Here is a 49,977-nt window from a genome sequence, read left to right as displayed (position 1 = left end):
TGATTTTTGGCACGCTGTTGAGTTCTCAAGGAACGGTCGCTTCCTTTGTACTCACCCTCTCGGGCTTTCCTCCGGGCTTCCCTTCGGTCTTGCGTCTCCGACTCTATCAGATCCTTTCGGCTCCGATTCCCGGTCGGCGGGCTTGCCGCAGGCCTTCTCGCTTTCGCTCGTCGGCCTTTCGACATTCACTACGTTAGCCGATTCCCTCGCGAACTCATAATCGAGTTCCGCAGCTTCGAATTCGGGCATGCGAGCACGCCGAAAACGTCCCTGCAGAGAGGGAGTCGTAGGTAGTGGGTTGGCCGCTCCGGCTGCTGGCGATTGCCGTACCCGGTTCAGCGGCTCGGGCTACATTACGCACCTCGCCCACCCGAGTCAACTTCGGCGGCGCCGTGGCACATGGGCCCGGTAGGGGCTCACCGTCGGGTCGCCGGCGATCCAGAAGCGCCAGGGATGGACGTCCCCGTTGCCCCCCTCGCCCGCGACTCCGGTGCGTGGACCGTTCCGTACCTGGTCGGAGGGAACGGGGGTCCCGGTGACGATGCGCAGGGGTGTCTCGCCGGTGGCGCAGGCGTCCGTTCCGTCGAGGGCCCGGTCCACGCCCAGGGCCGTGGCGAGGCGGGCCGGACCTTTGGCCAGTTCCTTGTCGTTCCGGGCCGAGAGTCGACGTTTGCGGGCGAGCTCCTCCCCTTCGACGATCTCGCCGGCGCGCAGCAGGACCGCGCTCGCGATGCCGTCGGGGCCGCACACCAGGTTCATGCAGAACCACATGCCGTAGGTGAAGTAGACGTATACATGCCCGGGAGGGCCGAACATCACCTCGTTGCGGGGCGTGCGCCCGCGGTAGGCGTGGGAGCCGGGGTCGTTCATGCCGTCGTACGCCTCGACCTCCGTCAGGCGCACCGCGATCGGGCCCTCCGGGGTCGTGCGGACGAGGACGCGGCCCAGCAGGTCGGGCGCGACCTCGAGGACGGGCCGGTCGAAGAACTTCCTGGGCAGGGGCGTACGGTCCGAGGGCGCGATCATGGCGTACGAGCGTAGTCCAGACGGGTGGATTCCAAGGACTGGTCAAGGATCCCTCCGCTTGTCAGGGTGTGGGCGCGGAACCGGTCGTACGTGGATCGCGTTTCTAGGGATCAAGGATCCGTATCCAAAGGGAGAGTCAATGGCGTTCAAGAAGCTGCTCGCGAGCCTGGGGGCCGGCGGGGCTTCGGTCGAGACGGTGCTGGCCGAGGTCAACGTGGTGCCCGGTGGCGTCGTCCAGGGTGAGGTGCGGATCCAGGGCGGGTCCGTGAACCAGAACATCGAGGGTCTGGCCGTCGGCCTGCAGGCGCAGGTCGAGGTGGAGAGCGGCGACGAGGAATACAAGCAGAACATCGAGTTCACCAAGCTCCGGCTCGGCGGGGCCTTCGAGCTGCAGGCCGGGGCCGTGCACGCGGTGCCGTTCGGGCTGGAGATCCCGTGGGAGACGCCGGTCACGATGATCGACGGGCAGGCCCTCCGTGGGATGCACATCGGCGTGAAGACCGAGCTGGAGATCGCGCGGGCCGTGGACTCCGGTGACCTCGACCCCATCAACGTGCACCCGCTGCCGGCGCAGAAGGCGATCCTGGACGGGTTCATCCAGCTGGGCTTCCGCTTCAAGAGCGCGGACATGGAGCGCGGTCACATCCGGGGTACGCGCCAGCGGCTGCCGTTCTACCAGGAGATCGAGTTCTACCCGCCGTCGCAGTACCGCGGTCTGAACCAGGTCGAGCTGAGCTTCGTGGCCGACGAGCACGCCATGGACGTGGTGCTGGAGATGGACAAGAAGCCGGGGCTGTTCAGCGAGGGCAGCGACACCTTCCGGTCCTTCCAGGTGGGGCTGCACGACTACCAGGGGACCGACTGGGCGGCCTACCTCAACCAGTGGCTGTCCGAGGTGGGCAGCAAGCGCAACTGGTTCTAGGCGTCGGACAACTGGGCAGCCCCGGCCAGTTGGCCGGGGCTCCGCGATGTGGACGGGAAGGGCGGTTGGAAGGGGCTGCGCCGGCCGCGGCGGCGCCTCAGCCGGCCGCCGACAGTGCCGTCATCGGACTGACCCGGGCCGCGCGGCGGACCGGCAGTGCGCCCGCCAGGGCGGTGAGCGTGGACAGGGCGAGGACGACGCCGATGAGCTGGGCGGCGGGGAACTCGAGGGTGTCGACGCCGGAGGCCTTCACCATCAGCCGGGAGTACGGGACGGCGATCAGCAGGCCCATGGCGGAGCCGAGCGCGCCGTAGAGGCCGCCTCGAGCGTCATCGTGGTCGGGTGAGCACACGGATGGCCTCGGACGGCACACACGCCCGTGGGGGCCTAGGCTCGTAAGGCACTGATTTCAGAACCGTTCAGGAGGTACCGAGGTGACCGAGCTCAAGAGGCGGCCGCTCCCCCACGACTTCCACCCGCCCGTGCCCTCGTTCACGGTCACGAGCGAGGACGTCCAGGAGGGGGCGACCCTCAAGGACGCTCAGGTACACGCGGCCGGCAACACCTCGCCGCAGCTGCGGTGGGAGGGCTTCCCGCCGGAGACCAAGAGCTTCGCCGTGACCTGCTACGACCCGGACGCCCCCACGGGCAGCGGGTTCTGGCACTGGGTGCTGTTCGACATCCCGGCCTCCGTCACCGAGCTGCCGGCCGGGGCGGGCGGCGGCAAGTTCGAGGGGCTGCCCGAGGGCGCCGTGCACGCGCGGAACGACTACGGGTCGAAGGACTTCGGTGGTGCCGCGCCGCCGCCCGGCGATGGACCGCACCGGTACGTCTTCACGGTGTACGCGGTGGACCAGGAGAAGCTCGGCCCGGATTCCGACGCCTCGCCGGCCGCCGTCGGTTTCAACCTGCGCTTCCACACGATCGCGCGGGCTCAGCTCATCGGTGAGTACGAGATCCCCGGGAAGGGCTGATCGAGCTCAGCGTTCATGGAACGTTTGCCCGCCTCTGGTCTTGGAATTGATCAGAGGCGGGCAGTTTTTATTGCGTTGTCCATCTCGGCGCGCCCGTCCAGAGTTGATCCAAGCCCGCCGGGGGGTGGGCCGGTGCACATGGGAGGTGGGCTGGATGCGTGACACGCTGGTGCTGAACGCGAGCTTCGAGCCGCTGTCGACGGTGACGTTGAACCGGGCCGTCGTGCTGGTTCTGACGGCCAAGGCCGTCGTCGAGCAGGCCCACCCCGAACTGCGTATGCGCGGCGCCGATGTGGACATACCCGCGCCCCGGGTGATCCGGCTGTGCAGGTACGTACGGGTGCCGTTCCGAAGACAAGCCCCGTGGTCGAGGCGGGGCGTGCTGGTGCGGGACCGGCACCGGTGCGCGTACTGCGGCAGGCGGGCGACGACCGTGGACCACGTGGTACCGCGGGCGCAGGGTGGGCAGGACACGTGGTTGAACACGGTCGCCGCGTGCGCGGAGGACAATCACCGCAAGGCCAACCGGACGCCGGAGGAGGCGGGCATGACGCTGCTCCGGCAGCCGTTCGAGCCGACACCGGCCGACGCGATGCTGTTGGCCTTGGGTCAGGAGGACCTGGGGGCGCTGCCCGAGTGGCTGGCGGCGAGCGCGTCGGCTGCGTAGGCCGTCGCGGCGGTATGTGACCGGGGCCCGCCTTCCTGGTGAAGGCGGGCCCCGGTCACATACCGGTTCAGTCGATCGACGGCTTCTCGCGGCGCTGGTCCGGGACGCTGCCGGACCCGTTGCCGCTGCCGCTTCCGCTGCCGCCCGAACCGCCCGCCAGGGGGCCGAAGTTGCCCATCGCGCCGGACAGCCCCTTCAGGGCGTCGCCGATCTCGCTGGGGACGATCCAGAGCTTGTTGGCGTCGCCTTCGGCGATCTTCGGGAGCATCTGGAGGTACTGGTAGGAGAGGAGCTTCTGGTCCGGGTCTCCGGCGTGGATCGCCTCGAAGACCGTACGGACGGCCTGCGCCTCGCCCTCGGCGCGCAGGGCCGCGGCCTTGGCCTCACCCTCGGCGCGCAGGATCTGGGACTGCTTCTCGCCCTCGGCGGTGAGGATGGCGGCCTGGCGCGTACCTTCGGCGGTGAGGATCGCGGCGCGCTTGTCACGGTCGGCGCGCATCTGCTTCTCCATCGAGTCCTGGATGGAGGTGGGCGGTTCGATGGCCTTGAGCTCCACGCGGTTGACGCGGATGCCCCACTTGCCGGTGGCCTCGTCGAGGACGCCGCGCAGGGCCGCGTTGATCTCCTCGCGGGACGTCAGGGTCCGCTCCAGGTCCATGCCGCCGATGATGTTGCGGAGCGTGGTGACGGTTAGCTGCTCGATGGCCTGGATGTAGCTGGCGACCTCGTAGGTCGCGGCCCGGGCGTCGGTCACCTGGTAGTAGATGACGGTGTCGATGTTGACGACCAGGTTGTCCTGGGTGATCACCGGCTGGGGCGGGAACGGCACGACCTGTTCGCGCAGGTCGATGCGGTTGCGGATGGTGTCGATGAACGGGACGACGATGTTCAGGCCCGCGTTCAGTGTCCGCGTGTAGCGGCCGAAGCGCTCCACGATGGCGGCGCTGGCCTGTGGGATTACCTGGATGGTCTTGATCAGGGCGATGAAGACCAACACCACCAGAATGATCAGGACGATGATGACCGGTTCCATCGTGTTCCCCGTACCCTTCTCCGCCTCGGCGCCTCGGAAGATCTTATGGCTGTTGAAGATCTTGCTGGTCGAGTCTGACAGACCGTAGTGGAACTCGTGAGGTGTTCACCCCAGTTGAGTCCTGCGAGGTCAGATGACGATCGCGGTGGCTCCTTCGATCTCCACGACGTCCACCTCCTGACCCACCTCGTAGGCGCGGTCGGGGTGGAGGGAGCGCGCGGACCACACTTCCCCGGCGAGCTTGATCCGGCCGTCGGAGCCGTCGACCCGTTCCAGTACGACGGCCTGCTTGCCCTTCAACGCGTCGACGCCGGTGACGAGTTGGGGGAGCTGTCTGCCGTGCCGGGCGGCTATGGGCCGTACGACGGCGATCAGGGCGACCGAGACGATGACGAAGGCGAGTACCTGGACCACGACGTCGAGGCCCAGGCCGGCCGCGACCGCGGCCGCCACGGCTCCCACCGCGAGCATCCCGAATTCCGGCATCGCGGTGACCACGAGCGGGATTCCGAGCGCTGCCGCGCCGACGAGCCACCACACCCACGCGTCGATGTCGTTCACACGGTCATGGTAGGGCCGCGGGTCTGCGGCGCACAGGGCGCAAGGGGGGTCAGGACAGGGGCAGGCCGTGCGCGGTCCAGCGGTCGCCGACCTGCTCGACGACGAGCGGGAGTCCGAAGCAGCGGGAGAGGTTGCGGGAGGTGAGTTCGAGCTCCAGCGGGCCCGCGGCGAGGACCTTGCCCTGACGGATCATGAGGACGTGGGTGAAGCCGGGGGCGATCTCCTCGACATGGTGGGTGACCATGATCATGGAGGGGGCGATCGGGTCGCGGGCGAGGCGGCCGAGGCGGCGGACCAGGTCCTCACGGCCGCCGAGGTCGAGTCCGGCGGCGGGCTCGTCGAGGAGCAGCAGTTCCGGGTCGGTCATCAGGGCGCGGGCGATCAGAGTGCGCTTGCGCTCGCCCTCGGAGAGGGTGCCGAAGCGGCGCTGGAGGTAGTCGCTCATGCCGAGGCGGTCGAGGAAGGCGCGGGCGCGCTGCTCGTCGATCTCGTCGTACTCCTCCTGCCAGCCGGCCGTCATGCCGTATGCGGCGGTCAGCACGGTCTGCAGGACGGTCTGGCGCTTGGGGAGCTTCTCCGCCATGGCGATGCCGGCCATGCCGATGCGCGGGCGCAGGTCGAAGACGTCGACCTTGCCGAGGGTGTCGCCGAGGATGGTGGCGGTGCCCTGGCTGGGGAAGAGGTAGCTGGAGGCGACGTTCAGGAGGGTCGTCTTGCCGGCGCCGTTCGGACCGAGGATGACCCAGCGCTCGCCCTCCTTGACCGACCAGGAGACCTGGTCCACCAGAGCCCGGCCCTCACGGACCACGGATACGTCCTGAAGCTCCAGAACATCGCTCATGAGCGCGTTGTCTCCCCTTGCAGTGTGGCCGGTCTCGGCTCTCGCGTACGCCTGTGGCTCGGTCCGCCGCGCCGGTGGGCGCAGCCCTTATGAAATCTACGCCACGCGTGCGGCGGTCCATTCCATCGGTCCGGTCCTTAGGGTGGGGGCATGCTCTCGGAACCACGTTCAGGACGCCTCACCGCTTGGGGAAATGCCCTTTTGGGCGGATTTGTCTCTCCGGATGACGCGGTGCTCGCCATCGTCGGCGACGATGCGGTGCACCGGGTGGAGGGGCTGCCGGGTGAGTCCGCGCCCGTCGGTCTCACACTCGCGCTGGGGCGGCTGCGGGCGCTCGGGGTGAGCGGGCTGTGCGTCGCGCTGCCCCGGCCGGGGCATCCGCTGGGGCTGAGCGGGCCGCCCGAGTTCAATGCGCGGGCGCTGGAGGCCGAGGAGGCGGTGGTCGGTCACGGCGCCGGACTGGGGCTGGTGCCGGAGGTGTACGAGGCGGGCCCCGCCGGGGACGTGCACGTCGAGGTGGTCTGGCATGTGCTTCCGGTGCGGGAGGCTCCGCCGGCCGATGTGCCGTCGCTCGGGGAGGCCGAGCGGGAGCTGGCGGAGGCGTTGCGGGAGGCGACGGAGGTTCTCTCGCGGCTGGACGTCGCCGGGGCGGGGCCGGTGGCGGAGGCGGCGATCGACGCGTACCGGGCTCGTGCCGAGCATGGGCGGGAGGTGTTGGCGCCGGGGTATCCGCCTCGGGCGGTGCGGGTGCTGGAGCTGGCTCAGCGGGTGGGGCTGCTGGTGTCGCTGGCGTACGGCAACGGGCACGGCGGTGCGGTGAGCTCCGCTGAGATGGCGGCTCGGGGGGAGGCGTTGCGGCCTGTCGAGCGGACGGCTCGGCGGGCGCAGGTCGCGGCGTACAACTCCGTTGTGGAGGAGCGGGAGCGGGGGGTGCGGTGACGCGGGGTTTCTTCTTCAGCGGGTTTGCGCGGGCGTCGCTGGGGGCTGCCGTCCCCAGGCCCCCGCTTTCGGCCTGAACGGCCTCGTCCTCAAACTCCCCCACTCTCGGCTTCGCTCGAGCGGGGGACCCCCACGACGGGCCGAGTCATGCCGGTCGGTACCGCGAAGTGAAGCCCCACGAACTGACAGGCCCCCCGGTGCACGCGGGAGGCCTGGGTTCTGGGTGGTGGGGCTCAGTGGTTGACGCCCAGGTTGCCGAAGGCCGGGTTCAGGGCGCCGATCACGTTCACGGTGTTGCCCACCGCGTTCACCGGGACGTGCACCGGGGCCTGGACGACGTTGCCCGAGAGGACACCCGGGGAGTGCACGGCCTCGCCGTTCGCCCACGCGCCGCCGGTGGTGGCGGAGGCCATTCCGGAGCCGGCGGCGATCAGTCCACCCGCCACCATCGTCACGGCCGCCGCCTTCTTCAGGTTCTTCACTTCTGTGTCCCCTCCTTGCGGTCACCGCGGCACTCGCCGCGGCACGCACTGGAGAACGCCGGAGACCGGCGGAGGATGCGCCGTCCGGATGACATTCCCACGACGGTATGAATCTCAGCCCGTCACACCATGACGTACCGCCCACAACGCCGCCTGTGTGCGGTCCGCCAGGTCGAGTTTCATCAGGATGTTCGAGACGTGCGTCTTGACGGTCTTCTCGGAGAGGACGAGGGCGCGGGCGATCTCCCGGTTGGAGCGGCCGTCGGCTATGAGCCCGAGCACCTCGCGCTCCCGCTCGGTCAGTGAACCCGGCCTGCCCTGGCCCGAGTTGGCGTCCTCCTGGGACAGCAGCGCGTCGGCGACCTCCGGCTGGAGCAGGACGTGTCCGGCGTGGACGGAGCGGATGGCGCCGGCGAGGGCGTCGGGGTCCACGTCCTTGTACACGTATCCGGCGGCACCCGCGCGCAGGGCCGGGACCACCGTGCGCTGTTCGGTGAAGCTGGTGACGATCACCACGCGCGCGGGGTTGTCCAGCTCGCGGAGCCGGCGCAGGGCGTCGATGCCGTCCATGCCCGGCATCCTGACGTCCATCAGGACGATGTCCGGCTTCAGTTCCTCGGCGCGGGCGACGCCCTCGGCGCCGTCGGCCGCCTCGCCCACGACCTCGATGTCGTCCTGCACCTCCAGGAAGGTGCGCAGTCCCCGGCGGACGACCTGATGGTCGTCGACGAGCAGCACCCTGATTGCGTCAGCCACCGGGGACCTCCATCTCGATCGTGGTGCCCTTGCCGGGCGCCGATTCCACGGTGAGTCGGCCGCCGGCCCCGCTCGCCCGGTCCCGCATGGAGACCAGCCCCAGGTGGCGGCCCGCGCGGCGGACCGTCTGCGGGTCGAAGCCGCGGCCGTCGTCGGTGACACGCAGCACGGCTCCATGGCCGCACCGGGCCACGGTCACGTCGACGTGCTCGGCGCCGGAGTGCCGCAGGGCGTTGTGCAGGGCTTCCTGGGCGACCCGCAGCATGGCCTCCTCCTGGGCGGCGGGCAGGGCGCGGAAGCCGTGGGCGGCGAACGTCACGCGCGCGGTGTGGGCGCGGTCGAGGACCTGTATCTGGGTGCGCAGGGTGGCGACCAGACCGTCCTCGTCGAGCGCCGCGGGCCTCAACTCCACCACGGCCGCGCGCAGTTCGTCGGCGGCTTCGGCGGCCAGCGCCGCCACCTGTTGCAGTTCGCCCTTGGCGCGGGCCGGGTCGCGGTCGACCAGTGCGGCTGCCGCCTGTGCGGTCAGGCGCAGCGAGAACAGTTTCTGGCTGACCGCGTCGTGCAGCTCGTGCGCGAGGCGGGAGCGTTCCTCGGCGATGGTCAGTTCGCGGCTGCGTTCGTAGAGACGGGCGTTGGTGAGGGCGATTGCGGCGTGCTGGGCGAGGATGGCGAGGAGTTCCGCGTCCTCCTCGGTGAAGCCGCAGCCTCCCTGTGATTCGGCACACGGGGCCTGTGGGGGGTGTCCCCCCACAGGGCGCAGCTTATTCGCCAGGAACAGGGCGCCGATGACCTCGTCGCCGTCCTTGATCGGCAGGCCCAGGAAGTCGGACATCTCGGGGTGGGCGGACGGCCAGCCCTCGAAGCGGGTGTCCTCGCGCACGTCGGCGAGGCGGACGGGCCGGGCCTCGTCGAGCATCGCGGCGAGGATGCCGTGCCGGCGCGGGAGCGGGCCGATGGCCTTCCACTGGGCGTCGCTGACGCCGTCGACGACGAACTGGGCGAAGCCGCCGTGGTCGTCCGGGACCCCGAGGGCGGCGTACTGCGCGTCGAGCAGCTCGCGGGCCGAGGCGACGATCGTCTTGAGGACGTCCCGCACCTCCAGATGCCTGCTCATGGCCAGCAGCGCGGCACTCACCGCGGCGAGGCCGGACCTGGGGCCTTGACTCATGCCCTCACGGTACCGGCGGGGCGTACGGGCGCGGATGGGACCGTCGGCGGCGTCCGCCGGGCCGGTGGAACTAGGTCCGGTGGCGTAGGGCGCGGGGCAGGAGGGGACGGGCGGGGGCAGGAGAGGCGGCAAGGGGCCGAATGCCCTCACGCAGAGCATTGCGCCAGCAACGTGCGGTGAAGACGCTGTGACGCCGATGTGAGCCCGCACATAGGGCGCACATCACGTACGAACGGACATAGGAGAGGGCGTGTCATCCCTGAACGGGACGGATGCTCCAATCTGTCCCGATTTGCCCTTCCCTGATCCACTATGCGGCATCGTACGTCACACCTTTGCCTGCCGATTTTGCGGCCGCTAAGAATTGCCTCCGTCGCTCGGCGCCGTGGGTTTCCGCCCGCGGCGTTCGTGCGGGAAGGAACCGACTCCCGCGGCACGAGAGCGACCTCCGCGCGATTCGAAGAGGTCCATCACCCATGCTCAAGAACCTTCACATCCGTCGTCTCAGTCCGGCCCTGACCAAGCACCTCAGCCCGGCCCTGGCCAAGCATCTGCGTCCGGCCCTGACCAAGCACAACAAGATCGCTATCGCCGGTGTCTCCACCCTCGGTGCCGCCGCCCTCGCCTTCTCGGCGGTTCCCAGCAGCGCGCAGACGGTCACGACGGGCACCCCGGAGGCCGCGCCCCAGGCGGTCTACGGCTCCCAGCGGATACCGGACGTCAAGGGGACCGTGACCGACCAGCTCGCCACCGAGACGGTGAAGGTCGAGGCCATCGCGGCGAAGCAGAAGGCCGCGGCGGACGCCGCGACGAAGAAGGCCGCCGCCGCTGCCGCCGTCAAGAAGGCCGTCCAGGAACGCGCCGCCCAGGAGCGCGCCGCCCAGGCACGTACCGCGAAGGCCGCCGTGAGCCGTTCCACGACGCGCGCCGCCGTGAAGCCGGCCGCCGCGAAGAGCTACGCCAACAACCTGGACGGCTGGATCCGGCACTCCCTGGACATCATGCGGTCCAAGGGCATCCCGGGCAGCTACAGCGGCCTGCACCGCAACATCATGCGGGAGTCCTCCGGCAACCCCCAGGCCATCAACGACTGGGACATCAACGCCGTCAACGGCATCCCGTCGAAGGGCCTGCTCCAGGTCATCCCGCCGACCTTCGCCGCGTACCACGTCGCCGGCACGTCGTGGAACATCTACGACCCGGTCGCCAACATCACCGCCGCGGCCAACTACGCGGCCCACCGGTACGGCTCCATCGACAACGTCAACAGCGCGTACTGAGGTCGGCGCGGACCTTCGACACACGCGGAAGGGCGGCACCCCGTTGCGGGGGTGCCGCCCTGCGTCGTTCCACCGGCTCCGTTACTTGCGCATGACCTCGGGCTCGTGGCGGCGCAGGAAGCGGGCCACCAGGAAGCCGCAGATCACGCCGAGGACGATCAGCGCGACCATGTCCATGGCCCAGACAGCGGCCTGGTGGTCCCAGAGCGGGTCCGTGTTGGTCGGGTCGTCGGTGTTCGGGGCGATGTTGTTGAAGTCCAGCGTGGCGCCGGCGGCGGCCACCGCCCAGCGCGACGGCATCAGGTACGAGATCTGGTTGGCGCCGACGGCGCCGTTCAGGGTGAACAGGCAGCCGGTGAACACGACCTGGATGATCGCGAACATGACCAGCAGCGGCATGGTCTTCTCGGCGGTCTTCACCAGCGAGGAGATGACCAGACCCACCATCATCGAGGTGAAGCCGAGCGCCATGATCGGCACGCACAGCTCGAACAGCGTGGAGCCCCCCAGGACGAGGCCCTTGTCGGGGATCTCCCGGCTGGAGAAACCGATCACGCCGACCATCAGGCCCTGCAGCACGGTGACCGCGCCGAGTACGACCACCTTGGACATCAGGTACGCCGAGCGGGACAGGCCGGTCGCCCGTTCCCGCTCGTAGATGACCCGTTCCTTGATCAGCTCACGCACGGAGTTCGCGGCGCCCGCGAAGCACGCGCCGACGGCGAGGATCAGCAGGACCGTGGTCGCCGTGCCGTTCGGGACGGGCACATGCGTCTTCGGGTTGATCGGGTTGACCAGCAGGCCCTTGTCCGAGTCGATGAGCAGGCTGACCGCGCCGAGCACTGCGGGCAGGATCACCGTCAGTGCCAGGAAGCCCTTGTCGGAGGCGATGACCGCCACGTACCGCCGGATCAGTGTCAGCAGCTGGGAAGCCCAGCCCTGCGGCTTGGGCGGCTTCATCGCCTGCGGCGGAGGCATGGGTACGGCCTGTGGGGCGACGGCGTCGATGTCCGCGGCGTACATCTGGTAGTGCTGCGAGCCCTTCCAGCGGCCCGCCCAGTCGTAGTCGCGGTAGTTCTCGAAGGCGGAGAAGACGTCGGCCCAGGTGTCGTAGCCGAAGAAGTTCAGCGCTTCCTCGGGCGGGCCGAAGTAGGCGACCGCGCCGCCCGGCGCCATCACCAGCAGCTTGTCGCACAGCGCCAGCTCGGCCACCGAGTGGGTGACGACGAGGACCGTACGGCCGTCGTCGGCGAGGCCGCGCAGCAGCTGCATGACGTCGCGGTCCATGCCCGGGTCCAGGCCGGAGGTCGGCTCGTCCAGGAAGATCAGCGACGGCTTGGTGAGCAGCTCCAGGGCCACCGAGACGCGCTTGCGCTGACCGCCGGAGAGGGAGGTGACCTTCTTGTCCTTGTGGATGTCCAGCTTGAGCTCGCGCAGCACCTCGTCGATACGGGCGTTGCGCTCGGCGGCCGTGGTGTCGGCCGGGAAGCGCAGCTTCGCCGCGTACTTGAGGGCCTTCTTGACGCTCAGTTCCTTGTGCAGGATGTCGTCCTGCGGGACCAGACCGATGCGCTGACGCAGCTCGGCGAACTGCTTGTACAGGTTCCGGTTGTCGTAGAGGACCTCGCCCTGGTTGGCGGGCCGGTAGCCGGTGAGCGCCTTGAGCAGGGTGGACTTGCCGGAGCCGGACGGGCCGATGACCGCGATCAGGGACTTCTCCGGGACGCCGAAGGAGACGTCCTTCAGGATCTGCTTGCCGCCGTCGACCGTGACGGTCAGGTGGCGTGCGGAGAAGGAGACCTCACCGGTGTCGACGAACTCCTCGAGGCGGTCGCCGACGATGCGGAACGTGGAGTGGCCGACGCCGACGATGTCGGTCGGGCCGAGCAGTTGCGTGCCGCCCTTGGCGATCGGCTGGCCGTTGACGTACGTGCCGTTGTGCGAGCCGAGGTCGCGGATCTCGAACCGGCCGTCGGGCGTGGCGTGGAACTCCGCGTGGTGGCGGGAGACCTGCAGGTCGGAGACGACCAGGTCGTTCTCCAGGGCACGGCCGATGCGCATCACGAGGCCGAGGGAGAACTGGTGGAACGTGGTCGGGCTGCGGTCGCCGTACACCGGCGGCGCCCCCGCGTCGCCACCGGGCACCTGCTGCGCGTAGGCCTCGTGCGGGCCGCTCTGCTGCTGGGGGATCGCTTGCGGAACCGGCGCGGGCCGCTGCGGCTGCTGCCAGCCGGCCTGCGGCTGTGCGACCTGCGGCTGGGGCGCCTGCTGCGGCGGGGCCTGCTGGGCCCAGCCGGCGCCCACGCCCTGGGCGGCGTACGGCTGCTGCTGGGCGGCCGCCGCCGCGGCGGCGGAGAGGTTCAGGCGCGGTCCGTCGCTCGCGTTGCCGAGGTACACGGCCGAGCCGGGGCCGATCTCCATCTGCTGCGGGATCCGCTGACCCTGTACGAACGTGCCGTTGGTGCTGCCGTGGTCCTCGATGACCCAGCTGCGGCCGTTGTAGCTGACCGTGGCGTGCCGCCAGGAGACCCTGGCGTCGTCGAACACGATGTCCCCCTGCGGATCGCGTCCGAGGGTGTAGGTCCGGGACGCATCGAGCGTCCAGGTCCGTCCGTTTGATTCCAGTACGAGTTCCCGCACTCCGCGCCCCACTGAGTTGTCCCCCGAATTACCCCCAACACAGGGAGTCTAGGGATGTCGAACATCGTGGGGAACTATTTCAGGCTCCGCCCTCTGACCGAAAGTCGGGCCTTGCCAAGGGCACCTAAGGACGCTTCAACTCATCCCGTTGACGGGGTTGAAATCGGGCCGGAGAGTGGTAATCCCACGCGAGGGGGACATGCGCGGCCGCCGGCCGCGCAGCGGATCGGGGGGTCTGCCATGGGTACTGCCACGGGAGTCGGGACCGCGCGGCGCGGCAGCGGGCTGCCGTGGGGTGACATCCTGTTGTCGGCGATCGCCGCCGTGAGTTGGGCGTTGATCGGGATGGCGGGTACGGCCGCGCTCGGGCTGCACCTCTTGAAGGCGGACACCGCGGGCTCGCTGGGGCCGATGACGGCGGCGGTCGTGGCGCTGGGGGCGGGTGGTTCGGTCTCCCCGTCCGGTGACGTGTCCGCGTTCGGTCTGAAAGGTGCTCAGGCCCACACCGCCATCGAGATCACGCCACTCGGGGTGAGCCTGGTCGGTGCGCTGCTGTTGTCGTGGTTCTTCCTACGGTCCCTGCGCACGGACGGAGTTGTCATCTCCCCTGCCGAACTCCTCGCGCGTGCGGGCTCGGTGGTGGCGCTGTTCGTGACGATGCTGGGAGGGCTGGCCTGGGTGGGGCACGACGTCATCACCATCGACGGCGGCTCTCTCGGGCTGGGCAAACTGCCCGGTGCGGGCGGAGGCGGTGGTGGGGTGCGCATTCCCGGCGTCGGCGACCTCGGGGACATCGGCGGGCTGCTGCCCGACCGGCTCGGCGACCTGATCCATGCCAAGGCGGCTGTCGGCTTCACCGTGGACACCGCGCCCACCCTGCTCGGCGGTCTCTGCTGGTCCGCCGGGACCCTGCTGATCGCGCTGCTCGCCTCGCGCCGCACTCCGCTGCCGGGCGGCTGGGAGGCGGTGCACCGGGTGGTCCGGCCGGCGGCTTCGTCCCTCGTGACCGTGCTGCTCCTTGCCGTGGCGGCAGGCCTCGCGGCCGCGGCGTACGCCGCGGTCGGCGACGACCATCCGGGGCGGATCGCGGGCGCGGCGCTCCTCGGGGCGCCGAACGGCGTGTGGCTCGGTGTGCCGATCGGCCTCTTCGTGCCGTGGGACGGCAGGGCGACGGGCGTACTGGCGGGGCTGCTGCCCGACCCGCTGGACAGGTTCCTCGGCGGGGGGCCGGGCCGGCCGGTGACCTTGGGCCGCCTCGCCGACCTGGACGGGCGGGTGTGGCTGCTCGGGGCGGCGGCGGCGCTGTTGATGCTGTCGGCCGGGGTGCTGACGGCGGTGCGGACCCCTCCGGGGGGCGGGCGGGGTGCGGTCGGTTTCGCGGGGCGGTGTGCGCTGCGGCTCGGGATCGCCACGGCGCTGACGCTGCCGTTGCTGGTCTGGCTGGCCGACGTCTCCGTGGACGCCTCGCTGTCCGTGCTGGGCTTCGACGCGTTCGGCGCCGGGGTCGAACTGCACGGGCATCTGGGCACGGCCCTGCTGCTGGGGGCCGCGTGGGGCGCGGGGGCGGGGGCCGCGGGGGCGCTGCTGGCGTGGGCGTTCGGGGGTGCGGGGCGGGGAGCGGCCGCGTTGGCACTGGGTGACGTGGGGAGGGTGCGTGTGTACGGGGACCCGGAACACGCGGGACCTTACGCCCCGAGCACGCCGTACCGCCCGCCGAACCCCGCTACGAACCCGTACCTGCGGCTGCCGGAGGAACTGCGGGGCCGGGAGGCCGGGCCACGGCCACCGGGTGACGCGCGCCCTGCTGCCGTCCCGGGGCCGTACGACGCCGCGCGGCCCCGGGAAGGCGGGCGGGCCGCCGGGCCTGCGCCGGAGGGGCCACCGGCGCCCGGGGACGTGTCCGGCGCCCCGACCGTGGCCGGGCCGATCGCCCCGCCCCCGCGCTCCCCCCGGCGGCCGGGGCCTCGCTCGCGCGACCGGTCCGCGGGCCCGCGGGACGACGGGCCTCCCCCGCCGCCTCCGCCGCCCTCGGCCGGCGAGCAGGAGGGGCGACGCTGAGGACGCGGCGCGGCACCCCCGGAGTGAGGCCGGCCCCGCGGTGGAAGCCACCTTTCTTTCGCCTCACTGCGCCCGGCGGCGCCGCGCTGGGGCGATGGGCGGATGACGGCGGGCATGCCGACTGCCGCCACGGGACCGCGCCACGGCGACTGGACGCTGCTCGGCCTGGGGCCGGCGTGTGCCCGCCGCTGTCCGGACTTCGCGGCCGAGCCGACCGACCTCACCGGCCCGACATGCGCCGTCGCACGAGAGCCGCCGTCTCCCCGCCTCGGCCGGCGATCCCGCCCGGTGGCGGCGCGGCGTCCGCCGGGTGACGCGGACGGGGTCCGGTCGTCGGGGTTTCGCAACCGGAGCGACACCCACTGTTCCCTGTCCGCTAGACGGACCACGCGGGCGGAAGGCACTCGGTGCCGGATACGGTGGACACACCATGAGCGCTTCGCAGACCCCCGCCTCAGTGACCCCCGAGGTTCCCACTCTCCTCGTCAAGATCTTCGGCAAGGACAGTCCGGGCATCACGGCCGGCCTCTTCGACACGCTTGCCGCCTTCCGCGTGGACGTGGTCGACATCGAGCAGGTCGTCACTCGTGGCCGCCTGGTGCTCTGTGCGCTGGTGACGCACCCGCCCGCCGGGCTGGAGGGCGATCTGCGGGCCACCGTGCACAGCTGGGCCGAGTCGATGAAGATGCAGGCGGAGATCATCTCCGGCCGGGGCGACAACCGTCCGCGCGGTCTCGGGCGCTCTCTGGTGACCGTCCTCGGGCATCCCCTCACCGCCGAGGCGACCGCCGCGATCGCGTCCCGGATCGCCAAGACCGGCGGCAACATCGACCGCATCTTCCGGCTCGCCAAGTACCCTGTCACCGCCGTGGAGTTCGCGGTGTCTGGTGTGGAGACCGAGCCGCTGCGCACCGCCCTGGTGACCGACGCCGCGGCGCTCGGCGTGGACGTCGCGGTCGTGTCGGCGGGTCTGCACCGGCGGGCGCAGCGCCTGGTGGTGATGGACGTGGACTCCACACTGATCCAGGACGAGGTGATCGAGCTCTTCGCCGCGCACGCCGGCTGTGAGGACAAGGTCGCCGAGGTGACGGCGGCCGCGATGCGCGGTGAGCTGGACTTCGAGCAGTCGCTGCACGCGCGCGTGGCCCTGCTGGAGGGCCTGGACGCCTCGGTGGTGCAGAAGGTGCGGGGCGAGGTACGGCTGACTCCGGGGGCCCGGACCCTGATCCGGACGCTGAAGCGGCTCGGCTACCAGGTCGGTGTGGTCTCGGGTGGCTTCACGCAGGTCACCGACGACCTGAAGGAGCGGCTCGGGCTGGATTTCGCCCAGGCCAACACGCTGGAGATCGTCGACGGGAAGCTGACCGGCCGGGTCACCGGCGAGATCGTGGACCGGGCGGGCAAGGCGCGGCTGCTGCGCCGGTTCGCCGCCGAGGCCGGTGTTCCGCTGTCGCAGACGGTGGCGATCGGCGACGGCGCCAACGACCTGGACATGCTGAACGCGGCGGGGCTGGGCGTGGCCTTCAACGCCAAGCCGGTCGTCCGTGAGGCCGCGCACACCGCGGTGAACGTGCCTTTCCTGGACACCGTCCTGTATCTGCTGGGGGTCACCCGCGAAGAGGTCGAGGCGGCGGACACGCACGACGAGGGCTGACGGCCCGCGGAACCCGGTCCGCGTATCCGGTCCCCCGCTTACCCGGGGAGGGCCCGCCACCGCTACCCGGGGAGGGCCCGCCACCGCCTCGTGGCGGGCCCTCTGCCGTCACTCCGACGGAGCCCAGTAGTCGACCAGCGTGGCCGTGCCCGGTTCCAGGCTCTTCCAGGACCCGGTGAAGGTCAGGACCGCGAAGGCGGCGGCGGGGAAGCCCCGGCGGTTCATCCGCTCGCGGGCGTCGCCCTCGGCGGAGGCGGCCAGGATGTCGGCGAGTCCGTGCACACCCGGGTTGTGACCGATCAGGATCACGCTCTGTGTCTCGTCGTCGATCTCGTTGAACAGAGTGATCAATTCGCCGGGTGAGGCCTCGTAGACCCGCTCCTCGTAGATGGTTTTCGGCCGCTCTGGGAGCTCATGGACGGCGAGCTTCCAGGTCTCGCGGGTGCGGACGGCGGTGGAGCACAGGGCCAGGTCGAGGTGGATGCCGGAGTCGGCCAGCTTGCGGCCGGCGACTGGGGCGTCCTTGCGGCCCCGCTCGGCGAGCGGCCGCTCGTGGTCGTTCACCTGTGGCCAGTCGGCTTTCGCATGCCGGAAGAGGACAATCCTGCGGGGTTCTGCGACGCTCATGGCACCCAGCTTCGCATGAAACAGGCCATGGGGCGCAGGGAGTTGACATGCGGATTTGCCGACGGGAGGCGCACGGAAGACTACCCACCGCTAGCCGGTGACCAGCCGCAGCACCCGTTCGAGAAGGTGGGTGAGCGCCGGGTCGCCGGTGGCCGCCTGCGCGTTGGCCGGGTTGAGTATCAGCACCAGCAGGGAGACGAAGGCGAGCGCGGGCAGCGCGAGGGCCCACCAGCGCAGCCGGATTTCGACGCCGCCCGTGGTCGCCGGGTGGGGCCGGGTGTGCGTACGGGCCGACATGCTCGCCTCCGCGGGTCTCCGAGTGGTTCGTGGTCCGTGGCCCGCCGCTCGCGGCCACATCTCGAAACTACGGAATCCGCGCCCACCGCCCCATCCGGCGATCCACCCACTTGACCCTGACCCTGGCCCCCTAAGGGATGGTGGGGCTGGCCCCACCATCCCTTAGGGGGGCCGGGCTCACGGCAGGCTCATGGAGAGGCGATGGTGGCGATGATCGCGATGACGACGAAGATGGCGAAGAACGAGCCGAAGACGATCAGCATCTTCTTCTGGCCGTTCTGGGGGTTCGGATCGAGCACAGGCATGCGGCCAGTTTCCCACTCGCCGCCCCCACCGGTCCGGCCGGGGTGAGGTCAGCGTGCCGCCTCGTCCTCCACCGTCCGGTCGCGGCCCGCCAGGACGCCCACCGCCATCTGCGGCAGCATCAGTGCGGCCATGAGCGCGATCGGCAGGCCCCAGCCGCCGCTGCTCTGGTAGAGCACGCCGACCAGGAGCGGCCCGGGGATGGAGATCAGGTAGCCGGTGCTCTGTGCGAAAGCGGACAGCTGGGCCACGCCCGCGCCGGTCCGGGCCCGCATGCCCACCATCGTCAGGGCCAGCGGGAAGGCGCAGTTGGCGACGCCGAGCAGGACGGCCCAGACCCAGGCGCCGCCGGCCGGCGCGAGGTACAGGCCGGCGTACCCGGCGAGGCCGCAGACGCCGAGCGCCAGCACGATCGGTCCCTGGTGGGGCAGCCGGGTGGCCAGGCGCGGGATGACGAAGGCCAGCGGCACGCCCATCACCATGGTGAGGGCGAGCAGGAGTCCGGCCGTGCCCGCGGGGACGCCCGCGTCCCGGAAGATCTGCGCCATCCAGCCCATCGTGATGTAGGCGGCGGTGGCCTGGAGCCCGAAGAAGACGGCCAGCGCCCAGGCCGTACGGCTCCGGGTGATCCGCAGTGCCGGTTCCTGCCGCTCCTGCGGCTCCTGACGCGGCTGCCGTGCGGGGTGCCGGTCGGCGGGCGCCGGCCCCCGGTCCCGTACCAGCGGCAGCCAGGGCAGTACCGCCGCGGCGGCGAGGGCCGCCCACACGGCGAGCCCGGACTGCCAGCCGCCGCCCAGCGCGTCGGTCAGGGGCACGGTCACCGCGGCGGCGACCGAGGTGCCGGCGGCGAGGGCCATCGAGTACAGGCCGGTCATGGAGCCCACGCGGTCGGGGAACCAGCGCTTGACGATGACCGGCATGAGGACGTTGCTGACCGCGATGCCCATGAGGGCCAGCGCGCTGGCGGCCAGGAATCCCCCGATGCTCCCGGCGTACGGCCGTATCAGCAGGCCGCCCGCGATGGCGACCATGCCGGCGCAGACCACGGCCGCGGGGCCGAAGCGGCGGGCGAGGCGCGGGGCGGTGGCGCCGAAGACGGCGAAGCACAGCGGGGGGACGGAGGTGAGCAGTCCGGCGACGCTGCCGCTCATCCCGAGGCCGTCGCGGACCTCCTTCAGGAGGGCGCCCAGGCTGGTGATGGCGGGGCGGAGGTTCAGCGCGGACAGCACGATGCCGGCGACGACGAGCCGCGCCGCCCACGCGCGCGTGGCGGGTGCGGTCGTACGGGGTTCGCCGACGGTGACGCCGTTCCGGGTCGTCGTGCGTGTCTCCTCGCTAGCCATGCCGACCATCATAGAATCATAGGATGATTGGTTGTCCACTTCCGGGTTCCCGGCCGTCGGCCCCCGCATGCGAAGGTGTGCCATGCCTCTGAGCCATCCGCGTCGTTCGGCGCTGTCCGAGCAGGTCATCGCCGAGCTGCGCCACCAGATCACCTCCGGCGAATGGCCGGTCGGCTCGCGCATCCCGACGGAGCCGGAACTGGTCGAGCAGCTCGGAGTCGCCCGCAACACGGTCCGCGAGGCCGTCCGCGCGCTGGCGCACAACGGGCTGCTGGACATCCGGCAGGGCTCGGGCACCTACGTCGTGGCCACGAGCGAGCTGGCGGGCGTGATGCACCGCCGATTCGCCGGTGCCGACCCGCGGCACATCGCCGAGCTGCGCTCCACCCTGGAGTCCGCGGCCGCCAGGCTGGCCGCCGAGCGGCGCACCGAGAAGGACCTCAAGCAGCTCGACGCACTTCTGGTACGGCGCGAGGAGGCCTGGGAGTCGGGCGACGCGGAGGCGTTCGTGGCCGCGGACGCGACCTTCCACCTGGCCGTGGTGGCGGCCTCGCACAACGACGTCATGACGGCGATGTACGCCGACCTGGGCGAGGTGCTGCGGGACTGGCTGCGCGCGGACGTGGGCGCCGAGCTGACGCCCGGGACGCACATGGACCACACCCGGCTCGTGGACGCCGTCCGCGCCGGTGACGCGGAGACGGCCGCCACCGAGGCCGCGAGCTATCCCGTCATGTGCCGTCCGGGGCGGTTCAGCTCACCTTCTGGTGGCTGATCCAGACCGAGCGGACGTCCTTCCAGCACCGGCCCGTCAATCGCACGGTGAGCGCCGGCCCGACGTCGACGGGATCGCCGTCGGTGTCGATGTCCCACCATCGGGCGCACTCGATGTGCAGGCGCACGCGGTCGGTGGCGACGTAGGGGTTGTGGCAGTACGCCACCACGTGGGAGCCGTGGACGGCCGTACGGCACTCCGTCCCGAACAGCGGCGGGAGCGGTGGATTGCCGTGCTTCACGCGCGCGTGCGGCATCGCCTCGTACGGCAGGGACAGCACGAGGGCGACGGCTACGGTCACCGAGGCCAGACCGCGGGACAGACGCACAACGGGACCTCCTCGGCCGTACGGGGGAGGGAATCGCGAGGTGTACGCGTACTCCAGGGTCCCCGTCGCCGCACGTCCACGCCCGGCCGGTGTGCCGAACGGGTGACGCGCGGGCCGCCCGGCGGATCAGCCGGAGACACCTCCTCCTCCCCGGCAGGGCAGGCCCGAGGCCATGGCCCGGACCGGCCCACCCGTGCACCCCCGTCCCCGGCCGCCCTGGCGCCCCGTACCAAGCCGCCGGGCCGTCGGGCCACCAGACCACCCGGCACCGAAGCCACCGACAACCGAGGCCCGCACCCCGAAGGGGCGCGGGCCTCGGACACGGTCGAGCCCAGCGGCAGCGGTCAGGCGCCGATGGCGTGCAGGCCGCCGTCCACGTGGATGATCTCGCCGGTGGTCTTCGGGAACCAGTCGCTCAGCAGGGCGACGACGCCGCGGCCGGCCGGCTCCGGGTCGGCGAGGTCCCACTCCAGCGGGGAGCGGTGGTCCCACACGGACGCCAGCTCGCTGAAGCCCGGGATGGACTTGGCGGCCATGGAGCCCAGCGGGCCCGCGGAGACGAGGTTGCAGCGGATGTTCTGCTTGCCCAGGTCGCGCGCCATGTAGCGGCTGGTCGCCTCCAGGGCGGCCTTGGCCGGGCCCATCCAGTCGTACTGCGGCCAGGCGAACGAGGCGTCGAAGGTGAGGCCGACGACCGAGCCGCCGTTCTGCATCAGCGGCAGGCAGGCCATGGTCAGGGACTTCAGCGAGAACGCCGAGACGTGCATGGCGGTGGCCACGGACTCGAACGGCGTGTTGAGGAAGTTGCCGCCGAGCGCGTCCTGCGGCGCGAAGCCGATGGAGTGCACGACGCCGTCGAGGCCGCCCAGCTCCTCGCCGACGACGTCGGCCAGCCGGCCGAGGTGCTCGTCGTTGGTGACGTCGAGCTCGATGACCTTGGTGGGCTTCGGCAGCTTCTTGGCGATGCGCTCCGTCAGCGTGGGCCGCGGGAACGCGGTCAGGATGATCTCGGCGCCCTGCTCCTGTGCGAGCTTGGCGGTGTGGAAGGCGATGGAGGCCTCCGTCAGCACTCCGGTGATCAGGACGCGCTTGCCCTCGAGGATTCCGCTCATGGTGATCAGTGACCCATTCCCAGTCCGCCGTCAACGGAAATGACGGCTCCAGTGATGTACGAGGCGTCGTCCGAGGCGAGGAACCGCACCGTCGCGGCGACCTCCTCCGGCTGCGCGTAACGGCCGAGCGGCACCTGCGACAGGATGGTGGAGCGCTGCTCGTCGGTGAGCGCCTTGGTCATGTCGGTGTCCACAAAACCGGGCGCGACGACGTTGAAAGTGATGTTGCGCGAGCCGAGCTCACGGGCGAGGGAGCGCGCGAAGCCGACCATGGCGGCCTTGGAGGCGGCGTAGTTCGCCTGCCCCGCGGCGCCGAGCAGCCCGACGACCGAGGAGATGAGGACGACACGGCCCTTCTTGGCGCGGAGCATGCCGCGGTTGGCACGCTTGACGACGCGGAAGGTGCCGGTGAGGTTGGTGTCGACGACCGAGCTGAAGTCCTCCTCGGACATGCGCATCAGCAGCTGGTCCTTGGTGATGCCGGCGTTGGCGATCAGGACCTCGACCGGGCCGTGCTGGTCCTCGATCTCCTTGTAGGCCTGCTCCACCTGCTCGGAGTCGGTGATGTCGCACTTCACGGCCAGGCAGCCCAGATCTGTCAGGGCGGTCGGCGGCTCACCCGAACGGTACGTTATCGCGACCTTGTCGCCGGCGTCGGCGAAAGCGCGGGCGATGGCGAGGCCGATGCCCCGGTTGCCTCCGGTGACGAGAACCGAGCGGCTCAACGGATCACCCTTTCGATAGCGGTCTGACACACCGCCCGAACACCTGGATGACAGGCGGCTTCATCGAAAACCTATCGGTCCGGCCGCGCGCGGGGTGAAGCGGGCACCGACAGTGGCTCGCGCGGGTGACTGTTGGGTTTCTACAGTCGGCCGCCGGGTCAGTCCGTCATTCCGGGGGCGTGGGCGGGCAGCCCCTCTGCGCGCGCCGTCTCGAGCATCCCGGCGGCACGAGTCGGAGCCGCCCGCACATCCTGTCTGCTCATCCGTTCGAGCGGCGCGGCGGGGGCTGCGACACAGGCAGTTGCATCGGGCGCTGCGGGGTGACCGGGCGACGCTGTATTCCAAGGCATCCGGCAGCTGTCCGGTGGATCAAAACTTGGCTGTGCCGGCCTTCTGGTCACGGTCGGTCGGGAACAGATCGAGGAGCCGCAGCATCGCGGGGAGCAGGTCGCTCGTCAACGGATCCGGGGTGTCTTCGTCGATCGCGCCCTCCAGTGCGAGGCTCGTATAGCCGTGCACGAGTGACCACACCGCATAGCTCGGGACCAGCGCGGGTTCCGCACCGTCCGGAAGCTGCGCATCCCGGCCGCGCAGGCCACGGTCCAGGGCGCGGAGCGCCCGGTGCTTCTGCTCGACCAGGTCTGGATCGTTGAAGTCGAACTGGGTCATGCGCCACATGAGGTCGAACAGCGCGCGGTTGTCCCGGGCGAACGCAACATATTCGGCCGAGAGCGCCGCGACCCGCTCCCGGACATCGCACCCGGCGACCTCCACCGCCTCCAGTCGGTCGCAGAGCTGGCTGTAGGCGCGCGTGGCGAGCGCGCCGAGCAGCCCGCGCGCGTCGCCGAAGTGGTGCTTGGGAGCGGACTGCGACACTCCCGCCCGCCGCGCGGCCTCGCGCATGCTGAACCCGGCGACACCGCTCTCGGACAGCACTTCCAGCGCACTGTCGAGCAGCGCCGCGCGCAGATTGCCGTGGTGGTAACGGACGCCGGACCTCGGTTCCTCGCTCATCATCAAGTCCATATCTTGACAGTGAGTAGACCCATCGTAAACTGCTCACTGTCAAGATAAGGCGATCGCTGGGGTGGTTATGACGGACACGGTCCTTGTCACGGGCGTCTCGGGATTTATCGGCGGTCACACAGCGGCAGAGCTTCTGCGGCGTGGATACGCGGTCCGCGGGTCGGTGCGGTCTCCCGCCCGCGCCGCCGAGGTACGCGCCGCGATGGCCCAGGCAGGCGCAGACGACACGTTGTTGGAGATCCTGCAGCTCGATCTGCTGTCGGACGAGGGATGGGCGGCCGCGACCGCGGGCTGCCGGTTCGTACTGCACGTCGCTTCCCCCTTCGTCACGACGAAGCCGAAGGACCCCGAGGACTTGGTCCGGCCCGCCGTACAGGGCACGACGCGGGCGCTCGACGCAGGCGTGGAGCGCGTGGTCGTCACCTCGTCTCTCGCGGCGGTGCAGTACGCCCCGGCGCGCAGAGATCACGTCTTCACGGCATCCGACTGGACCCCACTCGACCGCCGCGGCCTCGGTGCCTACGTGGTCTCGAAGGTCCGGGCCGAGCGCGCGGCGTGGGACATCGCCGACCGACGCGGCGTGCGCGACCGGCTCGCCGTCATCAACCCGGGCGCGGTCATCGGGCCCCTCCTCTCCGAGGACCCCGGAACCTCGGTCTCGGCGATCCAGCAGATCATGGCCGGTGCGCTGCCGATGGTCCCGGACCTGCGACTGCCGTGGGTACACGTGCGAGACGTCGCCGACGCGCACATCGAGGCCATGACCTCCGTAACGGCGGGCGCACATCGCACGATCGTCGCGACCGACCCGTCCTCGCTCATCGACGTCGCCTCGGTGCTCCGCGAGAGGCTTCCCGAGGAGAGCGGCAAGATCCCGACACGGGCGATGCCGACATGGCTCACCTGGGCCGCGAGCGTGTTCGAACCCCAGCTGCGCGACAACCGGTGGATCATCGGCTCGGCGCAGCGCTTCGACCACGGCCCCGCAGAGGCGCTCCTGGCCCGCCCGCTCCACTCGATCCCCGACGCGATCGAGGAAACCGGCCGCAGCCTCGCCGAGCGCGGACTCGTCTGAGGCCGCCCGGAAGCCACACGGTGTGCAGAGCGCCCAGGCCGGGTGATGACTCCGCACCACCTGGACCAGCTCAGTGAGTCGTGGGCAGCGCGAACTCCGCCCACACGGTCTTGCCCGGCCCCCTGCGCTCGTCCACACCCCAGCGCGTGGCGACGGCGTCCACCAGGAGCAAGCCCCTGCCGCCTTCCGCGTCCACGGGGTCCTGGCCGGGCTGCGGGGGCTCAGGACGCCCCGGGTGGGTGTCGGCCACCTCGACGCGTACGACGCCGGCGGGGCGGTCGCAGCGGAGCCGCAGTTCGAAGTCCCGCCCCGGGACGCGGCCGTGCAGGACGGCGTTGGCGGCCAGCTCGGCGACGACGAGGGCCACGGTTTCGGACGCCGGGCTGCCGTACGGCACTCCCCACAGGTCGAGCCGGTGCGTCGTCAGTCGGCGGGCAAGACGCGCTCCGCGCCGGGTCGCGGAGAACCGCTGGACGAACAGACTTACGTTAACGGCCTCTTGGGCTTGCGCTGCTGACATGAAGCCCAGGTTCCGGTTCCCCTCGGCCCGTCGACAGGCACGAAACCCATACAGACCCGCTTGTACCAGTGCACGCTCGTGACGGTCGCCGGGTTGTGCGGGTTGAGCAGATCGGCGTGATCTGAGCACGGGAGGAGCGGCGGCCATGACGGCAGACCACGGCGGAGAACTCTCCGACAGCCTCAAGACCTTCGGCGCGGTCCTGAAGGCGCTGCGGGAGGAATCCGGGCTGACCCAGGAGGAGTTCGCGGCACGTGTGCAGTACTCCCCCGCGTACGTCGCCAAGATCGAGCAGGGCAAGCGGTTCCCTCCGGGGGATCTGCCGGGGCGGGCGGAGGAGGTGCTGGGGCCGGTCGCGGTCAAGGTGCTCGGCGCGGCGGCGCGAAGTCTGACGCGGAGGGCGGGGCTGGCCTCCTGGTTCCTGCAGTGGGCGGGGATCGAGGAGGAGGCGATCTCGCTGTACGCGTATGAGTGCCGGGCGGTTCCCGGGTTGTTGCAGCCGGAGGGGTACGCGCGGGCGGTGTTCGAGCGGCAGCTCCCGCCGTGGACCGACGAGCAGATCGGTCACAAGGTGACGGCAAGGCTGGAGCGCCAGGCGTTGCTCGCCGAGCGGCCGAACACCGCGTTCACGTTCATCATCGAACAGGCCGTCCTGGAACGCCGTGTGGGTGGCGGTTCGGTCACCAAGGCCGTCATCGACCACCTGCTGAACGTAGGCCGACGCACCAACGTCGAGATCCAGGTCATGCCTTTGCAGCAGGAGGATCACTGCGGAGTCGACGGTCAGCTGTACTTGGCCGAAACACCTGGTCACAAGTGGTTCGGTTATACCGAAGGGCATCGGTCCAGCACTCTGATCACCGATCCCGGCGAGGTGAGCGTTCTCCATCAGCGCTATGGCAAGCTGCGTTCCCAAGCCCTGGATTGCCGGGCTACGGTGAACCTGCTGGAACAGATGCGAGGAGCGCTATGAGCACCACCCCTGAGCTGGGCTGGTTCAAGAGCACTTACAGCGGCGGAGACGGGGACAACTGCGTCGAGATCGCCCTGCGCCCCGAAGCGGTCCACATCCGCGACTCCAAGGACAAGGACATCCGCCCCCTCGTCGTCACGCCGACCGCGTGGACGGCGTTCATGGCGCTCGCGGCCGGCTGAGTCGGCACCGCACGGGACTTGCGTGGTTCACTGCTCGCGACGGAGCTCACAGGCGAGCAGTTCGAAGGGATCGCACCCGTGCCCCATGAAATCGACCAAGCATTTCTGGCGCTGCCCCTAAGGGCCCTGGCCGACGCCGCGCTGGCACGCGCGCGGGCGCTCGGGGCCGAGCACGCGGACTTCCGGTTCGAGCGGGTGCGCAGTGCGTCCTGGCGGCTCAGGGACGCCAAGCCCGCCGGATCGTCGGACACCACCGACCTGGGATACGCGGTGCGGGTCGTGCACGGCGGGACGTGGGGTTTCGCGTCGGGGGTGGACCTGACCCTCGACGCCGCCGCCAAGGTTGCCTCGCAGGCCGTGGCCATGGCGAAGCTGTCCGCGCAGGTGCTCAGGGCGGCGGGGTCGGACGAGCGGGTCGAGCTCGCCGACGAGCCGGTGCACGCCGACAAGACGTGGGTGTCGTCGTACGAGATCGACCCGTTCACCGTGCCCGACGAGGAGAAGCCGGCGCTGCTGGCGGACTGGAGCGCGCGGCTGCTGGCGGCGGACGGGATCAACCACGTCGACGCCTCGCTGCTCACCGTTCACGAGAACAAGTTCTACGCCGACACCGCGGGCACCGTGACCACGCAGCAGCGGGTGCGGCTTCACCCGCAGCTCACCGCCGTTTCGGTGGACGAGTCCAGCGGCGAGTTCGACTCGATGCGGACCATCGCGCCGCCGGTCGGGCGCGGCTGGGAGTACCTCACCGGCACCGGCTGGGACTGGGACGCGGAGCTGGAGCGGATTCCCGAGCTGCTCGCCGAGAAGATGCGGGCGCCGAGCGTCGAGCCGGGGCTTTACGACCTGGTCGTCGATCCGTCCAACCTGTGGCTGACGATCCACGAGTCCATCGGGCACGCCACCGAACTGGACCGGGCGCTCGGGTACGAGGCCGCCTACGCGGGCACTTCCTTCGCCACGTTCGACCAACTCGGCAAGCTGAGGTACGGCTCGGAACTGATGAACGTCACCGGCGACCGCACCGCCGAGCACGGACTGGCGACCGTCGGGTACGACGACGAAGGTGTCAAGGGGCAGTCCTGGGACCTGGTGAAGGACGGCACGCTGGTCGGCTACCAGCTGGACCGGCGGATCGCGAAGCTGACCGGGCTGGGCCGGTCCAACGGGTGCGCCTTCGCCGACTCCCCCGGGCACGTGCCGGTGCAGCGCATGGCCAACGTGTCGCTCCAGCCGGATCCGGCGGGGCTGTCCACGGAGGACCTGATCGGGGGCGTCGAGCGCGGTATCTACGTCGTCGGGGACCGGTCGTGGTCCATCGACATGCAGCGCTACAACTTCCAGTTCACCGGGCAGCGCTTCTTCAGGATCGAGAACGGGCGGATCGCCGGTCAGCTTCGGGACGTCGCGTACCAGGCGACGACCACCGACTTCTGGGGTTCCATGACGGCCGTCGGCGGCCCGCAGACGTACGTCCTGGGCGGTGCCTTCAACTGCGGCAAGGCCCAGCCGGGACAGGTGGCCGCCGTGTCGCACGGCTGCCCCTCCGCCCTCTTCAGGGGCGTCAACATCCTCAACACGACGCAGGAGGCCGGTCGATGAGCGCCCGTACCAACAAGCCGCACGAGGTGGTGGAGCGCGCCCTCGAGCTGTCCCGGGCCGACGGCTGCGTGGTGATCGCCGACGAGCACTCGACGGCCAACCTGCGCTGGGCGGGCAACGCGCTGACGACGAACGGCGTCACGCGCGGCCGTACGCTCACCGTGATCGCGACCGTGGACGGCCAGGAGGGCACCGCCTCCGGGGTCGTGTCGCGGTCCGCGGTGACCGCCGAGGAGCTGGAGCCCCTGGTACGGGCCGCGGAGGCCGCCGCTCGCGGCGCCGGGCCCGCGGAGGACGCGCAGCCGCTGGTCACGGACGTGCAGGAGTCCCAGGACTTCACGGACGCGCCCGCCGAGACCTCCTCGGCCGTGTTCGCGGACTTCGCCCCGGCGCTCGGTGAGGCGTTCGCACGCGCGCGTGCGGGCGGCCGGGAGCTGTACGGCTTCGCCAACCACGAGATGGTTTCGACGTACCTGGGGACGTCCACGGGCCTGCGCCTGCGGCACGACCAGCCCAACGGCACGCTGGAAATCAACGCCAAGTCCCCGGACCGGGCGCGCTCGGCGTGGGCGGGCCGCTCCACCCGGGACTTCAAGGACGTCGACCCTGGGGCGCTCGACGCCGAGCTGGCCGTGCGGCTCGGCTGGGCCGAGCGGCGGATCGAGCTGCCCGCGGGCCGCTACGAGACGCTGCTGCCGCCGACCGCGGTGGCCGACCTGCTGATCTACCAGTTCTGGTCGTCGTCGGGCCGGGACGCGGCCGAGGGCCGGACGGTGTTCTCGAAGCCGGGCGGCGGCACGCGCGTCGGCGAGCGGCTGACCGAGCTGCCGCTGACCCTGCGCAGCGACCCGAACGAGCCGGGTCTGGAGTGCTCGCCGTTCGTGATCGCGCACTCCTCGGGCGGCGACCAGTCGGTGTTCGACAACGGGCTGCCGGTCCGGGGCACCGAGTGGGTCGGCGGCGGCCGGCTGGAGCACCTGACGACCACCCGGCACAGCGCGGACCTGACCGGGCTGCCGGTGGCCCCGGCGGGCGGCAACCTGATCCTGGACGGCGGCGAGGACCGCTCCCTGGAGGAGATGGTCGCGGCCACCGAGCGGGGTCTGCTGCTGACCTGCCTGTGGTACATCCGCGAGGTGGACCCGGCGACGCTGCTGCTGACCGGGCTGACCCGGGACGGCGTCTACCTCGTGGAGAACGGCGAGGTCACCGGTGAGGTGAACAACTTCCGGTTCAACGAGTCGCCGGTGGACCTGCTGGGGCGGGCGACGGAGGCCGGGCGCACGGAAAAGACGCTGCCGAGGGAGTGGAGCGACTGGTTCACTAGGGCTGCGATGCCCGCGCTGCGGGTGCCCGACTTCAATATGAGCTCTGTCAGCCAGGGCGTATAACCTCGTAGCTGATTACAAGCCCACTCAAGGAGATACGAGAACCGTGACGGACATCGTCGACGAGCTGAAGTGGCGGGGGCTGTTCGCCCTGTCCACTGACGAGGACGCTTTGCGCAAGGCGCTCGCGGACGGTCCCGTCACGTTCTATTGCGGGTTCGACCCGACCGCGCCGTCGTTGCACGTGGGGCACCTGGTGCAGGTGCTCACCGTGCGCCGGCTCCAGCAGGCCGGTCACCGGCCGCTGGCGCTGGTCGGCGGCGCCACGGGCCTGATCGGAGACCCGCGCCCGACCGCGGAGCGCACGCTGAACGACCCGGAGACGGTCCGCGGCTGGGTCGACAAGCTGCGGGGCCAGATCGAGCCGTTCCTCACCTTCGAGGGCGAGAACGCGGCGCTGATGGTCAACAACCTCGACTGGACCGAGGGCCTGTCCGCGATCGAGTTCCTCCGCGACATCGGCAAGCACTTCCGTGTCAACAAGATGCTCACCAAAGACTCGGTCGCCCGTCGGCTGGAGTCCTCCGAGGGCATCAGCTACACGGAGTTCAGCTACCAGCTCCTGCAGGGCATGGACTTCCTCCAGCTCTTCCGGAGGTACGGCTGCACACTCCAGCAGGGTGGCAGCGACCAGTGGGGCAACCTCACGGCCGGCCTGGACCTGATCCACCGGCTGGAGCCGCACGCCGAGGTGCACGCGCTGGCGACGCCGCTGATGACCAAGGCGGACGGCACCAAGTTCGGCAAGACCGAGGGCGGCGCCGTCTGGCTCGACCCGGAGATGACCACGCCGTACGCGTTCTACCAGTTCTGGCTGAACGTGGACGACCGGGACATCTCGAAGTACATGCGGATCCTGTCCTTCAAGTCCCGCGAGGAGCTGGAGGAGCTGGAGAAGCAGACCGAGGAGCGCCCCCAGGCCCGTGCCGCGCAGCGGGCGCTGGCCGAGGAACTGACGACGCTGGTGCACGGCGGCGACCAGACGGCCGCCGTGATCGCCGCGTCCAAGGCCCTCTTCGGCCAGGGTGAGCTGGCCGGGCTGGACGACCGGACGCTGGCCGCGGCCCTGTCCGAGGTGCCGCACATCCAGGTCGCCGAGCTGGGACCGGTGGTCGACCTGTTCGCCGAGGTCGGCCTGGTGGCCAGCAAGTCGGCCGCGCGGCGCACGGTGAAGGAGGGCGGTGCCTACGTGAACAACGTCAAGGTCGCCGCGGAGGACGCCGTCCCCGCGAAGGAGGACCTGCTGCACGGGCGCTGGCTGGTCCTGCGCCGTGGGAAGAAGAACCTGGCGGCCGTTGAGGTCGTCGGCGCGTGACACCTGCCGGAGGGCGGCTCCCGTGAGGGGAGCCGCCCTCCGGCGTATCCGTGTCAGACCCGCTGTTGCTGCTGTCGCTCCTTCTTCCGGTTGCCCCACAGCGCCATGTAGGCCATGTCCCCGACGGCGACGATGATGATCGCGGCGATCAGCTGGAAGAGGTGCCGGGACCAGTCGATGCCCGGGGTCTCCGCGACGCCGAACGCGCGGGCGATCGCGTTGCCCGCGATGGCGCCGAGCATGCCGAAGATGGTGGTCAGCCAGAGCGGGCTGTGCTGCTTGCCGGGGATGACCGCCTTGGCGATCAGACCCAGCACGAATCCGACGATGATCGCCCACAACCAGCCCATCACTGCCTCCTCGTACGGCTCGACGTGAGCATTACGCCAAGTCTCGGCGGGTCGGACGCATGACGCATGTCGGGTACGGCCGGTGGGCGTACGGCCCCTACGTGGTGCGGCGGAGGCCGTTCGCGGGCCGGCGGGGGGCGACCCGGTCTCGAAGGGGGCCCGATCACGGCGTACCGTGGGTAGCCGGGGAGTGGCTGACACGGGGACGGTGGAATGTGATGCGGAAGCAGCGTGGCGGCGGCAACGTCGAGGTGTTCCGGATCACCGGAGCCCGGACGAGCCTGGCGGAGGACGTGCGCGGCCGGCAGCGCCGGTATGTCATCTCCATGTCGATCCGTACGGTCGCGGTGATCCTCGCGGCCACACTGTGGAACGTCGAACGGTACGTCGCCATCGTGGCCTTGGTGCTCGGCGCGGCCCTGCCCTACATCGCCGTGGTGGTCGCCAACGCGGGCCGCGAGCGGGCGCCGGGGCTGCCGTCGACCTTTGTGACCGTGCCGGTTCGGCCGATGATCGCCGCGCCGCCCGCGGCGGACGACACGCAGGCGGAACCCGTGCCGGAGGACGTGCCGGTGGATCCCCCGACCGGGGTGCGCGGTGAGCGGCGGGACCCCGTGTGACCATCGCGGATGCTCCGCGGGCGGACGTAGGCTCCGCGCCAAGCTCAAGAAAAGCTCAGATCAATCATGCTGTTCCAGTGCCGGGCGACGGCTTGGCCGTGACATACTTCGTACGCGCTCCGCATCCCCCGTCGGAGCGACGGACCGACGCCGGGCAGCTCCCCCCGTGGCTGCTCGGCGTCGCCTTTTTCTGCCGTGTGTGAGAACGAAGCCGTGACTGACGAGACTCCCATCTGCTCCGCCAAGGGCTGCCGTGCCGACGCCGTGTGGGTGCTGGCGTGGAACAACCCGAAGATCCACACGCCGGAGCGTCGCAAGACGTGGCTGGCGTGCGAGGAGCACCGTGAGCACCTGTCCCAGTTCCTCGGAGTGCGAGGGTTCCTCAAGGACGTGGTGAAGTTCGCGGACTGGGAAGCACCCGAAGGGTCCTAGCCGCCGAAGGGTCCTGGCGTCGAAGGGTCTAGCCGCCGATCGCCGACATCGGCCGGTCCGGCTGGACGAACGACGGGTCGTCCAGGCCCGCGCCGGCCTTCTTCCCCCATGTCGCCAGCCGCCAGATGCGGGCGATCTCCTCATCGGGGGCGCCGGAGCGCAGGGCGGCGCGCAGGTCCGTCTCCTCGGTGGCGAAGAGGCAGGTGCGTATCTGGCCGTCGGCGGTGAGGCGGGTGCGGTCGCAGGCGGCGCAGAACGGGCGGGTGACGGAGGCGATGACGCCGACGCGGTGCGGGCCGCCGTCGACGATCCAGCGTTCCGCCGGGGCCGAACCGCGTTCCGCGGAGCCCTCCGGGGTCAGCTCGAAGCGGGTGCGCAGGGAGGTCAGGATGTCGCCCGCGGTCACCATGCCCTCGCGCTTCCAGCCGTGCTGGGCGTCCAGGGGCATCTGCTCGATGAAGCGCAGCTCGTAGTCGTGCTCGATCGCCCAGGCGAGGAGGTCCGGGGCCTCGTCCTCGTTGAGGCCCGGCATGAGGACCGTGTTGACCTTCACCGGGGTCAGTCCTGCGTCGCGGGCGGCCTGGAGGCCCTCCAGGACGTCCTTGTGGCGGTCGCGCCGGGTGAGGGTCTTGAAGACGTCCGGCCGGAGGGTGTCGAGGGAGACGTTGACCCGGTCCAGGCCCGCCGCCTTCAGTGCGGTCGCGGTGCGCCTGAGGCCGATGCCGTTGGTCGTCAGGGACGTCTGGGGGCGGGGCTCCAGGGCGGCGACGCGCTCCACGATGCCCACCAGCCCGGGGCGCAGCAACGGCTCGCCGCCGGTGAAGCGCACCTCGGTGATGCCGAGGGAGGCGACGGCGATGTCGATCAGGCGGACGATCTCGTCATCGTTGAGCAGGTCGGGCTTGGCCAACCACTGCAGGCCCTCCTCGGGCATGCAGTACGTGCAGCGCAGGTTGCACCGGTCGGTCAGCGAGACCCTCAGGTCGGTGGCCACCCGGCCGAAGGTGTCGATGAGCACGTGGGCCCCCTCCCTCGTCGTGGATCACTGCGGTCACTCGTGTGCTGTCACTTGTGAGCCTACGCGACACCACTGACAGCGACACAGGTCCGCTTCCACGAAGTGGGACGCGGCCGCGTCGCAGGTCCCCGATGGGTTTCCGCGACACGGCCGCCGGTACGAGGCTCAGTGGGCCCCGGTCCCGGTCAGGGAGCGCACCTCCAGCTCCGCGTACTTGCCCGCGTCCGGCGCCTCCTTCGACAGGAGGGTGCCGACGACGCCCAGCAGGAAGCCGACCGGGATCGAGATGATGCCCGGGTTCTCCAGCGGGAACCAGTGGAAGTCGACGTCCGGGAACATCGAGGTCTCCTTGCCTGAGACCACTGGTGAGAACAGCACAAGACCGACCGCGGTGACCAGGCCGCCGTAGATCGACCACAGGGCGCCCGAGGTGGTGAACCGCTTCCAGAACAGGCTGTAGAGGATCGTCGGCAGGTTGGCGGAGGCGGCGACCGCGAAGGCCAGGGCGACCAGGCCCGCCACGTTCAGGTCGCGGGCGAGGGCGCCAAGGACGATCGAGACCGCGCCGATGCCGACCGTGGCCCAGCGGGCCGCGCCCAGTTCCTGCTTCTCGGTGGCCTGGCCCCTCTTGATGACGTTGGCGTAGATGTCGTGGGCGAAGGAGGACGACGAGGCCAGGGTCAGTCCCGCGACGACCGCGAGGATCGTGGCGAAGGCGACCGCGGAGATGGTGGCGAGCAGGACGGCGCCCCAGTTGGAGTCCACTCCGCCGAGGTGGAGGGCGAGCAGCGGTGCGGCCGTGTTGCCCGCCTTGTTGGAGGCGACGATCTCGTCCGGTTTGATCAGCGCGGCGGCGCCGAAGCCGAGGGCGAGCGTCATCAGGTAGAAGGCGCCGATCAGGCCGATCGCCCAGATCACCGACTTGCGGGCCGCCTTGGCGGTGGGGACGGTGTAGAAGCGGATCAGGATGTGCGGCAGGCCGGCGGTGCCCAGGACCAGGGCGAGGCCCAGGGAGATGAAGTCCAGCTTGGTGGTCCCGGTGGCGCCGTACTTCAGGCCGGGCTCCAGGAACGCGGAGCCCTTCCCGCTGTTGTCGGCGGCCCTGCCCAGCAGGTCGGAGACATTGAAGTGGAACTTCAGCAGGACCAGGAAGGTCAGCAGCACCGCACCCGCGATCAGCAGGACGGCCTTCACCATCTGCACCCAGGTGGTGCCCTTCATGCCGCCGATGGTGACGTACACGATCATCAGGAGGCCGACCAGCGCGACGATGCCGATCTTGCCGCCGTCGCTGGTGATGCCGAGCAGCAGCGACACCAGGACGCCGGCGCCCGCCATCTGCGCCAGCAGGTAGAAGATCGACACCACGATCGTGGAAGTGCCGGCCGCCGTGCGCACGGGTCGCTGGCGCATGCGGTACGCCAGTACGTCGCCCATGGTGTAGCGGCCGGAGTTGCGCAGCGGTTCGGCGACCAGCAGCAGGGCGACCAGCCAGGCGACCAGGAAGCCGATGGAGTACAGGAAGCCGTCGTAGCCGAAGAGGGCGATGGCGCCGGCGATGCCGAGGAAGGACGCGGCCGACATGTAGTCGCCGGAGACGGCGAGGCCGTTCTGGAAGCCGGTGAACTGCCGTCCGCCGGCGTAGAAGTCCGCCGCGCCCTTGGTCTGGCGGCCCGCCCAGACGGTGATGACGAGGGTCGCGGCGACGAAGACCGCGAACAGGGTGATGATCAGGGGCCGGTGCTCGCTCGCCTCACCGGCCGCCAGCACGCTCTGCTGTGCGATGCTCATGCGCCGCCCTCCATCCGGGACTTGATGGCCTCCGCCTTGGGGTCGAGCTGAGCGGCGGCACGCCGCGCGTACCACCAGGCGATGAGGAACGTGGTGAGGAACTGGGCGAGCCCCAGTACGAGGGCGACGTTGACGTTGCCGGCCACCTTGGTGCCCATGAAGTCGCCCGCGTAGTTGGAGAGCAGGACGTACAGCAGGTACCAGGCGATGAAGGCGATGGTCAGCGGAAAGGCGAAGGAGCGGTGGGACCGGCGCAGTTCCCCGAACTCCGCGCTCTCCTGCACCGCGACGAACTCCTCGGTGGAGGGGAGTTGGAGGTGGGTCTTCGAGGGGGGCGGTGTCTCGGTGGCCACGGGGTCTCCTCGGGTTGCGGACGGTTTGCGGCGGCGGGGGCTCGATCCTGCTCGGGCTCCCCGTCGAAGGTCCACGGCGCCACGCGAGGTCCGGTTCAAGTCCTATGAGTTCTTTCGGAAGTCGTTCTTTACGAAGTCATTGCTGGCCTGCGAGCCGGGGAGATAGCTTCACCCCTGCACCACTCGTCATGTACCTGCCCGAGCATCACCCGTGTCTCGGGCCGGTTTCGTTTCCGGATGACTTTCGGATGATGTGGAGAACCCATGCCTCATCTGCGCACCCGACGTCGGCTCGCGCTCGCCGTACCCGTCGTGCTGTCGCTGACCGCGTCGCTCGGCTTCCTCCCGTCGCCGGTCTCGGCGGCCCCGCTGACGGCTGAGGCGACGCCCGCCGCCGACGGCCCGAGCCTCTCGTACGTCGTCAACACGAGGACCAGCCACCACGCCATCGCGGAGGTGCAGAAGGCGATCATCGCGGCCGGCGGCAGCGTTGTGGTGGCGTACGACAAGATCGGCGTGATCGTCGTCCACTCGTCGAACCCCGACTTCGCCAAGACCATCCGCAAGGTGCACGGCGTCGACTCGGCCGGCGCCACCCGGACCGCTCCGCTGCCCGCCCAGTCGACCACGGACGTCGGCACGCCCAAGGTGCTCAGTGCCGAGCAGGTCGCAGGCGCCCAGGCTGCCGACGGACAGGACCCGTTGGAACCCCTGCAGTGGGACCTGCCCGCCATCAAGGCGGACAAGGCGCACGAGAAGACGCTCGGCAGCCGGAAGGTCACCGTCGCCGTCATCGACACCGGCGTCGACGACACCCACCCGGACATCGCGCCCAACTTCGACCGCGCCGCCTCCGCCAACTGCGTGTCGGGCAAGCCGGACACCACCGACGGCGCCTGGCGGCCCAGTGCGAGCGAGAGTCCGCACGGCACGCACGTGGCCGGTGAGATCGCGGGCGCGAAGAACGGCGTCGGCATCACGGGCGTGGCGCCGGGCGTCAGGGTGGCGGGCATCAAGGTGGGCAACCCGGACGGCTTCTTCTACACGGAGGCCGTGGTCTGCGGGTTCGTCTGGGCGGCCGAGCACCACGTCGACGTGACCAACAACAGCTATTACACCGACCCGTGGTACTTCAACTGCACCACCGACCCGGACCAGAAGGCCCTGGTCGACGCGGTCACCCGGGCCTCCCGGTACGCGGAGCGCAAGGGCGCGGTCAACGTCGCGGCGGCGGGCAACGAGAACTACGACCTGGCGTCCGACTCGATCACCGACCCGGTCTCGCCGAACGACTCCACCGCCTCGGACCGGGTGATCGACCCGCACGAGTGCTATGACATCCCCACCCAGCTCCCGGGGGTCGTGACGGTGGCGGCGACCGGCGCCAAGGGCATCAAGTCGTCCTTCTCCAACTACGGCCTGGGCGTGATCGACATATCCGCGCCCGGCGGCGACTCGACGACGTACCAGAAGCCGGAGCCCCCGGCGACCAGCGGCCAGATCCTGGGCCCGCTGCCCGGCGGCAAGTGGGGCTACATGGCGGGCACGTCGATGGCGACCCCGCACGTCGCCGGTGTCGCCGCATTGATCAAGTCAACGCACCCGCACGCCTCCGCCGCCCTGGTGAAGGCCCTGCTGTACGCCGAGGCCGACGCCACACCGTGCACCGACCCGTACGACATCAATGGGGACGGCAAGGTCGACGCGGTCTGCGAGGGGTCGAAGAATCGCAACGGCTTCTACGGCTGGGGCACGGCGGACGCACTCGCCGCGGTGACCAAGTAGGTGACCAAGTAGGTGACCAAGCGGACGGGCGTAGTGGTGGGCTCATGTGTTGATTGAGTCAATACTGCATAGTGCAGTCATGACAGGAATCAGGTTCGCATGGTCCGCCCTGGGCGGCGACCCCGCCCTTCTCCCGCGGATCACCACTGTCGTGCGGGAAGGCGCGCTCCCGGCGCGCCTTCCCGTCCGGGAGCTGGCCCACTCCTGTGTGGGCGCCTGCGCGCTGGCCGCCGCCGAGCTGGGTGCCCGGCGGGCCGGGCTCGGCGAGGTGCCGGAGGTCCGGGTGGACGACGGGGCGGTCGCGACGGCGTTCCACAGTGAGCGGCATCTGCTCGCCGACGGCCGGGCGCCGGTCGTCTTCGCACCGCTGTCGCGGTTCTGGCGCACGGCCGACGGATGGGTGCGCACGCACGCCAACTACCCGCATCACCGGACACGGCTGCTGGGTGCGCTGGGACTGCCGGAGGACGCGTCCGTGGAGACCGTCGCCGAGCGGCTGGCCGGGAGCGCCGCGCGGGAGACCGAGGAGACGGTGTACCGCGCGGGGGGCCTGGCGGTCGCGCTCCGTACGCCCGAGGAGTGGGCCGCGCACGAACAGGCCGCCGCCGTGGCCGCACGGCCGCTGGTCGAGCGCGGGCGGCTGGACTCGGCACGCGCGCGTGTACTGCCGCCGCTGGGAAACGCCACTCCCCTGCTGCCCGCCGCCGGACTGCGCGTCCTGGACCTGACCCGGGTCCTCGCGGGCCCGGTCGCCACCCGCACGCTCGCCCTGCTGGGCGCGGACGTGCTGCGCCTGGATCCGCCGCACCTTCCGGAGCTGTCCGACCAGCACGCCGACACGGGCTTCGGGAAGCGGTCGGCGACGCTGGACCTCGCCACGGACGGCAGGGTCTTCGAGGAGTCGCTGGCCAAGGCGGACGTGGTGGTCACCGGATACCGGCCGGGCGCCCTGGACCGGTTCGGTCTCTCTCCTCAGGCGCTGGCCGAGCGGCGGCCCGGGCTGATCGTGGCGCAGGTGTCGGCCTGGGGCGCGTACGGGCCGTGGGACGGGCGGCGCGGCTTCGACAGCCTGGTGCAGGTCGCCACCGGCATCGCCGCCGTCGAGGGCTCGGCCGACCGGCCCGGCGCACTGCCCGCGCAGGCGCTGGACCACGGCACCGGCTATCTGCTGGCCGGGGCCGTGCTGCGGGCGCTGACCGAGCAGTCGTACGACGGCGGCGGCCGTTTCGTCCGGCTGGCGCTCGCCCGGACCGCCCGCTGGCTGACGGACGGGCTCGAGCGGGGCTCCGGCGCCGACCTTCCGTACGACGGGCCGGACGCCTGGCTCACCGAGACGGACAGCCGGCTCGGGCGGCTGCGGTACGCACGCCCGGCCGTCTCCTTCGCCGGCGGCCCGGCCGACTGGGCGCGGCCTCCGGTGCCCTGGGGGACGGACCCGGCCCGCTGGACCTGAGCGGCGGGCCGGCGGCCCTCCCTACGCCCCCGCCGCGCCCAGCAGTGCCCCCGCCGCGTAGGTCACGCCCATCGCCAGCGCACCGCCCGCCACGTTGCGCAGGACCGCCCGGCCGGGGGACGCCGCGCCGAGGCGGGCGCTGGTGTAGCCGGTCAGGACGAGGGCGGCCAGGACGGACACCACGGTCACCGGCAACCGCCAGCCGGGCGGCGGGAGGACGATCGCCAGCAGCGGCAGCAGAGCGCCGACGGTGAAGGCCAGGAAACTCGCCCAGGCCGCGTGCCAGGGGTTGGTCAGCTCGTCCGGGTCGATGCCGAGCTCCACGCGCGCATGGGCCCTCAGCGCGTCCCGCGCGGTGAGCTGCTCCGCCGCTTCCCGCGCCACCTCATGGGACAGTCCGCGCTCTCGCAGGAGCTCGGCCAGCTCCTCCAGTTCGGCCTCCGGCTGCTCCCTCAGCTCCCGTCTCTCGACCGCCAGGGCGGCCCTCTCCGAGTCGCGCTGGGTCGACACCGACACGTACTCCCCCGCCGCCATCGACATCGACCCGGCGAGCAGCCCGGCCAGGCCCGCGGTGAGCAGGGCGGCGCGGGAGTCCGTGGCGCCGGCCACGCCGACGACCAGTCCGGCGGTGGACACGATGCCGTCGTTCGCCCCGAGGACGGCGGCCCGCAGCCAGTTAAGGCGGGAGCCCAGTGCGCCGCCGTGGGCCTCGTCATGGGTTGGTTCGGTCACACAGGCGAGGATCTCACTCAGGGTCGTCACCAAACCCGTACCGACGCCCCGCGTGCGAAGACCGGGCTGGTCGCGTCGGCGGGGGGTTCGGGGAGCGGCTCGGCGATCTCCGCCACCGTCGGGCCGGCCTTGGCCGCGATCGGGTCGAGGAGGCCGAGGTCGAAGCCGTAGACGCGGGCGGCGTTGCCGCCGAGCATGGCCGCGAGCTCGCCCTGGGGGACGCCCGCGTAGGCGAGGCGCAGGGCCTCGCGGGTGTAGGGGTGGGTGCCCTCGTCGTGGGGGTAGTCGCTGCCCCACATGATCTTGTCGAGGCCGATGCGGTCGCGCAGCGGGACCTCGTGCGGGCGCATGAAGCTGGCGCCCACGTAGCAGTTGTCGCGCCAGACCTGTGAGGGTGCGGCGCCCATCGCGGAGACCAGGCCCGCGCCGAACTTGGCCTCCGCCGTGGCCGCCTTCGTCCCGGCCGCGACCAGGCGGCCGTGGTAGTAGTCCAGCATGTCGAGGACCCCGGGGATCCATCCCGAGCCCTGCTCGGTCAGGACCAGCCGCAGATCCGGGTGCCGTCGGAAGGCGCCGCCGAAGACGAGGTGCCACAGCGCGCGGTGGGAGAACCAGGTCGTCTCGACCATGAAGACGGCCCGGGCGGCCGGTTCGTCGCCGAGCGGCGGGGACGCCGAACCCGCGTGGTGGTTGACGGGCACGCCGAGTTCGGCGCAGACGGCCCAGATCGGGTCGTACGTCCGCGAGTACAGCTCGGGCAGCCCCGAGCCCGGCGGTGTGCCCGGCAGGAGTATCCCGCCCTTCAGGCCCGCGCCGGCCGCCCACCGGATCTCCCGCACGGCCTCCTCGACGTCGCCCAGCAGGATCTGGCAGACGCCGGCGCGGCGGCCCGGTGCGGCCGCGCAGAATTCCGCCAGCCAGCGGTTGTGGGCGCGCAGGCCCGCCCACCGGCGGTCGAACTCCTCCGCGGTCGGCGTGGGCGCGCTCAGGGAGCCTGAGGGGAAGAACGGCGGGATGGTGTTCGGGAAGACGACCTCCGCGACGATCCCGTCCGCCTCCAGTTCGGCCAGGCGGAGCTCGGAGTCCCAGTTCCGGTCGGCGGAGTCGGCGAGCAGGTCCTCGTAGGGGTTGACGTACGTCGACGCCCAGGCGTCGAAGTCCTCGTGGTAGCGCCGTTCCAGGTACGGCCGGTAGTCGAGGAGGTCGGCGCCCGCGTGGCAGTCGGCGGAGATGACGGTGTAGCGGTCCTCGCCACGGCCCTCGCCGGCGTCCGCGCCACGGCCCTCGCCCGGGGAGCTCACGGGGTCACCCCCAGGGCCGGGAAGTCGTGGCCGGTCAGCCAGTGGCGGCCCACCTCGCGTGAGCGGGCCCAGGACGCCTCGACGGCCGTCTGGTCGTCCGGCTGGCCGAGGTCGGCGGGGGTGGGGCCGATGCGCCGGGCGAGCGGGGCCAGCTTCGTCACGTCGAAGCCGAAGGCCTCGGCCGCCGCGAGGCCGAGCATGCGGCGGGTCTCGCTCACCGGAATGTCGTGGAAGGTGCGGCGCAGCCACGCGCGCGTGTCGGGCCAGGTGCCCTCGGGGTGCGGGAAGTCGCTGCCCCACAGGATGTTGTCCACGCCGATCTCGTAACGCTGGGCCAGTTCACGGCGCTTGGTGTTGGTGGCGCAGACGAACACCTGCCGGTCGAGGTACTCGTGCGGCGGGTGCTTCAGCCCCTGGAAGGGGGAGAGTTTCTTGCCACCGTGCGCGCCGAGGTAGAGGCGGTCCATGAACCACAGCAGGTTCGGCAGCCACCAGCAGCCCGACTCGGCGACGCCGAAGCGCAGGCCGGGGTGGCGTTCGAAGACGCCCGACCAGAGCAGGAACCACAGGGGGCGGGCGGGCCACCAGGTGACCTCGGAGACGAAGATCCCGAGGTGGTCGCCGTACTCGTGGCGCGGGGACGCTCCCGAGTGCGTCAGCACGGGCATCGCGCACTCGGCCGCCGCCGCCCACACCGGGTCGTAACGGCGGTCGTGGTAGGGCTCCTTGTCGACCCACATGGACGGGATCATCAGGGCGCCGAGCCCGGACTCCCTCGCGCGGTGGATCTCGGCGACCACCTGCTCGGCCGGGGCCGTGACGGGCAGCAGGGCCACTCCGCAGTGGCGTTCGGGGTGTTCGGAGACGAAGTCGGCCAGCCAGCGGTTGTGCGCCCGGGCGCCCGCCATGCCCAGCTCGGGGTCCTGGTCGCCGGAGAGGCCGAGGCCCACGCCGAAGGGGGCGGCGGTGCGGCTGTCCACGGCGTCGGCGTCCGGGAAGACCACCTCGGCGGCCACCCCGTCGCCGTCGAGCTCCTTCAGGCGCTGTGCGGTGTCCCAGCCGCCGCGCAGGCCCTCCTCGTTGTCCTGGAACCACTTGTCCGCGAACGCCTCGTTGCGGATGCCGAGCCGGGTCATCTCCTCGCGGCGCCGTTCGCGGCCGGCGAGGAACTCGTCGAAGTCGCGGTGGAAGCGGGCCTCCAGGTAGGGCCGGTACTCCTCGGTGGGCAGCCCGGCGTGGCAGTCGGAGGAGACGATCAGGTACGGGTCCTGGCCGGTCACATCGGCCTCCTAGTCCAGCTTGTCGAGGATGAAGCTCTCGAGGTACGACGGGTTCGCGCGGTCCAGCATCGACCGCGCCCGCGCGCGGATCTGCGCGTCGCTGTGCTCGCTCGGCGGCAGCAGCCAGAACCGGTCGGCGCGGACGCCGTCCACGACGAGGTCGGCGACCTCCTCGACGGGCGTGAAGCTGACCTCCTTGCCGGCCGCGCGCATCGCCGCCTCCCACTGGTCGAGGCTGCGGTACGGGGTCCTGCGGGGCCGCTGCTTGGCGTAGCGGGCGGGTCGGTTGCGGTGCGACTCCCACAGGCCGGTGCGCAGCATGTGCGGGCCGGGGAAGAGCACCGAGGCGCCCACGCGCGCGTGCTCCGCCTTCAGGTGGGCGTACAGGGATTCGGTCATCGTGACGACGGCCGCCTTGGTGACGGCGTACACCGAGGCGGTGGGCAGCGGGGCGATGCCGCCGTCGCCGGAGGAGGTGTTGACGACGTGTCCGGGCTCCCCGGAGGCGAGCATCCGGGGCACGAAGGCCTGGACGCCGTGGAAGACGCCCCACACGTTGACCGCGAACGCCCACTGCCAGTCGTTCGGGTCGTGCTCCCACATGCGGCCCTCGGCGCCCGAGCCGACCCCGGCGTTGTTGCACAGGACGTGCACGGCGCCGTACGTCTCGTACGCCGATTCGGCGAGGTCCAGCACCTGTTCGCGGACGCCGACGTCGACCACGCGCGCGTGCACGTCGGCGCCGTCCGCGCGCAGGTCGTCGGCGGCCTTGTCCAGGGCGGCCTCCTCGACGTCGGCCAGGACCACCTTGAGGCCCTCCGCCGCGAACCGCCGTGCCATGGCGAGGCCGATGCCGCTCGCCGCACCGGTGACGACCGCGACCTGTCCCTCCCTCAGGTCCATCAGAGACTCCCCTGCGAGGTCTCCGGCGGTGCGTCCAGGACCTGACGCGGATCGTCGTAGCGCTGGTGGACGTACGGCAACAGGGCCTGCGGGTCGACCCGTTCGACGACCCGGCCGCGCTGGTCGCTGGTCTTCTCGCCGAGGGTGATCTCGACCAGGCGCAGGACCGGCAGGTCGGCGACGGGGTCGTACATGGACTCGCGCAGGACGACGTCCCCGGTGACGGCCTGGAGCCTGCGCACCTTCTCCTGGCGCACGCAGTGCACCAGCAGCGGGTCGCCGTCGAAGCCGGAACCGTCCACCGCGGGCAGGAACTTGAAGTAGAAGTCGGTCTTGCGTGCCGGTTCGGGCAGGGGCAGGTCGCCGCTGACCGCGCCGCGCACCTCGACGAAGGCGATGCCGTGCCGGGCCATCGACGCGCGCACCACCGGCCCGTCCCGTTCGACGCTCACCTCGCCGAGTTTCTTTGGCTCTCCGAAGACCTCGCGGCCGCCGGTGAGGGCGCGCTCGTGGGTCATCGGCATCACCAGCGGATACCAGCCCTCGGTGCCGTCATGGGCGGCGGCGACCGCGAACGAGCCCGCGCCGAGCGGGTATCCGGGGAGGTCGACCTCGCTGATGTTCACTCGGACGAGCGGGCGTCCGGTCGGTTTGAGCGGGGGTGGCAGCACCGCCGCCACCGCGTCCGGATCGGTCTCCCAGAGGGCCACCACGCCGGTGGACCAGATGTCGGGGAGCTTCGCGCTCGCGGTGCGCGTGGCCGTGACCTCCGCCTCGGTCCGTGCGCCGTACCGTACGCGTGCCATACGCCGTACCCGCCCTTCCATGGGCCGTCAACCGCCGGGCGGCAGCACGGTGGCACCGGCCGGTGAAAAGGTCCATAGCCGCGCACGAGCGGGGCTTGACGGTGCCGCACGCCAACCTCCGGGCGGGGACTGTCAGTCATGGCCCGTATCCTCAGTGACCATGCTCGAAGACGTCACGACCGCAGCGTCCTCCGCCACCCGGTGGCCGACCGCGTATCCCCAGGGATACGCGGTCGTTGACGTGGAGACCACCGGCCTGGCCAGGGACGACCGGATAGTCTCCGCGGCCGTCTACCGGCTGGACGCCCGCGGCGAGGTCGAAGACCACTGGTACACGCTGGTCAACCCGGAGCGGGATCCGGGGCCGGTGTGGATCCACGGCCTGACGAGCGAGGTGCTCGAGGGCGCACCGCTGTTCACGGACATCGCCGAGGAGTTCGCCGCCCGGCTCGAGGGCCGGGTGCTGGTCGCGCACAACGCCGTCTTCGACTGGCAGATGATCGCCCGGGAGTACGCGCGCGCGGAGCGCGAGGCCCCGGTGCGGCAGCGGCTGTGCACGATCGCGCTCTCGAAGGAGCTGGGGCTGCCGCTGCCCAACCACAAGCTGGAGTCGCTGGCGGCCCACTTCGGCGTCGAGCAGCGGCGCGCGCACCACGCCCTGGACGACGCGCGGGTGCTCGCGGAGGCGTTCCGGCCCAGTCTGCGGGCAGCGGCCGAGGGTGGCGTACGGCTGCCGCTGCTGGAGTGCCGACCGCTGACCGAGTGGCAGGACCGGCCCGCGCCGCGGATCGGCCGGCAGGCGGACGGCGGGGGCTACGGCGGATACCGGCCCGGCAGTTGGCGCCCCTCGCGCAAGCGGCCCGCGTGCCCCTATCCCAATCCGGGCCGGTACGAGGCGGGCAAACGCCTCAAGCAGGGCATGCGGGTCGCCTTCTCCGGGGACACCTCGGTCGAGCGCGAGCTGTTGGAGGACCGGGCGACGGAGGCGGGGCTGCACGTCGCGACCAGCCTGTCCCGGCTGACCAGTCTGCTGGTGACCAACGATCCGGACTCGGGCACCTCCAAGGTGGTCAAGGCGCGGCAGTACGGAACGCCGGTGGTGGACGAGGCGGCCTTCGGGCAGCTCCTCGCGGACGTGGAGCCCGCGTCGGAGGACTGATCGTACGGACGGGTGACCGTACGGACGGGTGACCGTACGGACGGGTGACCGTACGGACGGGTGACCGTACGGACGGGTGACCGTACGGACGGGTGATTGTCGTACGACTCGCCCGGCGTCCGCTCGCGCGGGGCGGCGCCCACGGCTCACCCTGTGGCGCATGGCGAGATGCGAAGTGTGCGGCAATGACTACGGTATGTCCTTCGAGGTGCACGCCCAGGGCGCGGTGCACGTCTTCGACTGCTTCTCCTGCGCGATCCACCGCATGGCCCCCATCTGCGAGCACTGCCGGGTGCAGATCATCGGCCAGGGCGTCGAGGTCGAGGGCCACTGGTACTGCGGCGCCCACTGCGCACGCTCCGAGGGGAGGGTGGGCATCGTCGACAAGGTCTGACCCGGTACGAGGTGACCCGGCACAGGGTGTGACCGGTACCCGCCCGCTCGCACCCCGCGACCGAGTTGTACCGTCGTGGGGTGCATCAGTACCGCTTCCTGCTGACCCGCCAGTGGGTGATCCTCACCCTGGTGGCCCTGCTGCTGATCCCCACGATGATCCGGCTGGGCTTCTGGCAGAAGCATCGGTACGAGGAACGCAGCGCCCGTAACCAGCTGGTCACCGAGGCGCTGGCGGCCAAGCCGGTCCCCGTGGAGCGGCTGACGTCCCCCGGGCACGCCGTCACCCGGACCGACCGGTACCGCACGGTCACGGCGACGGGCACGTTCGACACCGCGCGGGAAGAGGTCGTCCGGCGCCGGGTCAACGCCGACGACGAGGTCGGGTTCCATGTGCTCACCCCGTTCGTGCTGACGGACGGCAGGGTGCTGCTGGTCAACCGCGGCTGGATCCCGGCGGACGGGGCGCAGACCGCCTTCCCGAAGATCCCCGCCCCGCCCGGCGGCCGGACCACGGTCACCGGGCGGCTGATGCCCGACGAGACGACGGCGGCCAGCGGCATCAAGGAGATCAAGGGCCTGCCGGACCGGCAGATCATGCTGATCAACAGCAGGGAGCAGGCGAGGCGGCTGGGCGCCCAGGTGCTCGGCGGCTACATCCAGCAGACGGCGCCGGAGCCCAAGGGCGGCAGCCCCGAGCAGCTCTCCGACCCCGGCAAGGAAGACGCGCCGCTGAACTACGCGTACATGATCCAGTGGTGGCTGTTCGCCGCGGGCGTCCCGTACGGCTGGTTCGTCCTGGTGCGCCGCGAGGCCCGGTCCCGGGCGGAGAAGGCCGGGCAGCAGAGCGAGGAGCCGACGCCCGCCGCGGTGTGAGCCCGAGAAGATCACGTTCGAACGGTCACCTTCCCGGCCCAGCGGGCTGATTGCCGCGGTGGCGGGCCGGGAATCCGGAAAGCCGTGCATCCGCGCATCGAGGATTACGCCCTCATCGGTGACGAGCAGACCGCGGCCCTCGTCGGCAGGGACGGTTCCGTCGACTGGCTGTGTCTGCCGCGCTTCGACTCCGCCGCCTGCTTCGCCCGGCTGCTGGGCGACGAGGAGCACGGCCACTGGAGGATCGCCCCCTTGGGCGCCGGGCCCTGCACCCGCCGCGCCTACCGCCGCGACACGCTGGTCCTCGACACCGAGTGGGACACCCCGGACGGATCGGTCCGGATCACGGACCTGATGCCGCAGCGCGACCGCGCACCCGACGTCGTACGCATCGTCGAAGGCCTCTCCGGCCGGGTCACCGTCCGCAGCACGCTCCGTCTCCGCTTCGACTACGGATCGATCGTGCCGTGGGTGCGCCGGTCCGGCGATCACCGGGTCGCCGTCGCGGGGCCCGACTCGGTGTGGCTGCGCAGCGAACCGGCGGTGCGCACCTGGGGGGAGGACTTCGGCACGCACGCGCAGTTCACCCTCGGCGAGGGCGAACGGGTCGCGTTCGTGCTCACCTGGCACCCGTCGCACCAGCCGCGCCCCCCGCTCGTCGACCCGTACGACGCCCTGCGGGCCAGCGTGCGCGAGTGGCGGCGCTGGGCGTCCCGCTGCCGCTACCAGGGGCCTTACCGGGACGCGGTCATGCGCTCGCTCATCACCCTGAAGGCCCTGACCTACACGCCGACCGGCGGCATCGTCGCCGCGGCCACCACCTCGCTCCCCGAGGAACCGGGCGGCGTACGCAACTGGGACTACCGCTACTGCTGGCTGCGCGACTCCACTCTCACCCTCGGCGCCCTGCTCGCGGCGGGCTACCACAAGGAGGCGGAGGCCTGGCGTGACTGGCTGGTGCGCGCGGTCGCGGGCGACCCGGCGGACCTGCAGATCATGTACGGCCTCGCGGGCGAGCGCCGGCTGCCCGAGTTCGAGCTTTCCTGGCTCCCCGGATTCGCCGGCTCGGCGCCCGTACGGATCGGCAACGACGCCGTCCGGCAGCTGCAGCTCGACGTGTACGGCGAGGTCATGGATTCCCTGTCGCTGGCCCGGCGCGCGGGTCTGCCGCCGGGGCCGCACATCTGGTCGCTGCAGGCCGTGCTGCTGGAGTTCCTGCGCTCGGTCTGGCGGCAGCCGGACGAGGGCCTGTGGGAGGTGCGGGGCGGGCCGCGGCAGTTCGTGCACTCGAAGGTGATGGTGTGGGTGGCCGCCGACCGTGCCGTGCGGACGCTGGAGGAGCATCCCGAGCTGCACGGCGACGTGGACGGCTGGCGCGCGTTGCGCGACGAGGTGCACCGGGAGGTGTGCGAGAAGGGCTACGACCCCGAGCGCCGGACCTTCACACAGTCCTACGGCTCGCGCGAGCTCGACGCGGCCGTGCTGCTCATCCCGCGCGTCGGCTTCCTGCCGGCCGACGATCCGCGGGTGGTCGGCACGGTCGACGCCGTCCGCGCCGAGCTCGGGCACGGCGGTTTCGTCCGCCGTTACGACACCGACGACGCGTCCGTCGACGGGATGCCCGGCGGGGAGGGCGTCTTCCTCGCGTGCTCGTTCTGGCTCGCGGACGCCCTGCACATGACGGGCCGGACGAAGGAGGCCCGGGAGCTGTTCGAACGGCTGGTGGGCGTCGCCAACGACGTGGGGCTGCTGTCGGAGGAGTACGACCCGGTGGCCCGCTGCCAGCTCGGGAACTTCCCGCAGGCGTTCAGCCACATCGGCCTGGTGAACACCGCCCTCGCCCTGTTCGGGACCGAGGAGGCAGGATAGAGGCCATGGATCTTGGACTGAAGGACCGGGTGTACGTCGTCACCGGGGCCACCCGCGGCCTGGGCAACGCCGCCGCGCGTGAGCTCGTCGCCGACGGGGCGAAGGTGGTCATCACGGGGCGGGACGAGAAGCGGGTCGCCGACGCGGCGGCCGAGCTGGGCGCGAACGCGGCCGGGGTCGCCGTCGACAACGCCGACCCGCAGAGCGCCGAGCGGCTGATCGCGGCCGCCCGCGAGCGCTTCGGCGGCTTCCACGGTGTGCTGATCAGCGTCGGCGGGCCGCCTCCGGGGTTCGTCGCGGACAACACGGACGAGCAGTGGCGGGACGCGTTCGAGTCGGTGTTCCTCGGTGCGGTACGGATCGCCCGCGCGGCGGCGGCGGAGCTGGAGCCGGGCGGGGTCATAGGGTTCGTGCTGTCCGGGTCGGTGCACGAACCGATTCCGGGACTGACCGTCTCGAACGGGCTGCGGCCGGGGCTCGCCGGGTTCGCCAAGTCGATCGCGGACGAGCTCGGGCCGCGGGGCATCCGGGTGGTGGGGCTGCTGCCGTCGCGCATCGACACCGACCGCGTGCGCGAGCTGGACGGGTTGTCCGCCGACCCCGAGGCCACCCGGGCCGCGAACGAGTCCCGGATTCCGCTGCGGCGGTACGGGACTCCCGCGGAGTTCGGGCGGGTCGCGGCGTTTCTGTTGTCTCCGGCCGCTTCCTATCTGACGGGCGTCATGCTGCCCGTGGACGGGGGTATGCGCCACGGGTTCTGAAGGCGCGTTGTCAACTCACCCTCTGCGCCCTGTGCTTGACCGACCGTAGCCTCACCTCTGCCGGGAGTTCCGCAAGCCCCGCCGACCGGCGCGCGTGGGCCAGCGTCTGCGTCGTCAGGTCGTGGAGGACGGTTCCGGGGTCCACGTCCGGCTCCAGTCGCAGCCGCACCCGCGCCCGCGGAGCGGTGCGGCGGCCGGTCAGCAGGAGACGGGTGTCGGCGACGCCCTTCTGGTGGACCGTGTCGGCGGTCAGGGCGCCCTCCAGGGCACGGCCCCGCAGCAGCGCCGTCCCCCCGTCGCCGGTGTCGACGAGCACGTCGGCGAGCCTACGGCGGCGCAGTACCGCGGTCAGCCACCACAGGGCGAGCAGGGCCAGGAGGGCGAGCGCGGCGAGGACGGCCGGCCACCACCAGCCGGCGTCCCGCCAACGCGTCCGTTCGGCGTCGCTGAGCAGGACGTCGTGCGGGCTCTGGTGGATCCACCAGGAGGGCGGCCGGACACCGAGTCCCACGGCCAGTACCGAGCCGCCGAGAGCGAGCAGCACCAGCCCCACCAGCCCGGTCAGCGTCCGATTGACGGCCCTGAGCACCGCGCTCACCCCTTCCGTCCAGGTCGGCGGACGCGCAGCGACAGCTTGGGCGGCCGGGTCAGGCCCAGGCCCTCGACGGCCGTGGTGAGGGCCGTGTCGAGGTCGGTGCGTACCTCGTCGAGGTCGCGGAAGTGCGAGACCGCGCGGACGTCGGCCTTCCTGCGGCCCATCCGGACCCTCACCGACTGCACGCCCGAGATCTGCACGGCCCGGTCCCGCAGGACCATGGCGGCCGCCGCGCGCTGCAGTCCGGCGCGTACGTCGGGGTGCGGGCGGCGCATCGGCAGCACGTCCCGCAGACCGGGCGTGACCGCGAGCACGAGCAGCCAGAGGCCGAGGGCCGCCGCGACGCCCGCGCCGACCAGCACCCACCTGTCGTCGAGCGGCCGTTCGGCGAGCTGCCGGGCCAGGACGCGACGCCAGCTCATGGCGGGCAGGTGGGCGCGGACGGCCGCGATGTCGTAGAGGAAGACGGCGGCGGCGACGAGGAGCAGTGCCGCGACGATGCCCGCGGGGACGCGGCGGGCCGACCAGAAGCGGCCGTTCCTTCCGCCGTCCGGTACCGGCGGGGCGGCCTCCACTGGTGGGGGCACCTTCTCCATGACCACCGGCAGTCGCCGGGTGGTGCCCTCGGTTCCTCCGGGTTCGCTCATCGCGCCCTCCCCCCGGCCGCGCCCCGCGGGTGCGCCGGGTGCAGCCGTTCGACCCGGACGGCGACCTCCCGGACCGCCATTCCGGCCAGCGCGGTCACCCGCTCGGTGACCTGGTGGCGCACCGCGCGGCAGCGGGCCGGGACGTCGGACGGGTAGCCCAGTTCGAGGTGGACGAGGACGCGGACGGAGTCACGGTGGACGACGACGCCGGTGTAGGGCGGTGCCGCCGGTCCGGGCAGCGGGCCGACCGCCTCGCGT

Annotated in this window: 53 protein-coding genes (1 of these 53 cut by a window edge); 23 read left to right on the top strand and 30 right to left on the bottom strand. The window is 71.2% G+C overall.

Annotated features, from left to right (window positions below; all coding sequences use genetic code 11):
- Positions 1-375 precede the first annotated feature (375 nt).
- A complete protein-coding gene (locus tag ACFYZQ_RS36510; protein ID WP_389157603.1) occupies positions 376-1,026 on the bottom strand; it encodes a DNA-3-methyladenine glycosylase in 651 nt (216 codons plus the stop codon).
- Positions 1,027-1,165: 139 nt separating this feature from the next.
- Between ACFYZQ_RS36510 and ACFYZQ_RS36505 the strand changes: the two genes are divergently transcribed.
- The gene (locus ACFYZQ_RS36505; RefSeq protein WP_389157600.1) at positions 1,166-1,948 is read left to right on the top strand and encodes a sporulation protein; all 783 of its coding nucleotides are present in this window, start codon (positions 1,166-1,168) and stop codon (positions 1,946-1,948) included.
- 97 nt (positions 1,949-2,045) lie between these two features.
- Here ACFYZQ_RS36505 and ACFYZQ_RS36500 read toward each other — a convergent pair whose 3' ends face one another.
- Complete coding sequence (locus ACFYZQ_RS36500) at positions 2,046-2,300, bottom strand: hypothetical protein (protein ID WP_389157598.1); 255 nt, start codon at positions 2,298-2,300, stop codon at positions 2,046-2,048.
- Positions 2,301-2,382: 82 nt separating this feature from the next.
- On the opposite strand from ACFYZQ_RS36500, the gene ACFYZQ_RS36495 reads away from it, so the two are divergent.
- Together ACFYZQ_RS36495 and ACFYZQ_RS36490 are read left to right on the top strand one after the other, a co-directional pair.
- On the top strand, positions 2,383-2,922 hold the full coding sequence (locus ACFYZQ_RS36495; protein WP_389157595.1) for a YbhB/YbcL family Raf kinase inhibitor-like protein: 540 nt from the start codon (positions 2,383-2,385) through the stop codon (positions 2,920-2,922).
- A 154-nt stretch (positions 2,923-3,076) separates the two neighbouring features.
- The gene (locus ACFYZQ_RS36490; protein ID WP_389157592.1) at positions 3,077-3,589 is read left to right on the top strand and encodes an HNH endonuclease; all 513 of its coding nucleotides are present in this window, start codon (positions 3,077-3,079) and stop codon (positions 3,587-3,589) included.
- A gap of 67 nt (positions 3,590-3,656) precedes the next feature.
- Here the strand turns inward: ACFYZQ_RS36490 and ACFYZQ_RS36485 are convergent, their stop codons facing one another.
- From ACFYZQ_RS36485 to ACFYZQ_RS36475, 3 genes are all read right to left on the bottom strand, one after another.
- Positions 3,657-4,622, bottom strand: coding sequence for an SPFH domain-containing protein (locus ACFYZQ_RS36485; RefSeq protein WP_389157589.1), 966 nt, complete (start codon positions 4,620-4,622; stop codon positions 3,657-3,659).
- A 129-nt stretch (positions 4,623-4,751) separates the two neighbouring features.
- The gene (locus ACFYZQ_RS36480; protein ID WP_389157586.1) at positions 4,752-5,183 is read right to left on the bottom strand and encodes an NfeD family protein; all 432 of its coding nucleotides are present in this window, start codon (positions 5,181-5,183) and stop codon (positions 4,752-4,754) included.
- Between the two features lie 49 nt (positions 5,184-5,232).
- Entirely contained in the window at positions 5,233-6,024 is a 792-nt protein-coding gene (locus ACFYZQ_RS36475; protein ID WP_389157583.1) for an ABC transporter ATP-binding protein, read from the bottom strand.
- A 150-nt stretch (positions 6,025-6,174) separates the two neighbouring features.
- Between ACFYZQ_RS36475 and ACFYZQ_RS36470 the strand changes: the two genes are divergently transcribed.
- Positions 6,175-6,963 (top strand): hypothetical protein, encoded by a 789-nt coding sequence (locus ACFYZQ_RS36470; protein ID WP_389157580.1) that lies wholly within the window; start codon positions 6,175-6,177, stop codon positions 6,961-6,963.
- Between the two features lie 233 nt (positions 6,964-7,196).
- On the opposite strand, the gene chpE is transcribed toward ACFYZQ_RS36470, so the two are convergent.
- From chpE to ACFYZQ_RS36455, 3 genes are all read right to left on the bottom strand, one after another.
- Positions 7,197-7,445 (bottom strand): chaplin ChpE, encoded by a 249-nt coding sequence (chpE, locus tag ACFYZQ_RS36465; protein WP_389157577.1) that lies wholly within the window; start codon positions 7,443-7,445, stop codon positions 7,197-7,199.
- 114 nt (positions 7,446-7,559) lie between these two features.
- On the bottom strand, positions 7,560-8,201 hold the full coding sequence (locus ACFYZQ_RS36460) for a response regulator (RefSeq protein ID WP_389157574.1): 642 nt from the start codon (positions 8,199-8,201) through the stop codon (positions 7,560-7,562).
- Positions 8,194-9,372 carry a GAF domain-containing sensor histidine kinase gene (locus ACFYZQ_RS36455; protein WP_389157571.1) on the bottom strand — a complete coding sequence of 393 codons (1,179 nt, stop codon included), beginning with the start codon at positions 9,370-9,372 and terminating at the stop codon, positions 8,194-8,196. Before ACFYZQ_RS36455 ends, ACFYZQ_RS36460 begins: the two co-directional genes overlap by 8 nt.
- A gap of 476 nt (positions 9,373-9,848) precedes the next feature.
- Between ACFYZQ_RS36455 and ACFYZQ_RS36450 the strand changes: the two genes are divergently transcribed.
- Positions 9,849-10,652: a transglycosylase SLT domain-containing protein gene (locus ACFYZQ_RS36450; RefSeq protein ID WP_389157568.1), complete on the top strand. Its 804-nt coding sequence runs from the start codon at positions 9,849-9,851 to the stop codon at positions 10,650-10,652.
- An 81-nt stretch (positions 10,653-10,733) separates the two neighbouring features.
- Here ACFYZQ_RS36450 and ACFYZQ_RS36445 read toward each other — a convergent pair whose 3' ends face one another.
- Positions 10,734-13,292, bottom strand: coding sequence for an FHA domain-containing protein (locus ACFYZQ_RS36445; RefSeq protein WP_389157614.1), 2,559 nt, complete (start codon positions 13,290-13,292; stop codon positions 10,734-10,736).
- A 240-nt stretch (positions 13,293-13,532) separates the two neighbouring features.
- Here ACFYZQ_RS36445 and ACFYZQ_RS36440 point away from each other — a divergent pair, with 240 nt between their 5' ends.
- Positions 13,533-15,350: a streptophobe family protein gene (locus ACFYZQ_RS36440; protein WP_389157565.1), complete on the top strand. Its 1,818-nt coding sequence runs from the start codon at positions 13,533-13,535 to the stop codon at positions 15,348-15,350.
- A 430-nt stretch (positions 15,351-15,780) separates the two neighbouring features.
- Positions 15,781-17,004, top strand: a complete 1,224-nt coding sequence (gene serB / locus ACFYZQ_RS36435; RefSeq protein ID WP_389157562.1) for a phosphoserine phosphatase SerB — start codon at positions 15,781-15,783, stop codon at positions 17,002-17,004.
- A 108-nt stretch (positions 17,005-17,112) separates the two neighbouring features.
- Here the strand turns inward: serB and ACFYZQ_RS36430 are convergent, their stop codons facing one another.
- The 4 genes from ACFYZQ_RS36430 to ACFYZQ_RS36415 all read right to left on the bottom strand — a co-directional run bounded on the left by ACFYZQ_RS36430 (position 17,113) and on the right by ACFYZQ_RS36415 (position 19,586).
- A complete protein-coding gene (locus tag ACFYZQ_RS36430; protein WP_388804367.1) occupies positions 17,113-17,631 on the bottom strand; it encodes a SixA phosphatase family protein in 519 nt (172 codons plus the stop codon).
- Positions 17,632-17,721: 90 nt separating this feature from the next.
- Positions 17,722-17,928: a hypothetical protein gene (locus tag ACFYZQ_RS36425; RefSeq protein WP_389157559.1), complete on the bottom strand. Its 207-nt coding sequence runs from the start codon at positions 17,926-17,928 to the stop codon at positions 17,722-17,724.
- Positions 17,929-18,116: 188 nt separating this feature from the next.
- Positions 18,117-18,233: an SGM_5486 family transporter-associated protein gene (locus ACFYZQ_RS36420; RefSeq protein ID WP_389157556.1), complete on the bottom strand. Its 117-nt coding sequence runs from the start codon at positions 18,231-18,233 to the stop codon at positions 18,117-18,119.
- Between the two features lie 48 nt (positions 18,234-18,281).
- Positions 18,282-19,586, bottom strand: a complete 1,305-nt coding sequence (locus ACFYZQ_RS36415; RefSeq protein ID WP_389157554.1) for a CynX/NimT family MFS transporter — start codon at positions 19,584-19,586, stop codon at positions 18,282-18,284.
- A gap of 70 nt (positions 19,587-19,656) precedes the next feature.
- Here ACFYZQ_RS36415 and ACFYZQ_RS36410 point away from each other — a divergent pair, with 70 nt between their 5' ends.
- On the top strand, positions 19,657-20,349 hold the full coding sequence (locus ACFYZQ_RS36410; RefSeq protein ID WP_389157551.1) for a FadR/GntR family transcriptional regulator: 693 nt from the start codon (positions 19,657-19,659) through the stop codon (positions 20,347-20,349).
- Here the strand turns inward: ACFYZQ_RS36410 and ACFYZQ_RS36405 are convergent.
- The 4 genes from ACFYZQ_RS36405 to ACFYZQ_RS36390 form a co-directional block, all read right to left on the bottom strand.
- The gene (locus tag ACFYZQ_RS36405) at positions 20,327-20,677 is read right to left on the bottom strand and encodes a hypothetical protein (protein ID WP_389157548.1); all 351 of its coding nucleotides are present in this window, start codon (positions 20,675-20,677) and stop codon (positions 20,327-20,329) included. The genes ACFYZQ_RS36410 and ACFYZQ_RS36405 overlap by 23 nt on opposite strands.
- Positions 20,678-21,021: 344 nt before the next feature.
- On the bottom strand, positions 21,022-21,789 hold the full coding sequence (fabI, locus tag ACFYZQ_RS36400; protein WP_389157545.1) for an enoyl-ACP reductase FabI: 768 nt from the start codon (positions 21,787-21,789) through the stop codon (positions 21,022-21,024).
- 5 nt (positions 21,790-21,794) lie between these two features.
- Positions 21,795-22,514: a 3-oxoacyl-[acyl-carrier-protein] reductase gene (gene fabG / locus ACFYZQ_RS36395; protein ID WP_389157542.1), complete on the bottom strand. Its 720-nt coding sequence runs from the start codon at positions 22,512-22,514 to the stop codon at positions 21,795-21,797.
- 369 nt (positions 22,515-22,883) lie between these two features.
- Positions 22,884-23,540, bottom strand: a complete 657-nt coding sequence (locus ACFYZQ_RS36390; RefSeq protein WP_389157540.1) for a TetR/AcrR family transcriptional regulator — start codon at positions 23,538-23,540, stop codon at positions 22,884-22,886.
- A gap of 67 nt (positions 23,541-23,607) precedes the next feature.
- On the opposite strand from ACFYZQ_RS36390, the gene ACFYZQ_RS36385 reads away from it, so the two are divergent.
- Positions 23,608-24,615: an NAD-dependent epimerase/dehydratase family protein gene (locus ACFYZQ_RS36385; protein WP_389157537.1), complete on the top strand. Its 1,008-nt coding sequence runs from the start codon at positions 23,608-23,610 to the stop codon at positions 24,613-24,615.
- Positions 24,616-24,685: 70 nt separating this feature from the next.
- Here ACFYZQ_RS36385 and ACFYZQ_RS36380 read toward each other — a convergent pair whose 3' ends face one another.
- Positions 24,686-25,135 carry an ATP-binding protein gene (locus tag ACFYZQ_RS36380; protein ID WP_389157534.1) on the bottom strand — a complete coding sequence of 150 codons (450 nt, stop codon included), beginning with the start codon at positions 25,133-25,135 and terminating at the stop codon, positions 24,686-24,688.
- 145 nt (positions 25,136-25,280) lie between these two features.
- Here ACFYZQ_RS36380 and ACFYZQ_RS36375 point away from each other — a divergent pair, with 145 nt between their 5' ends.
- The 5 genes from ACFYZQ_RS36375 to tyrS all read left to right on the top strand — a co-directional run bounded on the left by ACFYZQ_RS36375 (position 25,281) and on the right by tyrS (position 30,595).
- Positions 25,281-26,108, top strand: coding sequence for a Scr1 family TA system antitoxin-like transcriptional regulator (locus ACFYZQ_RS36375; RefSeq protein WP_389157531.1), 828 nt, complete (start codon positions 25,281-25,283; stop codon positions 26,106-26,108).
- Positions 26,105-26,290, top strand: coding sequence for a DUF397 domain-containing protein (locus tag ACFYZQ_RS36370; RefSeq protein ID WP_389157528.1), 186 nt, complete (start codon positions 26,105-26,107; stop codon positions 26,288-26,290). The genes ACFYZQ_RS36375 and ACFYZQ_RS36370 overlap by 4 nt, the downstream gene beginning before the upstream one ends.
- Before the next feature lie 78 nt (positions 26,291-26,368).
- Positions 26,369-27,892, top strand: coding sequence for a TldD/PmbA family protein (locus ACFYZQ_RS36365; RefSeq protein WP_389157526.1), 1,524 nt, complete (start codon positions 26,369-26,371; stop codon positions 27,890-27,892).
- On the top strand, positions 27,889-29,283 hold the full coding sequence (locus tag ACFYZQ_RS36360) for a metallopeptidase TldD-related protein (RefSeq protein ID WP_389157523.1): 1,395 nt from the start codon (positions 27,889-27,891) through the stop codon (positions 29,281-29,283). Before ACFYZQ_RS36365 ends, ACFYZQ_RS36360 begins: the two co-directional genes overlap by 4 nt.
- A gap of 43 nt (positions 29,284-29,326) precedes the next feature.
- Positions 29,327-30,595, top strand: a complete 1,269-nt coding sequence (gene tyrS, locus ACFYZQ_RS36355) for a tyrosine--tRNA ligase (RefSeq protein WP_389157520.1) — start codon at positions 29,327-29,329, stop codon at positions 30,593-30,595.
- Positions 30,596-30,648: 53 nt separating this feature from the next.
- Here the strand turns inward: tyrS and ACFYZQ_RS36350 are convergent, their stop codons facing one another.
- Positions 30,649-30,945, bottom strand: a complete 297-nt coding sequence (locus ACFYZQ_RS36350; protein WP_389157517.1) for a GlsB/YeaQ/YmgE family stress response membrane protein — start codon at positions 30,943-30,945, stop codon at positions 30,649-30,651.
- 218 nt (positions 30,946-31,163) lie between these two features.
- Between ACFYZQ_RS36350 and ACFYZQ_RS36345 the strand changes: the two genes are divergently transcribed.
- Together ACFYZQ_RS36345 and ACFYZQ_RS36340 are read left to right on the top strand one after the other, a co-directional pair.
- Positions 31,164-31,565, top strand: a complete 402-nt coding sequence (locus tag ACFYZQ_RS36345) for a DUF3099 domain-containing protein (protein WP_389157514.1) — start codon at positions 31,164-31,166, stop codon at positions 31,563-31,565.
- A gap of 213 nt (positions 31,566-31,778) precedes the next feature.
- Positions 31,779-31,997, top strand: coding sequence for a hypothetical protein (locus ACFYZQ_RS36340; RefSeq protein ID WP_389157511.1), 219 nt, complete (start codon positions 31,779-31,781; stop codon positions 31,995-31,997).
- Between the two features lie 28 nt (positions 31,998-32,025).
- On the opposite strand, the gene moaA is transcribed toward ACFYZQ_RS36340, so the two are convergent.
- The 3 genes from moaA to ACFYZQ_RS36325 all read right to left on the bottom strand — a co-directional run bounded on the left by moaA (position 32,026) and on the right by ACFYZQ_RS36325 (position 35,159).
- Positions 32,026-33,015 (bottom strand): GTP 3',8-cyclase MoaA, encoded by a 990-nt coding sequence (moaA, locus tag ACFYZQ_RS36335; protein ID WP_389157508.1) that lies wholly within the window; start codon positions 33,013-33,015, stop codon positions 32,026-32,028.
- Between the two features lie 165 nt (positions 33,016-33,180).
- Entirely contained in the window at positions 33,181-34,806 is a 1,626-nt protein-coding gene (locus ACFYZQ_RS36330; protein WP_389157505.1) for a cation acetate symporter, read from the bottom strand.
- Positions 34,803-35,159, bottom strand: coding sequence for a DUF485 domain-containing protein (locus ACFYZQ_RS36325; RefSeq protein WP_389157502.1), 357 nt, complete (start codon positions 35,157-35,159; stop codon positions 34,803-34,805). Before ACFYZQ_RS36325 ends, ACFYZQ_RS36330 begins: the two co-directional genes overlap by 4 nt.
- 264 nt (positions 35,160-35,423) lie before the next feature.
- Here ACFYZQ_RS36325 and ACFYZQ_RS36320 point away from each other — a divergent pair, with 264 nt between their 5' ends.
- Positions 35,424-36,944: a S8 family serine peptidase gene (locus ACFYZQ_RS36320; protein ID WP_389157499.1), complete on the top strand. Its 1,521-nt coding sequence runs from the start codon at positions 35,424-35,426 to the stop codon at positions 36,942-36,944.
- Between the two features lie 79 nt (positions 36,945-37,023).
- A complete protein-coding gene (locus tag ACFYZQ_RS36315) occupies positions 37,024-38,397 on the top strand; it encodes a CoA transferase (RefSeq protein ID WP_389157497.1) in 1,374 nt (457 codons plus the stop codon).
- A 21-nt stretch (positions 38,398-38,418) separates the two neighbouring features.
- Here ACFYZQ_RS36315 and ACFYZQ_RS36310 read toward each other — a convergent pair whose 3' ends face one another.
- The 5 genes from ACFYZQ_RS36310 to ACFYZQ_RS36290 are packed head-to-tail and all read right to left on the bottom strand — an operon-like array spanning position 38,419 to position 43,419.
- Entirely contained in the window at positions 38,419-39,129 is a 711-nt protein-coding gene (locus ACFYZQ_RS36310) for a VIT family protein (protein WP_389157494.1), read from the bottom strand.
- Between the two features lie 26 nt (positions 39,130-39,155).
- Positions 39,156-40,430 (bottom strand): amidohydrolase family protein, encoded by a 1,275-nt coding sequence (locus ACFYZQ_RS36305; RefSeq protein WP_389157491.1) that lies wholly within the window; start codon positions 40,428-40,430, stop codon positions 39,156-39,158.
- Positions 40,427-41,710 (bottom strand): amidohydrolase family protein, encoded by a 1,284-nt coding sequence (locus ACFYZQ_RS36300; protein ID WP_389157488.1) that lies wholly within the window; start codon positions 41,708-41,710, stop codon positions 40,427-40,429. Before ACFYZQ_RS36300 ends, ACFYZQ_RS36305 begins: the two co-directional genes overlap by 4 nt.
- Positions 41,711-41,719: 9 nt before the next feature.
- The gene (locus ACFYZQ_RS36295; protein WP_389157485.1) at positions 41,720-42,613 is read right to left on the bottom strand and encodes an SDR family NAD(P)-dependent oxidoreductase; all 894 of its coding nucleotides are present in this window, start codon (positions 42,611-42,613) and stop codon (positions 41,720-41,722) included.
- The gene (locus tag ACFYZQ_RS36290) at positions 42,613-43,419 is read right to left on the bottom strand and encodes an acetoacetate decarboxylase family protein (RefSeq protein WP_389157482.1); all 807 of its coding nucleotides are present in this window, start codon (positions 43,417-43,419) and stop codon (positions 42,613-42,615) included. The genes ACFYZQ_RS36295 and ACFYZQ_RS36290 overlap by 1 nt, the downstream gene beginning before the upstream one ends.
- A gap of 160 nt (positions 43,420-43,579) precedes the next feature.
- Here ACFYZQ_RS36290 and ACFYZQ_RS36285 point away from each other — a divergent pair, with 160 nt between their 5' ends.
- From ACFYZQ_RS36285 to ACFYZQ_RS36265, 5 genes are all read left to right on the top strand, one after another.
- Entirely contained in the window at positions 43,580-44,578 is a 999-nt protein-coding gene (locus tag ACFYZQ_RS36285) for a DEDDh family exonuclease (RefSeq protein WP_389157479.1), read from the top strand.
- A 160-nt stretch (positions 44,579-44,738) separates the two neighbouring features.
- Positions 44,739-44,972: a hypothetical protein gene (locus ACFYZQ_RS36280; protein ID WP_388804446.1), complete on the top strand. Its 234-nt coding sequence runs from the start codon at positions 44,739-44,741 to the stop codon at positions 44,970-44,972.
- Positions 44,973-45,052: 80 nt separating this feature from the next.
- Positions 45,053-45,847 carry an SURF1 family protein gene (locus tag ACFYZQ_RS36275; protein ID WP_389157476.1) on the top strand — a complete coding sequence of 265 codons (795 nt, stop codon included), beginning with the start codon at positions 45,053-45,055 and terminating at the stop codon, positions 45,845-45,847.
- 84 nt (positions 45,848-45,931) lie between these two features.
- Positions 45,932-47,716 carry a glycoside hydrolase family 15 protein gene (locus ACFYZQ_RS36270; RefSeq protein ID WP_389157473.1) on the top strand — a complete coding sequence of 595 codons (1,785 nt, stop codon included), beginning with the start codon at positions 45,932-45,934 and terminating at the stop codon, positions 47,714-47,716.
- Between the two features lie 5 nt (positions 47,717-47,721).
- Positions 47,722-48,477, top strand: a complete 756-nt coding sequence (locus ACFYZQ_RS36265; RefSeq protein ID WP_389157470.1) for an SDR family oxidoreductase — start codon at positions 47,722-47,724, stop codon at positions 48,475-48,477.
- Between the two features lie 10 nt (positions 48,478-48,487).
- Here the strand turns inward: ACFYZQ_RS36265 and amaP are convergent, their stop codons facing one another.
- The 3 genes in view from amaP to ACFYZQ_RS36250 are tightly spaced (each overlapping or abutting the next) and all read right to left on the bottom strand, a layout consistent with a single transcriptional unit that may run on beyond the window.
- Positions 48,488-49,075, bottom strand: a complete 588-nt coding sequence (gene amaP, locus ACFYZQ_RS36260) for an alkaline shock response membrane anchor protein AmaP (RefSeq protein WP_389157468.1) — start codon at positions 49,073-49,075, stop codon at positions 48,488-48,490.
- Positions 49,072-49,719 (bottom strand): DUF6286 domain-containing protein, encoded by a 648-nt coding sequence (locus ACFYZQ_RS36255; RefSeq protein WP_389157465.1) that lies wholly within the window; start codon positions 49,717-49,719, stop codon positions 49,072-49,074. Before ACFYZQ_RS36255 ends, amaP begins: the two co-directional genes overlap by 4 nt.
- On the bottom strand, positions 49,716-49,977 hold the 3' portion of the coding sequence (locus tag ACFYZQ_RS36250; protein WP_389157462.1) for an Asp23/Gls24 family envelope stress response protein. 113 nt of this gene lie beyond the right edge of the window; the window shows 262 of its 375 coding nt (coding positions 114-375); its start codon lies off the right edge, out of view; the stop codon is at positions 49,716-49,718. Before ACFYZQ_RS36250 ends, ACFYZQ_RS36255 begins: the two co-directional genes overlap by 4 nt.

Origin of the sequence: Streptomyces sp. NPDC001843 (genome assembly GCF_042891955.1) — a bacterium.
Classification (GTDB): Bacteria; Actinomycetota; Actinomycetes; order Streptomycetales; family Streptomycetaceae; genus Streptomyces.
Note: the sequence above shows the minus strand (reverse complement) of the source record. Positions and strands in the feature narration are given on the sequence as shown.

Coding starts and splice junctions, on each gene's coding strand:
- ACFYZQ_RS36485 (WP_389157589.1), bottom strand. CDS start 4,622: ATGGAACCGGTCATCATCGTCCTGATCATTCTGGTGGTGTTGGTCTTC.
- ACFYZQ_RS36470 (WP_389157580.1), top strand. CDS start 6,175: ATGCTCTCGGAACCACGTTCAGGACGCCTCACCGCTTGGGGAAATGCC.
- ACFYZQ_RS36265 (WP_389157470.1), top strand. CDS start 47,722: ATGGATCTTGGACTGAAGGACCGGGTGTACGTCGTCACCGGGGCCACC.
- ACFYZQ_RS36350 (WP_389157517.1), bottom strand. CDS start 30,945: ATGGGCTGGTTGTGGGCGATCATCGTCGGATTCGTGCTGGGTCTGATC.
- ACFYZQ_RS36390 (WP_389157540.1), bottom strand. CDS start 23,540: ATGGACTTGATGATGAGCGAGGAACCGAGGTCCGGCGTCCGTTACCAC.
- ACFYZQ_RS36375 (WP_389157531.1), top strand. CDS start 25,281: ATGACGGCAGACCACGGCGGAGAACTCTCCGACAGCCTCAAGACCTTC.
- ACFYZQ_RS36505 (WP_389157600.1), top strand. CDS start 1,166: ATGGCGTTCAAGAAGCTGCTCGCGAGCCTGGGGGCCGGCGGGGCTTCG.
- ACFYZQ_RS36410 (WP_389157551.1), top strand. CDS start 19,657: ATGCCTCTGAGCCATCCGCGTCGTTCGGCGCTGTCCGAGCAGGTCATC.
- ACFYZQ_RS36315 (WP_389157497.1), top strand. CDS start 37,024: ATGACAGGAATCAGGTTCGCATGGTCCGCCCTGGGCGGCGACCCCGCC.
- ACFYZQ_RS36370 (WP_389157528.1), top strand. CDS start 26,105: ATGAGCACCACCCCTGAGCTGGGCTGGTTCAAGAGCACTTACAGCGGC.
- ACFYZQ_RS36425 (WP_389157559.1), bottom strand. CDS start 17,928: ATGTCGGCCCGTACGCACACCCGGCCCCACCCGGCGACCACGGGCGGC.
- ACFYZQ_RS36430 (WP_388804367.1), bottom strand. CDS start 17,631: ATGAGCGTCGCAGAACCCCGCAGGATTGTCCTCTTCCGGCATGCGAAA.
- ACFYZQ_RS36385 (WP_389157537.1), top strand. CDS start 23,608: ATGACGGACACGGTCCTTGTCACGGGCGTCTCGGGATTTATCGGCGGT.
- ACFYZQ_RS36285 (WP_389157479.1), top strand. CDS start 43,580: ATGCTCGAAGACGTCACGACCGCAGCGTCCTCCGCCACCCGGTGGCCG.
- ACFYZQ_RS36255 (WP_389157465.1), bottom strand. CDS start 49,719: ATGAGCGAACCCGGAGGAACCGAGGGCACCACCCGGCGACTGCCGGTG.
- serB (WP_389157562.1), top strand. CDS start 15,781: ATGAGCGCTTCGCAGACCCCCGCCTCAGTGACCCCCGAGGTTCCCACT.
- ACFYZQ_RS36290 (WP_389157482.1), bottom strand. CDS start 43,419: ATGGCACGCGTACGGTACGGCGCACGGACCGAGGCGGAGGTCACGGCC.
- ACFYZQ_RS36510 (WP_389157603.1), bottom strand. CDS start 1,026: ATGATCGCGCCCTCGGACCGTACGCCCCTGCCCAGGAAGTTCTTCGAC.
- ACFYZQ_RS36475 (WP_389157583.1), bottom strand. CDS start 6,024: ATGAGCGATGTTCTGGAGCTTCAGGACGTATCCGTGGTCCGTGAGGGC.
- ACFYZQ_RS36455 (WP_389157571.1), bottom strand. CDS start 9,372: ATGAGTCAAGGCCCCAGGTCCGGCCTCGCCGCGGTGAGTGCCGCGCTG.
- ACFYZQ_RS36320 (WP_389157499.1), top strand. CDS start 35,424: ATGCCTCATCTGCGCACCCGACGTCGGCTCGCGCTCGCCGTACCCGTC.
- ACFYZQ_RS36345 (WP_389157514.1), top strand. CDS start 31,164: ATGCGGAAGCAGCGTGGCGGCGGCAACGTCGAGGTGTTCCGGATCACC.
- ACFYZQ_RS36295 (WP_389157485.1), bottom strand. CDS start 42,613: ATGGACCTGAGGGAGGGACAGGTCGCGGTCGTCACCGGTGCGGCGAGC.
- ACFYZQ_RS36415 (WP_389157554.1), bottom strand. CDS start 19,586: ATGATGGTCGGCATGGCTAGCGAGGAGACACGCACGACGACCCGGAAC.
- ACFYZQ_RS36360 (WP_389157523.1), top strand. CDS start 27,889: ATGAGCGCCCGTACCAACAAGCCGCACGAGGTGGTGGAGCGCGCCCTC.
- ACFYZQ_RS36420 (WP_389157556.1), bottom strand. CDS start 18,233: ATGCCTGTGCTCGATCCGAACCCCCAGAACGGCCAGAAGAAGATGCTG.
- ACFYZQ_RS36450 (WP_389157568.1), top strand. CDS start 9,849: ATGCTCAAGAACCTTCACATCCGTCGTCTCAGTCCGGCCCTGACCAAG.
- fabI (WP_389157545.1), bottom strand. CDS start 21,789: ATGAGCGGAATCCTCGAGGGCAAGCGCGTCCTGATCACCGGAGTGCTG.
- ACFYZQ_RS36490 (WP_389157592.1), top strand. CDS start 3,077: ATGCGTGACACGCTGGTGCTGAACGCGAGCTTCGAGCCGCTGTCGACG.
- ACFYZQ_RS36330 (WP_389157505.1), bottom strand. CDS start 34,806: ATGAGCATCGCACAGCAGAGCGTGCTGGCGGCCGGTGAGGCGAGCGAG.
- ACFYZQ_RS36440 (WP_389157565.1), top strand. CDS start 13,533: ATGGGTACTGCCACGGGAGTCGGGACCGCGCGGCGCGGCAGCGGGCTG.
- ACFYZQ_RS36380 (WP_389157534.1), bottom strand. CDS start 25,135: ATGTCAGCAGCGCAAGCCCAAGAGGCCGTTAACGTAAGTCTGTTCGTC.
- ACFYZQ_RS36280 (WP_388804446.1), top strand. CDS start 44,739: ATGGCGAGATGCGAAGTGTGCGGCAATGACTACGGTATGTCCTTCGAG.